Source organism: Mesorhizobium sp. M0051 (assembly GCF_040323235.1).
Classification (GTDB): Bacteria; Pseudomonadota; Alphaproteobacteria; order Rhizobiales; family Rhizobiaceae; genus Mesorhizobium.
On record NZ_JAMYUT010000011.1, the window covers coordinates 110,050 to 165,670 of the forward strand.

The following is a 55,621-nucleotide window of genomic DNA, read 5'->3' on the forward strand; positions in this document are numbered from 1 at the left end:
GGGAGTGGATGCGCGTCGGCGCGCTTTAGCCCCCTATTCCTTTACTGCCTGTCTCCTTATTCCTTTGCCAGCCGATGTCGAGAAGGCCGAGGCGGCCCATTTCGCGGTCCATGGCGCGTGCAACGTCCTTGCGCCTGGCGCCGACGTCGCGCAGCTGCCGATCCGACAGGTCTTCGACGTTCTGGTGCGGGAGATTGATCGCGACCCGGGCATGGCGCAGCCAGTCAAGGGCCTCCGTCAGCCAGGCCGGACGGCGTGTCGATGAATTCAAAGCGATGATGGACATGGGGTGATCCGTTCTCTCCGGGCATCAAGTCCGGCTTGATAATGCTTCGATGGCTGGATCATGCCATATTGAAATTACTGTGAGAAACGAGTAGTTTTCTCTGGATCATCAAGTTTTCTTTGAGGATAAGATGACCCGCCTGCTGCCCGGAACTCGCGCCTTGAGGACGCTGGAAGCAGCGGCCCGGCACCTTAATTTCACCCGCGCCGCCGATGAGCTGGGCCTGACGCCAGCCGCCGTCAGCCACCAGATCAAGGAAATCGAGGATCAGCTCGGACTGGTGCTCTTTACACGCACCAGCCGCACCATCCGGCTGACCGAGGCGGGCGCTGTGCTGTTCGAGGCCTCCACCGACGCGCTCGACCTGCTAGGCCGGGCCGTTTCGCGGGCGCATAAGCTGACGCGCGGTACGGCCCTTTTGAAGGTGACGCTCGACGCACAGTTCGCGTCAAAATGGCTGATGCGTCGCGTCGACCATTTTCGCAAGCATCAGCCCCATATCGAGCTGAGATTCGACATCGCCTATGAACTGCGGGATTTCGAACTTGATGACATCGATGTCGGCATCCGCTTTGGTGCCGGCAAATACCCGGGACTTCGCGCCCACCGGCTGTTCGACAACATCCTCATTCCGGTGTGCAGCCCGAGCCTGTTGACCTCCGGTCCGCCGCTGCGCGAGCCGCGCGATCTTTTCAACCACACGCTTGCCCATATCGAGTGGTCGCGACAAGGCGTGACATGGCCGAACTGGCGGATGTGGATGGCGGCCGCCGGTGTCAACGATTTCGACGACAGCCGAACCGTCGTGTTCAAAAACTCTACAGATGCCGTCCAGGCGGCGCTCGACGGCAATGCCGTCGCGCTCGCCGATTTCGCCATGGTGGCGAACGACCTTTCCCAGGGAAGGCTGGTGCAGCCCTTTGAACTCGGCCTGCGGGTAGCGCCCGAGTTCGCGTATTTCCTGGTCTATCCCGAGAGTACCGCCGACGATCCGCGTATCGTCGCCTTTCGCGATTGGATTCTCGAGGAAGTCGCCAAGACGCGGACCTGAGATTGCGGCAGACTGTCAGGCTGCCGCGGCGCCGAACCAGCCGATCACGGCGCCGATGATCAGCAGCACGCCGAGCCAATGGCCGCCGTCGATGAGGGTCAGATCCCAGCCGAAATTCTCGTAGCGATGGTTGACCGAGAGCGTTGTGGCGACGAAGCCCAGCCAAAGCACGAAGCCGAAGATCAGCCCGGCGAGCAATGTCGGCTCGCCGCCCGTTATCGCGCCGACGACAAGCGCCAATATGTACGCCATGACCAGTTCGGCGACGAAGCTGATCACGAAGGGCAGAGGCGATTTTTTCATCGTGGTCGGATCAAGTTTGGCGGCTTTCAGCCATGGCTTGCTCAGGCCCATGTACCAGGCGGCGCCGAACAGCCATGCCACGATTGCGGCGGCGATCACCGCCAGCCAGTTCACTGCTGAAAAATCCATGAGTCCCCCCTCCAGATGCGGATATGATGGAACGCCTGTTCGGCGATGGCGTCAAGCAAAGCGCCAGACCGTCGTGCGCTTGACCAGCGCATCCTCCAGAGCCCGTGTGACGGCCACTTCATAGACCGCAAGGGGTTCCAGCCCGGACTTCGGCATATACGACCGGCCGGGGTCGCCGACAAGAATCTCGGCGCCGCGCGCCACTAGGGTTGAGAACCACGGCATCAGCCGGTCGGCGAAGGATCTGTCGTAGAAAACGTCGCCGGCCAGGATCATGTCCCATCCCGCATCGGTGCCGATGCAATCCGTGCCGAGGAATTCGATTATGACGTCGTTGGCCTCGGCATTGAGACAAATCGCGGTCGCGCAGAACGGATCGATGTCAGTTGCGATCACCTTCGCAGCGCCGGCCTTGGCGGCGGCGATGGCGACAAGGCCGGAGCCGGAGGCGAAGTCGAGGACGCGCTTGCCCCGCACGGCGCCGGGATTGTCCAGGACATAGCGGGCAAGGCCTTGGCCGCCGGCCCAGGCAAAGGCCCAGAAGGGCGGCGGCAGGCCAATCTCGACCAACTCGTCCTCGGTCCGCTGCCACAATTCATGTGCTTCATCAGCAAGATGAAGCAGGATTTCCGGCGCGTGCGGCGGCGCCATCAGCGCCGTGTTGTCGAGAATGAATTGTTTGGCGCTGTTCGGCGTCAGCGCCGTCACGGAGCCGGTGTCAAGCCGCCCATGCGGCAGACTTCCTTCCATTCGGCCGGCGTCACCGGCTGCACGGAAAGCCGCCCGAGCCGCACCAGAGCCATGTCCGCAAGCTTTGGATTGGCCTTGATCTCTTCCAGCGTCGGCGGGTTCGGCACATCCCTGACGGCGCGGATGTCGACGCATTCCCAGCGCGGATCATCCGACGTGGTGTCGGGATGGGCCAGCGCGCAGACCTCGGCGATGCCGACCACGTTCAACCCATCGTTGGAATGATAGAAGAAGCCGAGATCGCCGATCTGCATCGCCTTCATGTTGTTGCGTGCGGCGTAGTTGCGCACGCCATCCCATTGCGTGCCGGCCTTGCCTTTGGCCTTCAGCGCCTCAAAGGAGAAGACCGAAGGTTCGGATTTGAACAGCCAGTAGTTCATGTCTTTTCTGCTCCTGAGGGTCGCTCGCCGACGATCGGAATTAACTAGCCGGCGGCTTGTTGAACGTCCAGTTCCACGGGCGAATTTCGACGCTCTCGAACAGGCCGGCCTTGGCGTAGGGGTCGGCGGCTGAAAGGGCCTGTGCACCCGCCATGTCGGGCGCTTCGATGGCGACGAGGCTGCCATTGGGCTTGCCTTCGGCGTCAAGGAACGGACCGGCAAAAGCCAGTTTCTTGTCGCCATTCAGGCCTTCCAGGAAGGCGATATGCTCGGGCCGCGTGTCAAGGCGCACCTGCAGACTTCCCGGCTTGTCCTTGCAAATCACAGCAAACAGCATGGTCTCTCTCCTGGTCGTTGAATAGATGTCGTGGGATCAATCGTTGGTTTCGGTCTTCAGCGGCCGGGTCATCAAGGCCGTCACAGCCTGCCGGATGGTGATAGCGCCGTCCAGTATGGCAGCGACCGCGGCAATGATCGGCGCGTCGATATTGTGCTCTATGGCGATGCGGGCAGCGATCGCCGCCGTCGGCACGCCTTCGGCCAGCGGCAACCCGGCAAGAGGCTTGCCTTGCCCGAGCGCCAGCCCATAGGCGAAATTGCGCGATTGGGTGGACGAGCAGGTGAGCAGCAGGTCGCCAAGGCCGGAAAGCCCCATCAAGGTTTCAGGCCTCGCGCCGAAGGCGGCGCCGATGCGGCGCAGTTCGACAAAGCCGCGCGTCACCATGGCGGCCTGGGCGCTGGCGCCGAGACCGGCGCCGGTGACAGCACCTGCGGCGATGGCAAAGACATTCTTCAAGGCGCCGCCGATTTCGACGCCGATCAAGTCGTCATTCGAATAACAGCGCAGGTTCTCGGCCGAAAAGCGGGCTGCGAGATCGGCGGCGAGAGTCTCGTTGCGGGCGGCGACGACCACGGCCGTCGGCAGGCCGCGGGCGACATCGGTGGCGAAGCTTGGGCCCGACAGGGCCGCGACCGGATTTTGCGGCAGGATCTCTTCGACGATTGCCGACAGCAAGGCGCCTGTATCGCGCTCGATGCCCTTGGCGCAGAGAACGAGCGGGCTGCCGGCCGGCATATGGTCCTTCGCTGCTGCCAGCGTAGCCCGCAGCGACTGCGCCGGTGTCACCGCCAGCACGCAATCGGCGCCGTCGAGCGCGGCTTGGATGTTGCTCGTCGCCACGATGCCGGCCTGGAGCATAATGCCCGGCAGATAGCGTGGATTTTCGCCGCGGTCGATCGCGGCGACGGTCTCCGGGTCGCGCGCGTAAAGGCGGACGAAATGGCCGGCGCGCAGCATGGCCAGCGCCAAGGCAGTGCCCCAGGCCCCGCCGCCGAGCACGGCAACGCGCCAGCCGGTTGGCGCTGTGTCGTTGCGGCTCATTGCCCCCTCGTTCATGCCTTGGCTCCGCGCCGGCCGGAGCCGACCATCGGGGTCGAGATGCTGTCCAGCGGCCAGCGCGAGCGCGGCACGAAATCGAAGCCGTTGTCCTGCGCCATGCCTTGGCGCAGCCGCTCGATGCCAGCCCAGGCGATCATCGCCGCATTGTCGGTGCAAAGCTTTAGCGGCGGCGCAATGAAGGTGAAGCCGGATTCGGCGCAGAGCCGCTCAAGCATCGCCTTGATAGTACGGTTGGCGGCGACGCCGCCGGCAACGACCAGCGCCGGAGTCTTGGTGGCGGGAAATGTTTCTCGAAAGCGGGCCAACGCGCGAGAAACGCGGTCGGCCAGCGCATCGGCGACCGCCGCCTGGAACGAGGCACAGATGTCGGCGACATCCTGGTCGTTCAAGGGCTCAATCGCCGCCGCCGCCTGGCGCACGGCGGTCTTCAATCCGGAGAAGGAGAAATCGGGCTGTGCCGAGCCCTTCATCGGACGCGGAAAGACAAAGCGTGAGGCATTGCCGGTCTGTGCCGCCTTCTCGACATTCGGTCCGCCGGGATAGGGCAGGCCGAGCATCTTGGCCGTCTTGTCGAAGGCCTCGCCGAGCGCGTCGTCGATGGTGGTTGCCCAGCGCTGATAGTCACCGACTCCACGCACGGCGAGGATCTGCGTATGGCCGCCGGAGACCAGCAGCAGCAGATAGGGAAAATCGAGCCCGTCGGTCAGCCGTGCCGTCAAGGCATGACCTTCGAGATGGTTGATGGCGATCAGCGGCTTGTTGGCCGCCGCGGCGATCGCCTTGGCCGTCATCAGCCCGACGATCAGCCCGCCGACCAGGCCAGGACCGGCGGTCGCGGCGATCGCATCGATGTCGGCGAGCGCGACGCCCGAATCGGCAAGCGCCGCCTCGATGATGCCGTCCAGCGCCTCGACATGGGCGCGGGCCGCGATCTCCGGCACGACGCCGCCGAATGCGGCATGTTCCTCGATCTGGCTAAGCACGATGTTGGACAGGATTTTTGGCGCGGCATCGCCGTCTATCGCCACGACGCTGGCTGCGGTTTCGTCGCAACTCGTCTCTATGCCAAGAACGCGGATCAATTCGTCGCTATCCCAAGAGATTGTCTGTCAGGCCTTTCCCCGCTAGGAGAAGGGCCTGAAAAGGCCTCGGTTACTTTAGCCGCATTTCTGCGACCCCAAGTGGCTCCACTTGGCTGCAAAATGCTAAGGCCGGGGGGTATCACGGACCGCGCGCCATGCAAACAACCTTGAGAATCGGAACACGCGGCAGTCCGCTAGCACTGGCACAGGCGCATGAAACGCAGGCGCGACTGATGGCCGCGCATGGCATGCCGGCAGAGGCGTTCGAAATCGTCGTCATCTCGACCAGCGGCGACCGCATCCAGGATCGGCCGCTGTCGGAAGCCGGCGGCAAGGGCCTGTTCACCAAGGAGATCGAGGAGGCGCTGCTGGCGGGCCGGATCGACATCGCCGTGCACTCGTCGAAGGACATGCCGACGCAGCTGCCCGACGGTCTCGAATTGTCCGCCTTCCTGCCGCGCGAGGACGCGCGCGACGCCTTTGTCGGCAAGGCGGCGAAGACGATCGCCGAACTGCCGCAGGGAGCGAAAGTCGGCTCGTCGTCGCTGCGGCGGCAGGCGCTGATCCGCCGCATGCGGCCTGATCTCGACGTGGTGATGTTCCGCGGCAACGTGCAGACGCGGCTGCGCAAGCTCGACGAAGGCGTCGCCGCCGGCACCATCCTGGCTTATGCAGGGCTGAAGCGCCTTGGGCTCGAGCATGTCGTGACCGACCTGATACCGCTCGACATCTTCCCGCCGGCACCGGGGCAAGGCGCGATCTGCATCGAAACGCGTATCGGCGACCGCGATGTCGAAAAGATGCTGGCGGCTATCCATGATGTGCCGACCGGCCAGGCGCTGGCCTGCGAACGCGCCTTCCTGGCAGCGCTCGACGGTTCCTGCCGCACGCCGATCGCTGGTTATGCGACGATCGAGGACGGAAAACTGTCGTTCGCCGGACTGATCATCTCGCCCGACGGCACGCAGTCGCACACGGTCGAGCTGCAGGGACCGGCGCAGGACGCCGCCCGCATCGGCGATGAAGCCGCGCGGACGGTGCGGGCCAAAGCCGGCGAAAAGTTCTTCGACGGCTGGCTCTGAAATGCGTCGCGTCCTGGTGACGAGACCGGAACCGGGCGCCTCGCGCACCGCGCGGCAACTTAAGGAGACAGGGTTCCAGCCAATCCTGTTGCCCTTGACCGAAACGGTGGCTTTGCCGGTCGATGGCGGAGTGGTTCCAGACGATGCCGTCGCCGTGGCCGTCACCAGCGCCAATGCCGTGCGCCATGCGCCGAAGGAAATCATCGCGGCGTTCGCCGCGTTGCCTTGCCATGCCGTCGGCAAAAGGACGGCGCAAGCCGCGCGCGAAGCGGGGTTTTTGTCTGTCAGTGAAGGCCCAGGTAATGCCGAAGGTCTCGCCGACAGACTTGCTGGCGACCACTCAGGCAAGACGATTGCCTATCTCTGCGGGCGCGTGCGCTTTCCGGCATTCGAACAGAGGCTGCAGACGGCGGGCGTCCGGGTCCATGCCGTCGAGACATATGACACCCTGCAATTGGGTTATTCGGACGAGGCCATTGTTGCGATGTTGGCAGGCCAACCTGTCGACGCGGTGCTGCTCTATTCAACCAAGGCGGCTGCCGCGATCCAGGTGCTGGCCAGCCGGCTCGCTCTGCAAGGGCTGTTTGAGAAAACATGGTTTTTCGCGCTTTCGGCGCGCATCGCGGCAGCCCTCGACGATATCGCAAGCGAAAGAACCCGCATTGCCGCGCAGCCTGACGAGGAAGCCCTGCTGGCGCTTTTGCAGGAGCGGCTCTGAGCCGCGTCATCACACCGCCCCTTTTCACCGCTTGGTGATGTGCTAGACCCTTTTTGAACTATCGTGCGCCGCAAGGCGTTGAGACGAAGCGAATTGTGCGGAGCCAGGCATGGTCAAGACGCCGAAGATGCGACACTCGAAAAGCCGCCGCGAGCCGGTGACCATCGATCTGGAGCCAGGCGCCGTTTCACGCGTCGTCGACGAGGATGCAGCCAGGGCCCAGACAGACGAGGCGAAGGCTGAGGAAGCAGAGAACGCTTCGCAGGCTGAGGGCCCCGATGAGCCGGTGCATGCCGACCAGACCGACCTCGAGCCCTGGGAGCATGCCGACGCCCACGCCGAATCGGAGCAGCCAGCGGCGGCGGGCAAGGGCAGTAGTGAGGCTGAGCTCCCCTATCCCGGATCGTTCGACGGTCCCGAATCGTCCAACGATCCCGGATCGTCCGACGCGCCGGCCGGCAAAACCAAAGCCTTCGACTACAATTTCGAAGACGCATCGGCGAAGCGCACGCAGACCGACGGCAACAAAGCCAAAACCGAGGCCCGGGACGAGGAAATGGTACCGCCCCCGGCAAGGCGTAGCAGCTTCAACGGCATCGCTGCCGGTATCATCGGTGGCGTCATCGCGCTGCTCGGCGCCGGGGGGCTGCAATTTGCGGGCCTGCTCGGCGCGCCGGGCTCCAATGCCGGTGTCTCGCTCGAGGGCGTCAATGTCGAGATCGCTTCGCTGAAGAGCGAAATCGCCGGCTTGAAGGAAGCTGGCGGCAACAGCGATGCAGCAGCCAAGATAGTCGGGCTGTCTTCAGGCTTGGAGCAGGTCAGGGCCGATGTCGCGGCGCTGAAATCGGCGGTCGAATCCGGCGGAGCTGGCGACACTGCCGGGCTCGCCGCACTGGGCGACAGGATCAAGCAGATTGAATCGGAGGTCGCAGCACTTGGCAAGGCAGGCGGCACGGCGCCGGTCGATCTCGGCCCGCTCAACGAAAAACTGGCCGGCCTCGATACACTGGTGAAGTCGACAGGCGCGGCGATGACAGCGCAAGATGGCAGGCTCACCGCATTGGAGCAGTCGGTGTCGCAACTTTCCGGCAAGGTAGAAGCGACGGCCGGACAGCCGAAGATCGCGCTCGCCATCGCCGCGTCGGCATTGAAGGCGGCGCTCGAGCGTGGCGGGCCGTTTGCGGCCGAACTCGAAACCCTCGCCGCGATTTCACCGGACGCGCCGCAGCTTGCGACCTTGCGCCCCTATGCTGAAAAGGGCGTCTCCACCCGCACCGAGATCGCCTCGCAGACAGATGCCGCCGCCACTGCCATGGTCGCCGCGGCAACCCCTGTCGATGAGAATGCCGGCTTCCTGCAGAACCTTTTGTCGAGCGCCGAATCGCTGGTGAAGGTCAGGCCGATCGGCGCTGTCGAAGGTGCTGGAGCGCCCGAGATCGTCGCGCGGATGGAAGCGGCGGTCAAACAGGGCGACTACGCCAAGGCACTCAGTGAATATGACACGCTGCCGCAAGCCGCCAAGGCTGCCGGCGCCGACTTTGCCGGCAAACTGAAGGCACGCATCGAAGTCGAAACGCAGGTCGACGCACTGATCTCCGGCGCGATGAAGGCATGAGGGCAACAGAATGATCCGCCTGCTGGGCTTCCTCATCGTCGTTTTCGCGCTCGGATTGGGCTTTGCCTGGCTGGCCGACCGTCCGGGCGACATGGTCGTCACCTTCAGCGGCTATCAATACCAGGTCAGCCTGATGGTGGCGGCGGTGGCTGTCGTCGCGGTCGTCGCCGCGGTGATGATCCTGTGGTGGCTGCTCAAGTCGCTGTGGAACAGCCCCTACACCATCTCGCGCTATTTCCGCGTCCGCCGTCGCGATCGCGGCTATCAGGCGCTGTCGACCGGCATGATCGCCGCCGGCGCCGGTGACGGGGCGCTGGCCCGCAAGAAGACCAAGGAAGCGGCCAAGCTGATCCGTTCCGACCAGGAACCGCTGATCCATCTGCTGGAGGCGCAGGCGTCGCTGCTCGAAGGCGATCATGAAGGAGCGCGGCAGAAATTCGAGAGCATGCTCGACGATCCCGAAATGCGGCTGCTTGGCCTGCGCGGGCTCTATCTCGAAGCTGAACGGCTCGGCGACCGCAACGCCGCCAGACACTACGCCGGCCGCGCCGCGGCGGTGGCGCCGCAGCTGGCCTGGGCCGCCGAATCGACGCTGGAAGAGTTGACGGCGCGCGGCGACTGGGACGGTGCCTTGAAACTGGTCGACGCGCAGAAGGCGACACGGCAGATCGAGCGCGAAGCCGCCAATCGCCGCCGCGCCGTGCTGTTGACCGCCAAGGCGCAGGCGCTCGCCGACAGCGATCCCGCTGCCGCCAGAACCGCGGCGATCGAGGCCAACCGGCTTCGGCCGGACTTCGCGCCCGCCGCCGTTGCCGCCGCCGCGGCATTCTTCAAGCAGAACGACGTGCGCAAGGGCTCAAAGATCCTCGAGGCGGCGTGGAAGGCCGAGCCGCACCCTGAGGTCGCCGAGCTCTATACACATGCAAGGCCGGGTGACGCCGTGCTCGACCGCCTCAACCGGGCGAAGAAGCTGCAGGAGATGAAGAAGAACCACGCCGAATCGTCGATGACGGTGGCGCGCGCCGCACTCGACGCGCAGGACTTCTCGACCGCCCGCCGCGAGGCCGAGGCCGCGATCCGGATGGACCGCCGCGAGGGCGCCTATCTGCTGCTCGCGGACATCGAGGAGGCCGAGACCGGCGACCAGGGTAAGGTGCGGCAGCTGCTGTCGAGGGCGGTACGGGCGCCGCGCGATCCGGCCTGGGTCGCCGACGGCGTGGTGTCGGAACGCTGGGCGCCGGTATCGCCGATCACGGGTCGGCTAGATGCCTTCGAGTGGCGCGCCCCGATGGAGCGTCTCGGCCAGTTGATCGACAGCCATGACGATGCACCGGCCAGTGCGGCGCCGGTCGTTGAAGCACTGGCAAAGCCGACGAGCGAGAAGAGGCCGGTCGAGGTGATCGATGAAAGCCGCCCGACCGGGACCGCGGATAAGGACACCGAGAGCCAAGAGGATCATGTCAGGCCGATCACGGCGGCGGCCTTCGCCGCGGTGCCGACGGATGCCGAGGGCGTCGAGCCGGCCGAGGAGCATACGCGGCTGCCGGATGATCCCGGCGTCGATCCGGACGAGGAAGCGGAAAAATCGCCACGCCGGTTTCGGTTGTTTTGAATTGGGCCGGCCGCCAGGCCCCTCTGACTCAAGGAAATAGAGCATGATGTCTGGACAAACGGGTCCCGTTTGTCCGAGAAAACCGCTTCACACTTTTCGGCATCATGCTCTGAGGAATGGATCTATGTTTGAACGCGTTCTGTCATTTCTCAGGGATTTGCCGTCCGGCGCTGGCGCGCGTTCCAGTACGGACGATCCCCGCGTTGCGGCTTCGGCGCTGCTCTACCATGTGATGAACGCCGATGGCGTGCGCCAGGATGTCGAATGGGAGCGGTTCAAGGCGGTGCTGGCGCAGAGCTACTCGATCAGCGGTGCCGAACTTGAAGCGCTTGTCGCCGCCGGCGAGCGGGCCGACAATGAGGCGATCGACCTCTATGCCTTCACCAGTGTCTTGAAGCGTCATCTCGATGCCGATGCGCGCAAGGCCTTCATCGGCCTGATGTGGGAAATCGTCTATGCCGATGGCGAGCTGCACGAGCTGGAGGACAACACTGTCTGGCGCGTCGCCGAGCTGATCGGCGTCGAGCGCAGCGACCGTGTCGAGGCGCGCCGCAAGGCGGCCGCACTTGCACCTGGCGCCACCGGAACATCGAGCGACGAATAGGTTTTCGCCTTCCCATGCCGCGCCAAACGAGTTCGAAGCCGAAGATACTGATCGTGCTGCATCAGGAGAATTCGAGCCCCGGGCGCGTCGGCCATATGCTGCTGGAAGAGGGTTTCGAGCTCGACGTTCGACGTCCGCCGCTGGGCGACACTTTGCCGGACACGCTGGACGGCCATGCCGGCACGGTGGTGTTCGGCGGGCCGATGAGTGCCAATGACGAGGATGAATTCGTCCGCCGCGAGACCAGTTGGCTGGAAATACCGCTCAGGGAGAACCGGCCGTGCCTCGGCATCTGCCTTGGCGCGCAGATGCTGGTCAACCATCTCGGCGGCAAGGTCGAGGGCCACGGCGAAGGGCTGGTCGAGATCGGCTGGTATCCGCTGAAGGCGACCGAAGCCGGCAAGCAACTGATGCATTGGCCTGAGATGGTCTATCAGTTCCACCGCGAGGGCTTTTCGCTACCCAAGGACGCAACGCTGCTGGCGACGGCCGAGACCTATCCCAATCAGGCCTTCCGCTATGGTGACAATGCCTGGGGCATCCAGTTCCATGGCGAGCTGACCAGGGTGATGATGCAGCGCTGGGTGGTGCGCGGCGCGCATCGCTTCGAGCTGCCGGGCGCGCAGCCCGGCCGCGATCATCTCGGCGGCCGGCTGATCTGGGACATGCATCTCAGGCGATGGCTGGACGAGTTCCTGCGTCTGATCTTCGGCAAGCCGGCCGCTCGATAAGACACGTCAATTGCGCCCGCTGAGATGGCGCACCCTGCGTAGTTGAGGGAACAACACCACCCACAATCCGGCGACGACGATCGCGCCGAAACCGCCGACCACGACGGCCGGTACCGTGCCGATCAGTGCTGCCATCGTTCCGGCCCGGAATTCGCCGACCTCGTTGGAAGCTCCGACGAAGACCTGGTTGACGGCATTGACGCGGCCACGCACATGGTCGGGCGTCCACAGCTGGATCAAGGTCTCCCTGATGTAAACGCTGAACATGTCGGTCGCGCCAAGGAAGGCAAGGGCGACGATCGACAGCCAGGTGATGGTCGACAGGCCAAACAGCACGGTGAAGGCGCCGAACGCGGCGACAAAGCCGAGCATGATCAAACCCGCATGGTTGCGGATCGGATGGCCGGCCAGCCAGACGGCGACGCAGATGGCGCCGACACCCGGGGCCGAGCGCAGCAGACCGAGACCCCAGGGGCCGAGCTGAAGGATGTCGCGCGCGTAGACCGGCAGCAGCGCCGAGGCGCCGGACAGGAGCACCGCGAACAGATCGAGCGAAATAGCCCCCAGCACGATCTTCTCGCTCCAGATGTAGCTGAACCCACCGAACAGGTTCTGCATCGTCGGCTTTTCGGTCTCCGTGCGTTGCGACGGCTTCGGGATGGTGAAGATCAGCAGCCCGGACACAAGCATCAGGGCGGCGGCTGTGCCGTAGGCCACTTCCGGCGACACGCCGTAGAGCAGGCCGCCGGCAACTGGACCGACTATGGTCGCCGTCTGCCAGGCCGATGAATTCCAGGCGATGGCGTTGGCGAAGTCCTCAGGCGGCAACAGATTGGCGAACAGCGAGGCGGAGGCCGGACCGAAGAAGGCGCGGGCGATGCCAAACATGGCAAGCACGGCGAAGATCGGCAGCGGTCCGCTGATGCCGCGCAGCGTCAGAAGCAGCAGCGTCAGCGCGCAGATCGCTTCCAGCACCACCGCCAGCGCCATGATCAGCCGACGCCCGAAGCGGTCGGCGACGACGCCGGTGACCAGCACCAGCAGCAGCGAAGGCAGGAACTGGACGATGCCGACCAGGCCGAGATCGAGCGGGTTCCGGGTCAGGTCGTACATCTGCCAGCCGACAGCGACGGACACGATCATGGTGGCGAAGGTGGTGAGAAAACGCGCCGCCCAATAGCTCAGGAAGGAGCGATGGCGGAACGCGGCATAGCGCTGGTCGGGCAATATCTGTTCGGTTGTCATGGATTCAAGAGGCCCCGTTGTGATGGCATCAGCTGGCGGGGCACTTCCACGATGGGCGCTGGTCCGGCTGGCGGAACTTTTAGCTCAGTTCGCCGCGGATATGCGTCAAAATCGGTGCTGGATCAAGGAATTTTCAACCTGCTCCATCGACCGCACGGGGAGTTTACTGCTGCAGCGCGGCGGAGATTGCGTCGAGGCCGCCGCGTAGTTCGGCTTCCGTCGGCCAGCCAAAGCCGATGCGGAAGAACCGCTTCTCCATCTCGAACCAGTGGCCGGGCCCAACATACGTGCCGTGGTTCTCAAGCAGATTCACATAGAACCGGTCGAGGTCGAAACCGTGATCGACATTCAGGCGGGGGAAGCCGACGACGCCACCTTCCGGCCGCACCCAGTCGACGAGCGGCTCGCGGTCGATCCATGCCTGGACGATGTCGCGGCGCTTCGCCATTTCAGGCAGCAGCGTCGCCAGGAAAGCGTCGCGGCGCTCGAGCATGCCGCGCGCGATGGCTTCGTCGATGACGCTGCCACAGATGCCGATCTGCTCCTTGGCGGCGAGGAACTTTTCCTGAAGCTCCGCATCCCTGGTGATCAGCCAGCCGATGCGGATGCCGGGAATGCCGAAGGCCTTGGACAATGACGAGACGCTGATCGCCTTCCGGCTCAGCGACGCGGCCGACGGCAGCCGCTTGCCATAGGAGAGGTCGCGGTAGGTCTCGTCGACCAGCAGATGGCAGTTGCTGCTTTCGGCCAGCGCCACCAGCGCATCGAGATCGGTCCGGCTTATCATCGTGCCGGTCGGATTGTGCGGGCAGGTGACGCTGATCAGCCTGGTGTTCGGCTGCATCGCCGCCTTGACGCGCTCGACATCGATGGCGAAGCCTTCCTCGAAAGCCAGGTCGACAAAGCCGATGGCACAGCCGATCGCCCGTGGGGTTTCGATGTTGGTGGCGTAATTGGGCCTGATGACGACGAGATGGTCGTTCGCCGACAAAAGCGAGGTCGAGATGATGAACAGCGCGCCTGCGGCGCCGGCGGTGACCAGGACATCATCTGATGAAATGCCGGCATGCTGCGCCGATATCTGCGCGCGCAAAGCCTTGTCGCCGCGATGCTCACCATAGAAAAGCGTGAGATCAGGCAGCGACAGGCCGATGTCGGAGAGCTTCTGGTCGGCGATCGAGCTTTCGGAGAGATTGTGGCGGATACGGTCGTAGCCGTACTCTTCCGGCGCCTCTTTCTCGATCACCATTCTGGTGTAGTTCATGGCTCACTCCCCAACGAACCCGTTCGACCCATCCAAGCCATAAAAACATGAAGCCTGCCAAGGCGGATTCGCCGGCAGGCTTCAATCAATTTATTGGCTCAGCGCCGAAATAGGTCCTTGCCTTAGGAGGTCGTTATCCCAAACTACTGCGCACCCTCGGTCAAGCCCGAGGAAATGCTTTTGAGCGACATGCCTCAGGCTGAAACTTTGGCCTTCCTGCCCTTAGGTGCCTTGATGGGGGCGGCCTTGCGGCCAAGACCGATCGACTTCGCCAGCAGCGAGCGCGAGGCGGCATAGTTGGGGGCGACCATCGGATAATCCGACGGCAAGCCCCATTTGGCGCGGTAGGCGTCCGGCGTCAGGCCGAAATGCACGCCGATGTGACGCTTCAGCGATTTGAACTTCTTGCCGTCTTCGAGGCAGATGATGTAATCGGGCGTCACCGACTTCTTGGGGTTGACCGCCGGAACCAGCGGAGCAGCCAATGGGGCCACCGGCTTGCCGAGCCCGCTTATCGAGGCGCTGACGCTGGCGATGAGGTCAGGCAGGCCGGAGACGGGCAAACGGTTCTTCTCGACGTAAGCGGATACGATGTGAGCGGTCAGTTCGAGCAGGTCGATGTCTTTACGGGCGCTGTTGCTATCGTCGATCACTCTATTTCTCCGTCTAAAAGCGAATGACCTGAAAATCGGATTCGATTCCCCGAAGGATCATGCGCAAAATCAAAATGCTAAAGCGTCCTTTGTGCATCCACGGGACGGGCGGCGTTGTTGTGGCGCGGAATTCCTAATCGGCAAATCTGCGCACTGCAATGACTTGTATCATATCACACGCTATTTTGAACAACTATATTAAACAATAACAATATCAGACTATCAGCGCCTTGTCGCGCCACAAACGAAATCCGCCTTCGAAGGCGCGTGTGTTGTCGCCGCGCCTGGAGTCGGCGGGCAATTCATCGAGCTTGTCGACATTGCCGCCGCCAATGACGACATAGTCAGGCAGCATCGCGGCACGGAGCCGTTCGACCACATCGAAGACATATCCGCGCCATTTCTTCTTGCCGCGCTTTACCAGGCCGCGTTCGCCGACATAGTCCTCGAAGCTCTTGCCGTTCTTATAGGGTAGGTGGGCGAGTTCCATCGGCTGGGCGACATTGTCCGCAATCATCGCCGCGCCCAGACCGGTGCCGAGCCCGAGGAACAGCATGCGCCCGCCTTCGTAACTGCCAATGGCCTGCATCAGTGCGTCGTTGACCACCTTCACCGGTTTGCCGAACGCACCCGCGAAGTCGAATCCAGCCCAACCCTTGCCAAGATTGGCGGGGTCGGTGAGCGGTCTGTTATGATTGACCGGGCCGGGATAGCCCATCGAAATGACATCATAGGACAGGCCCTCGGCGAGCTTCTTCACCGCGTCGATCATCTGCTGCGGTGTCAGGCCCGGTCCGGAGTCCGCCCTGCGTTCCGCACCGCCGGCGCTGGTCAGGATCTTGACGTGCGAGCCGCCAATATCGATCGAAAGCACGATCTTTTCAGTGCCTGATTTCTCGGAGCCCGATGCCGATTGCTTCACCGCCTTGGCCATTGTGCCACCCTTTCACTTTTCCGGATCGATCCAGCCGTTGGGCGGCCCGAAGCCGCCCATAACGTCCGCCGGACCCCATGTCCCCGGCTCGTAGAGATTGGGCGGCGTGGTGTCGCCGAGCACCGGCCCGACGATGCGCCAGGCCAGCTCACTGGCATCCTGGCGGGTAAACAGCTGACCGTTGCCGTTCATGGCGTCGCCGATCAACCGCTCATAGGGCGGCATGTCGCCCTTGCTGTCGTCGAGCGCCGTCAGTTCGACCTGTTCGCCGATCATGTCGTCGCCCGGCGCCTTGCGCTGCGCGCCGATGGCGATCACCACCTGCGGGTCGATACGGAAGCGGACGTAGTTCTGGTCGGCGGGCTTGATCGGATCGAAGACGTCGAGCGGCGGCCGCTTCAGCCGCACAACCACTTCGGTGACATGCACCGGCATGTTCTTGCCGGCGCGGATGAAGAACGGCACGTCCTGCCAGCGCCAGGTGTCGACGAAGAAGCGCACCGCCGCGAAGGTCTCGACCGGCGAGTTCGGGGCCACGCCCGGTTCAGTGAGATAGCCAGTGAATTGGCCGCGCACGACATCGTCCCTGGTCAGCGTGCGGATGGCGCGCAGCACCTGCACCTTCTCGTCGATCAGGTCGTCGGCGGAACGGCCGACGGGTGGCTCCATGGCAAGCAGCAACAGGATGTTGAGCAGATGGTTCTCGATGACATCCCTGATGCAGCCGACATCGTCATAGAAGCGGCCACGACCCTCGATGCCGAAATCCTCGGCCATGGTGATCTGCACGCTCTCGACGAAATTGCGGTTCCAGATCGGCTCGAGAAAGGAATTGGCGAAGCGGAAATAGAGCAGGTTCTGGATCGCTTCCTTGCCGAGATAGTGGTCGATGCGGAAGATCGACTGTTCGTCGAACACCAGATGCAGAACCCGGTTCAGCCAGCGTGCCGATTGCAGATCGTGGCCGAAAGGTTTTTCCACCATCAGCCGCGCGCCCTGGGCCGTGCCCGATTGCTCCAGCCCCTGGACGACGGTCTCGAACATGGTCGGCGGCACCGCCATGTAATGCATCGGCCGCTGTGCGGTGCCAAGCGCGCTTTTCAGCTTCTCGAAGGTCGCTCCGTCGCGGTAGTCGCCGCTGACATAGCGCAGTTGCGAGGCGAACTGTGCGAACACCTTCTCGTCGATTTTGCCCAGCGCATTGACGATGCCGTCGCGGGCGCGGGCCTGCAATTGCTTGATGTCCCAGGCGTCGAAGGCAACGCCGATCACCGGTTCGGTCAGCGTGCCCTTGGCGACCATCTGGTAAAGCGCTGGAAATATCTTCTTGTGGGCGAGGTCGCCGGTCGCTCCGAAGAGCACCAGCGTGTCGGAGCGTTCCTGGCTCATGCGCGTCTCCCCTGCCGCCGTCACTTGCCGGCCTTTTCGACATGGCCGCCAAAGGCATAGCGCATGGCGGACAACAGCTTGTCGGCGAATTCGGATTCGCCTTGCGAGGAGAAGCGGTCGAACAGCGCCGAGGACAAGACCGGCGCCGGCACGCCAGTGTCGATCGCCGCCTTCAACGTCCAGCGGCCTTCGCCGGAATCCGAGACGCGGCCGCCGAAATTCGCCAGGCCCGGATCGCCTTTCAATGCGCCGGCCGTCAGGTCGAGCAGCCAAGAGCCGATGACGCTGCCATGCCGCCAGACCTCGGCCACTTGGGGAAGGTCGATGTCGAACTGATAGTATTGCGGGTTTTCCAACGGGCTGGTCTCGGCGTCCGCCGTTCGTTGGCGCTTGCCGGCATTGGCCGACTTCAGAATGTTCATGCCTTCGGCATAGGCGGCCATGACGCCATATTCGATGCCGTTGTGCACCATCTTGACGAAGTGGCCGGCGCCGCTAGGTCCGCAATGCAGATAGCCATAGGGCGCGGTTCCGGCATCCCTAAGCGGATTGGAGCCGGCGTCGGCGCCCGGCGCCAGCGTGGCAAAGATCGAGTCGAGGTGTTGCACCGCCACATCGGGCCCGCCGATCATCAGGCAATAGCCACGCTCCAGCCCCCAGACACCGCCACTGGTGCCGACATCGACGAGATGGATACCCTTGGCGGCCAGTTTCGCGGCCTGGTCGACGGCGTCGTGATAGTAGGAATTGCCGCCGTCGATAACGATGTCGCCCGGCTCCATCAGGGGCGCGACCTGATCGATGATCCTGCCGGTGATGGCCGCCGGCAGCATCAGCCAGACACAACGCGGCTTGGCCAGCTTGCCGACGAATTCTTCCATTGAAGCCGCCCCTAGCGCCCCGTCGGTCACCAGAGCCGCGACGCTGGCGGGGTTGATGTCGTAGACGACGCATTCATGGCCGTCACGCATCAGGCGCCGAACCATGTTGGCGCCCATCCGGCCCAGTCCCATCATTCCGATCTGCATGGTTTCGTCCCTGTTTCCGAAGAGATTTGCGGGGTTTATCGAGGAAGGATCGCCTGGCTATCCTGGGCGCGCGATAGAACGGAGAAGCCGACATTCTCCCAATCGCCGGCCCCGGGCCAGAAAAAAGTGAAGATCAGCGTGCTTCCCTGCGGGTGGCCGGCCAAGCGACGTTTCGACACTCTTGGCGCTCGGCGTCCATCGTGCCGGAATTCCCGGGGCGCCCGGAGCAATGGTTGGCGTCGGCGTCACTGGCATTCTGCGTCGGTCTCCTGACTCGCCTCCCTAGACCAGGACGCGAAGCGTTTTCAATCACCGCACCGCAAGTTGATCGGCCCCGTCAACCGAGCCGTCGTTGACAGCGGTGCCAGCCTGCGTCCACTATTTCCCGGCACGGGAGGATCGTGAAAACCATGCCGGAGGTGTCCCTGGTCCTGATCGACCGGCTGCTGGCGATTTCGCGGGCGCTTGCCGGCCATATAGATCCCGGCACGGCGTTCCGCGCGACAGCCATCGAGATCGGCTCGCTCATTCCGCACGACCACATGGATCTGGCGGTGCTGTCGCATGACGGCCGCCGCCACGCCTGTTATGAGGCCGGCTTCCACACCAGCTGGAGCGAGCTTGCCCAGCATCCGCTGCCAACCGAAGTCAGCCCGATACGCTCGGTGCTGTGGGGCGAAGTACCCTATCTGCTCGCCGACGACGCACTGAGCGACGAGCGCTTCCATTTCGCCACCGCCATCGATGGGCCGATCTTCGCCGCCCGACTGCGCAGCCGCATCGTCGTGCCGCTCAGGGCACGCGGCGGCACTATCGGCGCGCTCAACATCAGCCGGCACGAGGTCGATTGCTACACGCTTGCCGATGTCGGTGTAGCCCAGCAATGCGCGGATCTGATCGCGCCCTATATCTTCGCGCTGATCCAGACCGAGGAGGCACGCCGCGCCATGCTGGCCGAGAGCGAGGCGCGCAATCGGGTCGAGCTGCTGCGGGTCGGCGCGTCGCAGTTGACCGAAGGCATGGAGCGCGAACGCCGGCGCATGGCCATGGACCTGCACGACCAGACGCTCGCCGACCTCGCCCGCATCGCGCGCCAACTCTCGGCGTTGCGTGGCCAAGGCGTGGCGCGGGCAGCGCAGCTTGCCGATCTCGAGCAGGAGGTTGCCGGTTGTCTCACGGAACTGCGCCACATCGTCGACGATATGCGGCCGAGCGTGCTCGAACTGTTCGGCCTGCGCGATGCGGTCGAGGCGCACCTCAACCGCAGCGTCGCCAGGGCTAAGCCGCCGATCGCCGTGCGCATCGCCGACACCAGCGACGGCGGCGCCGACAGCTTGCCCGAGCCTGTCCGCACCGCGCTCTACCGGATCGTGCAGGAAGCGATCAACAATGCCGTTCGCCATGCCGCGCCGCACCACATCGATGTCTTGCTGGCGTCGACGGCGAGTGTGCTGCGGGTGATCATCACCGACGACGGCCAGGGATGCGGAGTGGTTGACCCGGCGGCGCATGGCGGCATTGGTCACATGCACACACGGGCCGCCCTTATCGGGGCGCGGCTGCGCATCGGCCAAGCCGGTCGCAAGAGCGGCGGCACGCGTGTCGTCGTCGAGATCGACCGGGAGCCATTTCGGGAATTGCTGGTCGCGGCGGCTGCAGCAGCACCCGGCGAGTTCGCCGTGCCGGAGGCCATGTGATGCTTGTGATGATCGCCGAGAACGATGGACTGCATCGCACCTTCGCGCGGCGGACGGTGGAGCAATTGTGGCCCGGCGATGTCGAGGTGATCGAGGCGAGCGATGGCGAGGACGCCATCAATCTGGCGGCCGAGCGAGAGCCGCCGCATGTCGTGCTCGACCTGCAGATGCCGAAGGCGACAGGGATCGAGGTTGCCAGGGCGATCTGGAACCGCCACGCCGGCACGCACATCCTGTTCTGGTCGAATTTCGCCGATGAGGCCTATGTGCGCGGCGTCGCGCGGATCGTGCCGCCCGGCTCGGTCTATGGCTATGTGCTCAAATCGGCGACGGAGGAAGGCATGCGCTCGGCCTTGCGCGGCGTTTTCCGCGAAGGCCACTGCATCATCGATCGCGAGATCCGTGGCATCCAGCACCGCGTCCAAGACAAATTCGAGGGCATCACCGACGGCGAATATGAAAGCCTGATCGACATTGCGCTCGGCCTGACCGACCGCGCGATCGCGGCACGCCGGGGCCTGTCGATCCGCGGCGCGCAGAGCCGCATCAAGCATGTCTACGACAAGCTTGGCATCGTGCCGGCGGAGGACGGCGCCAGCGATGCTTCCGTGTTCAACTCGCGGACGCGGGCGATCTATCTCGCCATGGCGCGCGGACTGATCAACATCGATGCGCTGCGCCGCGAACAGGACCGGCTCGACACCTGGCTGGCGGGGCAGGAGTAGGCCTCGCCCTATACGACGCCTCATCTCATGGCTGAAATTTCGCGCCAGATTCCGATCCAATTCCTGAAACCAGTGGCGCGGCCCCACCGGAACATCGGAAGGTCTGGCGCATTGCTAATGAAGGCCATTTCCAATTTACTGCCCGCGGACCCAAAGTGCGACCCTCGATCACAGATTCATGGCACTTGGTGCGTGAAAGCGTAGCCGGCTTCATCGATGATAATGCTCTTAGTCATGGTGCCGCGATGGCTTTTTATGCCGCCACCTCGCTGGCGCCGATTTTGCTGATTGTGGTTGCTGTCGCTGGTCTCGTCTTCGGTCATGATGCAGCACAATTGGCTTTGTCTGCCCAGATCTCCGGGCTGATGGGGCCGGAAAGTGCTGATCTCCTCCAGACTGCGCTGGAAAGCGTATCCAGCAAGCTGTACGGGACCTGGGCCGCGATCATTGGGCTCGTCACCTTGTTGGTGGCCGCCTCTGGCGTCTTCGGCGAAATGCAGCAGTCGTTAAACACGATTTGGAAGGTCGAACCGCAGGGCAACTCCTTGTCTCGTCTGGTGCGGGCACGAGCCGCCAGTCTGGGATTGGTGGCCGCGCTCGGTTTCCTGCTGCTGGTCTCTCTGATTGCAAGCGCTGCGATTTCGGCACTGGGCGATTTTATCAACGCCCATCTGCCGTTCGGAACGATCATACTCAGCGTGATCAACGGCGTCGTTTCGTTTGTCCTGATCTCCCTGATGTTCGCCGCCATCTACAAAGTTTTGCCCGACCGAAGCCTGGAATGGCGCGATGTCGGGATCGGTGCTGTCGTGACGGCTGCCCTGTTCACGTTGGGAAAATCGCTTATCGGCTGGTATATCGGCACCAGCGCGATTGCGTCCTCGTATGGCGCCGCCGGTGGACTGCTCGTCATATTGCTCTGGGTCTACTACTCGTCGGAAATTTTCCTTCTCGGTGCCGAGTTCACGCGCGCCTATTCAGTTCGACACGGTAGCAGGCCCGATCTGGAGATCTTGATTCGCAGTCCTATGCCTGCGCGGCACGGCTCATTTCGCGCAGGGCAAAAGTCCAACTCTGCCGGCGTGATCGCGCTCGTAGCGGTAGCGTGCGCGAGTGCGACATTGACCATGCTTTTGCTGAGTGTTCGCCGACCCTAGTCCGACGCCGCGATGCGACAGGGTGTTCGCCAATATTATAGACTATCGCCGCTCCTACGGCCGACTGTGCAAACGCACAGTCGGCCGTGCGCTTTGACCCGTATCGCCATGCCGGCGCCGCAACTACGCTCGACACATAAAAAGACCATATCGGGAGAGCGTCATGTCATTCGTTACCATGCCGGTTCGCGCAACTGTCGGCGCCGCCGCGAGCCAGTGATGTCAGTTTCGGCGCGCGCCCGCCAATCCGGCTTCGACGATGTCGTTGGCGATGCAGCGATCGAAACGCTGGCGAGCGGCTTCGGCTTCCTCGAAGGGCCGGTCTGGCATCCGTACGAGAAGTGGCTGGTCTTCTCCGACATTCCCGAAAGCCGGATGTATCGCCGCGGTAGGGCGGGCGAGATCGAGCTGTTCCGCGAGCCGAGCCACAAGGCCAATGGCAACACGCTGGACCGCCAGGGGCGGCTGGTCACCTGTGAGCACGCGACGAGCCGCGTGATCCGGGCCGAGGCCAACGGCAGCGTGACCGTGCTCGCGACACATCATCAGGGCAAGCAGCTCAATAGCCCGAACGACATCGTTGTTGCCACCGGCGGATCGATCTACTTCACCGATCCTGGCTACGGCAGGGTGGAATTCTATGGCGTTGCCCATCCTCAGGAGCTGCGGTTCCAGGGTGTCTACCGCATCGATGGCGACGGCGCACGACTGACCTTGCTGGCCGACGATTTCGTGCAGCCGAACGGACTTTGCTTTTCGCTGGACGAGTCGCGGCTGTTCATCAACGACACCGAACGCGGACATATCAGAGTGTTCGGCGTCGAAGCGAATGGCGATCTCAACGGCGGCGCGGTCTGGGCGGTGACCGAGGGCGAAGGCCTGGGAGCGCCCGACGGCATGAAGATCGATAGCCGCGGCAATCTTTACTGCACCGGCCCCGGTGGTATCCATGTTTTCGACGCGTCGGGCGCCATTCTGGGCGTTATCCGGACGCCTGAAGATTGCGCGAATTTTACCTTCGGCGACGACGACCTGCAAAGCCTCTACATTACCGCGTCGACGTCGCTGTACCGGCTCAGGGTGCGCGTGCCGGGATTGAGACTGTTTTGAGTCCGCGACAATCCGTGCTCAAATCAGAGTTGGGAGTGAGGCCGGGCCAAAGCCGGCGGGAATTGCATCAGTCAACACATCTGGGAGGAGTATGACATGAAGAAACTGTTCGTTCTGGGCGCTCTGGCGGCAATGCTTGCCTCGGGCACGGCGCTGGCCGACACCAGTGGCAAGAAGATCGCCTTTTCCAACAACTATGCCGGGAATTCCTGGCGGCAGGCCATGCTCGACAGCTATGGCATCGTCACCAAGAAGGCGGTCGCCGACAAGATCGTCGGCGCGGCCGACATCTTCACCACCGCCGACAAGGAAGTGCCGACGCAGGCGGCGCAGGTGCAGAACCTTATCCTGCAGGGTTATGACGCGATCGTCATCAACGCCGCCTCGCCAGATGCGCTCAACGGCGCCATCAAGCAGGCTTGCGATGCCGGCATAGTCGTTGTTTCCTTCGACGGCACCGTGACCGAGCCCTGCGCCTACCGCGTCGTCGTCGACTTCAAGGACATGGGCAAGCAGGAAGTCGAGCAGATGGCCAAGTTCCAACCCAAGGGCGGCAACCTGCTGGAAATCCGTGGCCTTGCCGGCACCTCGATCGACGATGCCATCCATGCCGGCATCCTCGAAGGGGTTGCCGCCCATCCGGAGTTCAAGATCGTCGGTTCGGTGACCGGCGACTGGGACCAGACGACGGCACAGAAGGCGGTGGCGACCATCCTGCCGTCGCTGCCCGATGTCGTCGGCATCGTCGACCAGGGCGGTGACGGCTATGGCGCGGCACAGGCATTTGCCGCCGCCGGCAAGCCGCGCCCGACCATCATCATGGGCAACCGCCAGGACGAGCTGCAGTGGTGGAAGGAACAGAAGGACAAGGATGGCTACAAGACCTGGTCGGCATCGATCGCGCCCGGCGTCTCGTCGCTCGCCTTCTGGGTGGCGCAGCAGGTGCTCGATGGCCGCAAGGATATTCCGCACGATCTGCTGGTGCCGTATCTGGCGTTCACCCAAGACGATTTCGAGGCCGAGTTGCCGAAGATCCCCAAGGGTGGCGTTGCCAGCCACGAATACACGCAGGAAGATGCGATCGCGGCCATCAAGGCCAACATCAAGTGAGCATCACGGCAGCGTTGCCGTCCGTATCGCCGAGCGGATATCGTTGAGCATGCCTGAAGGGAACGCTGACATCATCAGACTGAACGGCGCCGAAAAACATTTCGGCGCCGTTCGCGCACTGGGCGGCGTCGACTTTCATGTCGGGCCCGGTGAATGCGTGGGTCTCGTCGGCCACAATGGCGCCGGCAAGTCGACACTGATGCATATGGTGGCGGGCACGTTGACGCCCGACAGCGGGCAGATCGGCGTGCATGGCGGCATCGAGGCGAACTACTCGGTGTCGCGGGCGCAGCAGCTCGGCATACGCTGCGTGTTCCAGGAACTGTCGCTGTGCCCCAATCTCAGCGTCGCCGAGAATACGCGCATCAACCATGCTTCGCTGCGCGGCTTCGGCTGGCGACGCAAGGCGGCCGATCTGATCGCCGCCAAGCTTGACGAGATATTTCCGGGCCACAGCATCTCGCCCTCGGACATCGTCGGCGATCTGTCGATCGGCCGGCGCCAGATGGTGGAGGTGGCGCGCGCATTCACGGTGATCCAGGATCGGCTCGACCTCGTCATCCTCGACGAGCCGACATCGTCGCTCGACTCCCATACGGCTGGCCAGTTGCTGGCTTTCGTGCGCCGCTTCGTTGCCGGCGGCAAAAGCTGCATCCTGATTTCGCACGTACTGGGCGAGGTGCTGCGCAATGCCGACCGCATCGTGGTGATGCGCGACGGCAAAGTGGTTGTCGCTGATGCTGCCAGCGCCTTCGACCGCGACCGGCTGGTGACGGCGATGGGCGGAGCGGAAGCGCGCCAGAGGATCGCCGCCGAAATCGCTGCCGCCAAGCCCGGGGCCAGTCCGCTGCGGGTCCGGGCGCGTCCCGCCGCACAGAAGGACGGCACCGACCTTGTCGCCTGCGCCGGCGAGATCATCGGCCTAGCCGGACTGGCGGGCCATGGCCAGACCGACCTGCTGCTGGCGATCTTCGCCGCGGCATCGCACGCTCGGGCCGGCATCCAAGTGACCGCGCCGGTGGCGCTGGTGGCCGGCGACCGCCAGGCGGACGGCATCTTTCCGCAATGGTCGATCGCGCAAAATATCGGCATCCGCTCGCTGGCGCGCCTGCGCAACCGGCTGTTGATATCGCCGCAGCGCGAGGCCGAACTCGCCCAGTTCTGGCAGAAGAAGATCGGCATCCGCACACCGGATATGAACAACAACATCTTCTCGCTTTCGGGCGGCAACCAGCAGAAGGCGCTGTTTGCCCGCGCCCTGGGCTCCGATGCTGAGATCGTGCTGATGGACGATCCGATGCGCGGCGTCGATATCGGCACCAAGCTGGAGGTCTACGACCTCGTGCGCGAGGAAGCAGGCCGCGGCCGCACCTTCCTCTGGTACACCACGGAAACCGAAGAGCTCGACAATTGCGACCACGTCTATGTCTTCAAGAACGGCCGCATCGTCGCCAATCTGCGCCGCGACGAGTTGACCGAAGAGAAGATCATCCAATCCTCGTTCGGCGATGCGGCCTGAGATGACGGCCGCCAGTCTCGAAACCGCTGCCAGGACTTCCGCCGAGCGTGGCGCTCTGGCCCGCGCCCGCCTGTTGCGCGGGCTGCTGCCGGCGCTGTCGCTGGCGTTGGTGCTGCTTGCCATCGCCTGGCTCAACCCGCGCGCCATCAGCTATTTCGGCTTCAGCTTGATGCTCAATTTGGCGATCCCAATCGCGCTGGCGACGATCGCGCAGATGTTCGTCATATCAGGCAATGAGCTCGACCTGTCGATCGGCACCTTCGTCGGCTTTGTCGGCTGTGTCACCGCGACCTGGCTGAAGGAAGCGCCGCTCATCGGCGTCGTGATCCTGCTCGGGTCGATCTTCGTCTATGCGCTGCTCGGCGCACTGATCCATCTGCGCAATCTGCCGTCGATCGTGGTGACGCTCGGCATGAGCTTCGTCTGGCAGGGCCTGGCGATTCTCATTCTGCCCAAACCAGGCGGCAAGGCGCCGGACTGGCTGCTTGGGCTGATGGCGTTCAAGCCGCCTTTGGTGCCGTTCCCGATCATTGCCGCGCTGCTGATCGGTTTCATCGTCCATTTCGGCCTGATGCGCACCTCCTATGGCGTCATCCTGCGCGGCTCGGGCGGCAATCCGGCGGCGCTCGGGCGCGCAGGCTGGTCGCTGCTCAAGACCAAGATCGTGCTGTTTGCGCTAGCTGGCCTGTTCGGCGTGCTGTCGGGCATGGCACTGATCGGCATCACCACCTCGGCCGACGCCAATATCGGCAATGGCTACACACTGCTGGCGATTGCCGGCGTCATCCTGGGCGGCGGCGAGTTCGTCGGCGGCCGGGTGTCGCCAATCGGCGCGGTAATCGGCGCGCTGACGCTGGCGCTGGCGGCCTCGCCGCTGCTCACCTTCATGCACATTCCACCCGACTGGCAGGTGGCCGCCAACGGCGCCATCCTGATCATCGTGCTGGCGGCGCGGGTGCTGATCAGCCGCAGGGAGAGGTAAGCGATGGCATCGGTGAAATCGCTGCTCACCAAACCCTGGATCTGGTCGTTTCTCGGCGCTTTGCTGGTCTGGCTGGCGACGATCGTCTTCACCGGCGGCTACGGCGCCGGCGGCATGGTGACCGCCGCGCTGTCGCTGGCGGTGTTCACGGTCATCGTCGGTGTCGGCCAGATGTTCGTCATCACGCTTGGCCCGGGCAATGTCGACCTGTCGCTGCCGGCCAATATCGGCCTTGCCAGTGCCGTCGCCATGAAGGTGATGGACGGCAACGATTCGATGATCGCGGTCGGGCTGCTGGCGGCGCTTGCCTGCGGGGCGGCGATCGGCGCCGCCAACTATCTGCTGATCTGGGCACTGCGCATTCCGCCGATCATCGCAACGCTGTCGGCCAGCTTCATTATCCAGTCGATCGACATCAGCTACGGGCGCGGGCTGCAGATCAAGCCGCCGCCAGGCTTCGCCGATTTCGCGAACTGGCAGGTGCTGGGCATTCCGGTGCTGGCGATCCTCACCGTGCTGTTCACTGTCGGAGCTGCCATCGCGCTGCAGCGTATGGTCTATGGCCGCTCGGTGCTGGCCATCGGCCAGAACATTCGCGCCGCCTGGCTCGCCGGCGTCAATGTCGGCCGCATCCGCTTCCTCACCTACATGCTGTCGGGCGCGCTTGGCGGCATAGATGGTGCGCTGCTCGCCGGCTATTTCCGAGGCGCCAATGTCGACATCGGCAACGAATACCTGCTGGCCTCGATCGCCGTCGTCGTCATCGGCGGCACGTCGGTGGCCGGCGGTAAGGCCAATGTCCCCGGCGTCTGGGGCGCGGCGCTGTTCCTGGTGCTTTTGCTGACCATGCTCAACACGTTCGGCGTCAGTGCTGGTGTGCGATTGCTGCTGACGGGGCTGATCATTGTTGGCGTCATCACTGCGGCGGGCGGACAGAAGGCGCTGCGCTGAATGTGATGGGCGCACGACATGGGACGTTGGCGGGACAGCACCCCCCTCTGTCCTGCCGGACATCTCCCCCGCAAGGAGGGAGATCGGCCATTATCGCGGCTTTCGCCAATATCCAACATTGCTAAGTGAGCGAGACGCAGAAGCTGCTAATCTCCCCCCTTGCGCGGGAGATGCCCGGCAGGGCAGAGGGGGTGTGAAGGATCGCTACTTCGGAGATGATGGCGGCCAGGCACCTCGAACGGCTAATCATTATGCCAGCCAGGCAGCCGGTTCCCATCCGCGTCGAGGCGCTGTAAATCCCGATCGCGCGGCCGCAAGCCGCTCACCATTGCTGGGAGGTTTTGCGTGTCCGATTTCCTCAGGGTCAACCGGGGTGGGGATGTCGCCATCGTCACCATCGACAATCCGCCGGTCAACGCGCTGAGCTTTCATGTCCGTGAGCCGCTGATGCAGGCGCTGGTCGGCTTGCGGGATGATGCTTCGGTCGCCGCCATCGTCATCGCTTGTGCCGGCCGCACCTTTGTCGCCGGCGCCGACATCACCGAATTGGGCAAGCCGGTGCAGCAGCCCGAGCTGCGCGCCATCGTGGCAACGCTGGAAACCATCGCCAAGCCGACGGTCGCCGCCATTCATGGCACCGCGCTTGGCGGCGGGCTGGAATTGGCGCTCGGCTGCCATTTCCGCGTTGCCGACGCCGGCGCAAAGCTCGGCCTGCCCGAGGTCAAGCTCGGCCTGTTGCCGGGCGGCGGCGGCACGGTGCGGCTGCCGCGCCTGGTAGGTGCGATGAAGGCGTTGAAGATGATCGTTTCCGGCGCGCCGATCGGCGCGGCCGAGGCGCATGAAGCCGGCCTGGTCGATGCCGTCTTCGAAGGCGATCTGACCACGCATGCCGTGAACTTCGCCAGGGAAATAGCCCGAAAGGGTGGTCCCTTCACCCCGGTGCGCGATCGCGATGACGAGCTCAAAGAGACCGACCTCGCGGCTCTCGACGCCGAGGCCGCGGACCTCGCCAGGAAGGCGCGCGGCCTCGAGGCGCCGGTCGCCTGTGCGCTGTCGGTGCGCAACGCCGTCACGCTGCCCTTCGACGCGGCGCTGGCTGCTGAGCGTGCGCTGTTCGTGAAACTGGTCGGCAGCGATCAGTCGCGAGCGCAGCGCCATCTGTTCTTCGCCGAACGTGAGGCGGCAAAAATTTCGGCGAAGGACATCGTCAAGCGCAGGATCGCCCGCGTCGGAGTCATCGGCGCCGGCACGATGGGCGGCGGCATCGCCATGGCCTTCGCCAATGGCGGCTACCCCGTCACCCTCCTGGAAACCAGCCAGGAAGCCCTGCAGCACGGGCTGGCAACCATCGACAAGAACTATTCGGTGTCCGTCACGCGCGGTTCGCTAAGCGACGACGCCAAGCAGCAGCGGCTCGCCCAGTTCAAGGGTTCCACCGACTATGCCGATCTCGCCGATTGCGACCTGATCGTCGAGGCGGTGTTCGAAGACATGGCGGTCAAGAAGGAAGTCTTTGGCAAGCTCGAAGCGGTGGCGAAGCCCGGTGCGATCCTCGCCACCAACACCTCCTATCTCGACATCAACGAAATCGCCACCTCGACCTCGCGCCCGCAGGATGTGGTCGGCCTGCACTTCTTCTCGCCGGCCAATGTCATGAAGCTGCTGGAGATCGTGCGGGCGCAGAGGACCGCGCCCGATGCGCTGGCGACCGTCGTCGACCTGGCGCGGCGGATCGGCAAGGTGGCTGTCGTCGTTGGCGTCTGCCATGGCTTCGTCGGCAACCGCATGCTGGCGGCGCGTGGCTTGGAATCGGAAGCGCTGCTTTTGGAAGGCGCTACCCCACGCCAGATCGACCAGGCATTTGCCGATTTCGGCTGGCCGATGGGGCCTTTCCAGATGAGCGATCTCGCCGGACTCGACATTGGCTGGCGCAACCGCAAGGCGCGCGGCCTGACAGCCGTCATCGCCGATACGCTGTGCGAGCAAGGACGGTTCGGCCAGAAGACCGGCAAGGGGTTCTATCTCTACGAGAACGGTTCGCGCACACCGGTTCCGGACCCGAAAGTCGAGGCGCTGATCCGCGCCAAGGCGGACGAAAAGGGCATCGCTCCGCGCGCGATCAGTGCGGAAGAAATCACTGAGCGCACGCTCTATCCCCTGATCAACGAAGGCGCGAAGATCCTGGAGGAAGGGATCGCGGCCCGCGCGTCCGACATCGATGTCGTCTGGGTCAACGGCTATGGATTTCCCGTCGGCAAGGGCGGCCCCATGTTCTGGGCCGATCTCGAAGGTGCGGCCAGGATCGTCGAGCGGCTCGAGTACTGGCATCAGCGGACTGGCAAGGACGTGTTCCGCGTGGCCCCGTTGCTCAGGCGAATGGCCGAGACCGGTTCCTGGGAAGCCGAGGGATAGCGGACTTAGCGGATACGCGCGTCGATGATCTCGACGAAGCGTGCGAACAGGCCGGCCAGCGATTTGCGGTGAGAGCATCGGCCGAGACCATGATTTGGGCGCCAGGCTCTTTGTTTCAGCGCCTTTGCGATAGACTGCCCCACGACTTTTCCGTGCTGCCGGTCGGTAGCCAAGACTATGGTCCGATCGGCATGGGACTTCAGTGCCACGGCGGCCCATGGTCGAACATTCCTTTGAAATATCAGATGGTTACGCATGCCGGCGATTCCAGATCGCGTATTGAGACGGCATTTGTCTAAAGTTTACTCTGTACAATTAGGAATTCCTCATACGACGGTCGCTAGCGGTTGGGCGAAGAGTGGCGATTCCCCGAGGAGATATCATGACAAACCGAAAAACTCTGTTCGCGGCGCTTGCCGCGTTGGCGCTCCTGGCGTCTCCGGCGATAGCCGGAGCCGGCGGCAACGGGCACGGTAACGGCGGCGGCAATGGGGGTGGAAATGGCCACGGTGGCGGCAATGGCAACGGCCATGGCAACAGCGGCGCTTCGCACGGCAAGTCGTCCGCTCCTGGACAGGTGGCCAAGGCCGAAGCGGACGACACCACGCTCGACACGACCACAAAGGTCTCGTCCGTGCCCAAGGAGAAGAACATCCATGCCAAGCTTGGCCGGCTGAATTCGCTGCAGCGTAACATCAATGCTTACATGAACTCCAAGAGCAAGAAGTTCGCTGCCATCCAGGCTTTCGTGACGCAGTCCGCGAAAGCCAAGGTCGCCCAGGCCGCGGCTGAAGCGGCCCAAGCCAAGCTGGATGCGCTGAATGCGCAGTTGACTGCGCTGACGTCGCTGAAGCCCGAGCAGATTGCCGCGCTGTCGACCGAAGACCAGGCGGCCTTGCCTGGGAAGATAACGGATCTGCAAGCCGAAATCACTGCCCAGGAGGCAGAGGTCACCGCCGCCAATGACGGGGCGACGGCGGCAGCGGTCGGCACCGACGATGTATCGCTCGACGCGGCGCTGACGGACATGGCCAACAAGCCGGTCGACGACGAGGTCACGGCCTGGGCCCAGGGCGTCCTTGCCGATAAGATCGACCAGACGGCGGCCGCGATTGAAGCGGAAACGACGCCGTAGCGAATCGTCGCCGAAACGGCGGTAGCCAGTTAATAAAGATGCCGCCGGGCCTCGCCCGGCGGCATTGCTGTTTCCCGGCCATGATTGGGCTGGTTTCCCGGTCCGGCCGTCTTCAACCAGTCTGCGAAGGTGATCATTGCCCGCGAGTTCTCGCGTCTGCGCCGCACCCAGAGCGAGCAGCGGCCGACATCAACCGTGACATCGTCGATGTCTTCCGGTTGCAGCAATCGCTGCGCGAACACGTGAATATACTCGACCATCTTGAAAGCCGGCAGTATGAGTTGGCTGCCGATCTGCTTCGCATTCGTCTGCGGCTCTCCGCTCCCGCGCTGTTCGGCATGATCCGCCGGCCGGATGACGAGGATTAATTGACGCGTAAAGCCAGCCCGACCATTGCGCTGTTTCCCGAAGCGAGTTTCGGACCTGCATTGAATTGCGTCGGCTTCGCGGAGGCACTGCGTGTAAGAGGCGCCCGGTCCGGGGACGGGCACGCCATGGCCCGCCGTGCGGGCGAGACTGGCGTCGGCGAGCATATCGGCCGCGATGCCTGGACCGAAGGAGTACTGAGAGAGCGATTCTCGGCCTGCTGGCCGACGACGCCATGCGTGCCTGCCTCAGAGACAATGCAGCCCAAATGACGCTGCGACCTGGAGCGGATGTAGCCGCGCAAGCCATACTCTCTCGGATACGGACATGAACGAAATGCCTGACCAAATCACGAATATCTCGCTCTCCAGCCGCAACGATCCCAAAGCCTGGTTGGCCCAGCACGGCATCAACGAGGTCGAGTGCCTGGTGCCCGACATGAATGGCGTCCTGCGCGGCAAGGCCCTACCGACGGCCAAGTTCCTCCAGGCGCTGGAAGACCGCGCGCTCTATCTGCCGAGCAGCGCCTTCCTGGTCAGCATCGATGGCCGCTATTCCGGCTCGATCGACGAGGGTTTTGCCTATTCCGACCCAGACATGCGCATTGTGCCGGACCTTTCGACGCTCTGCCTGGCGCCCGGCGCCGGTGCCGGCAAGGCCTATGTCTTTGCCGATGCTTTCCACATGAACGGCAGGCCATGGATGGCCTCGCCGCGCCATGTGCTGCGGGCCGTGCTCGATCTCTACAAGCAACGCGGCTGGCGGGCGGTGGTGGCGCCGGAGCTCGAATTCTATCTGACCGCGCCCAATCCCGATCCCGGCCAGCCGCTGATCGCACCAGTCGGCAGCAATGGCCGCGCTGAAACCGTACAGCATCCCTATGACATGGCGGCGCTCGAGGAATTCGAGCCGGTGATCCGCCGCATCTATGATTATGCGGCGGCGGCCGGGCTGCCGCTCGACACGCTGATCCACGAGTCAGGCACGGCACAGTTGGAAATCAACTTCCTGCATGGCGATGCGCTGCCGCTGGCCGACAAGGTGTTGTTGTTCAAGCGGCTGACGCGCCAATCCGCGCAGCAAAGCGGCATGCATGCCACCTTCATGGCCAAGCCGATCGCGGCGCAGGCGGGCAGCTCGATGCATCTGCACATGTCGGTCATCGACGAGGCCGGCAAGACGCTGTTTGCCAACACTGATGATGGCGATACCGAGATGTTCGGCCATTTCATCGGCGGGCTGCAGAAATATGTCCCCGAAATCATGCTGCTGTTCGCCCCGAACGTGAACTCGTTCCGCCGCATAAGGCCGAACCACAGTGCGCCGGCCAACATCGAATGGTCGCACGACAACCGCTCTTGCGGCCTGCGCGTGCCGGCCGGTGGTCGCGCCGCGCGGCGGGTGGAGAACCGCTTGCCGGGTGCTGATTCCAATCCCTATCTGGCAATTGCCGGCTCGCTGCTTGCCGGCTATCTCGGCGTCAAGCAGAAGCTGGCACGGTCGGTCGAGGCGTCTGGCAACGCCTACAAGATCAAAAGCACGCTGCCGAAAACCATGGAGGAGGCGTTGGACCGCTTCGCTGCTTGCGATCCGGTGCGGGCGCTGCTCGGCGAGGATTTCTTCCAGACCTATCTGCGCGTCAAGAGCGTCGAACTTGACCTGTTCCAGGGCGTGGTGACGAGCTGGGAACGCGACCACCTGCTGCTCAAGGTGTGATGATGGGCTTCAATTCCGAGGGCTTTAATTCCGGTTTGGATATCGGCAAATCCTACTATGTCGCGACGGCAAATCCGTCACCTGACCACGCCGCCCTGCAGGGAGATGTCGACGCCGATTTGGTGGTGGTCGGCGGCGGCTGCACCGGCCTGTCCGCCGCCCTTCACGCTGCCGAGCGCGGCTTGAAGGTGGTGCTGCTCGAAGGCGGAAAGATCGGCTGGGGCGCCTCAGGGCGCAATGGCGGCCAGATGATCCCAGGCCTGCGCAAGGGCGCCAAGGGCCTGGTCAGGCTCTACGGGCCCGAGCGGGCAAAGGCGCTGTTCGATCTTGCGTTCGAGGCGCGCGGGCTGGTGCTCGAAATCATCGAGCGCCACGCGATTGATTGCGATCTCAGGCTGACCGGCCATCTGGTCGGTGCGGTCAACGGCTCCGATCTTAGGGAGATCGAGGAAGAGGCTGAGTGCCTGGCCACGGTGATGAAGTTCCCGCACGCCGAAATCCTGTCAGCGGCGGAGGCACGTAGCAAGGTCGATACGCCCTATCACGGCGCGATGTACGAGCCGCTTGGTGGCCACATGCATCCGCTGAACTATACGTTCGGCCTCGCCCGCGCCGCGATTGCTGCCGGCGTCACCATCCACGAGAATTCGGTGGCCGTGCGGCTGGAGCGCGAGCCTTCGATCCGGGTCTCGACATCAAACGGCTCTGTCCGGGCAAAACACGTCGTGCTGGCGGGCGATGCACTGCTCAACGGACTGGAGCCGCGCGTCAACAGTCGCATCATGCCGGTCGGCAACTACATCGTCGCCACCGAGCCGCTGGAAGGCAAATGCAATGTCATCCCGGCCAATGTCGCGGTATCCGACACGCGTTTCGTCGTCAATTACTACCGGATGTCGGCGGATGGACGGCTGCTGTTTGGCGGCGGCGAGCGCTACACGCCGTCGCCGCCGGCCGACATTGCCGGCTTCGTGCGGCCGCATATGGAAGCCACTTTCCCACAGCTGAAGGACTGCCGCATCGATCATGCCTGGGGCGGGCTGGTGTCGGTGACGACATCGCGGCTGCCGCATGTCGGACACTATGGCGAGGTCTATTTCGCGCACGGCTATTCCGGCAAGGGCGTCATCCTGTCGACGCTGTCGGGCAAGCTGCTGGCCGAAGCGATGACCGGCGATGCCTCGCGGCTCGACCTGTTCTCGACGCTGACCCCAATGCCATTCCCCGGCGGCACGGCGCTGCGCGGTCCGCTCTATGTGCTGGGGATGCTGTGGTACGCAATGCGTGATCGGATTAAGCATTGAGGACTTCGTCGGTGTCATCGTCGCTCGAGGATGACGAACCTGATGTAGTAGATGCTAACTGCACATACGAAACACGTGTTCGCAATACGACCTTTTTGAATCCGGAGCCGATGCGATGGTCAAGTTCCTGCCGCTCAAACAGGCCGTTGCGGAGAATTTGAACCATGGCGACACCGCTGCCTTCGAGGGTTTCACCCATCTGATCCCGACGGCGGCGGCGCATGAGGCGATCCGCCAGGGGTTTCGCGACCTGACATTGATCCGCATGACGCCGGACCTGATCTACGACCAGATGATCGGCATGGGCATGGCGAAGAAAATCGTCTTCTCCTATCTCGGCAATCCCGGCGTTGGCCTGCTGCGGCGCGCCCGCGATGCCATCGAGAACGGTTATCCGCGCGCGCTCGAGGTCGAGGAGCACAGCCATGCCGGCATGGCCAACGCCTATGAGGCAGGTGCTGCCGGCCTGCCTTGCGCGGTGTTTCGCGGCTATCGCGGCACTGGGCTGGCGACGGTCAATCCGAACATCAAATCGGTCTCTTGTCCGTTCACCGGCGAGGTGCTGGCGGCCGTTCCTTCGATCCGGCCAGACGTCACCTTCGTTCATGCGCAGAAGGCCGACAGGAAGGGCAATATACTGGTCGAAGGCATTATCGGCATCCAGAAGGAAGCTGTGCTGGCGGCCAAACGGGCGGTGGTGACGGTCGAGGAAGTGGTCGACAATTTCGACGATCTGCACCCCAACCTGACCGTGCTGCCGCGCTGGACGATCGCTGCGATATCCGTCGTACCCGGCGGCTCGCATCCGTCCTACGCGCATGGCTATTATGCGCGCGACAATGCCGCCTATCTCGAATGGGACGAGGTCGCCGCCGACCGCGAGAAATTCCAGGCGTGGATGCAGGCCAACGTTATCGAGAAGAGCGCCGACGACTTCGCCGGGCGGGTCGAGCATCTGAGGAAACCGACATGAGCGAGCTGTCGTTCACCCCCAACGAGATGATGACCATCGCCGCCAGCCGGGCGCTGCGGAATGACGATGTCTGCTTCGTCGGCATCGGCGCGCCGTCCGCTGCCTGCAATGTAGCGCGGCTGACACACGCGCCTGACATCACCTTGATCTACGAGAGCGGCACGATCGGCACCGCGCCCGACGTGCTGCCGCTGTCGATCGGCGACGGCGAATTGTGCGAGACCGCGGTCACCACCGTCGCGGTGCCGGAGATGTTCCGCTACTGGCTGCAGGGCGGCCGTATCTCGATCGGCTTCCTCGGAGCGGCGCAGCTCGATAAGTTCGGCAACATCAACACCACGGTCATCGGCGACTATTTTCGCCCCAAGACCCGGCTGCCCGGCGGCGGCGGCGCGCCGGAGATCGCGACCTCGTCGAAGGAAACCTACATCACCATGGCGCAGACCAAGCGCGGCATGGTCGAGAAGATCGACTTCTTCACCTCCTTTGGCCATGGCGAGGGGGGCGATCATCGCCAACGCCTTGGCATCGACACCGCTGGCCCGACCTTGCTGATCACCGATCTCGCCATCTGGAAACCGGATCCCGTGACCAAGGAATTCACGGTCGTGTCGCTGCATCCCGGCGTCACACGCGAACAGGTGCGGGAGAGCTGTGGCTGGGTGGTTAAGTTCGCCGAGGCGCTTGACGAAACACCGGCGCCAAGCGAACTCGAACTCACTACATTGCGCGACCTGCAGGCCCGCACCAAGGCGGCGCATGAGGGAACCGGAAAAGCAAAGGCTGCAGGACATGGCCGAGGCCTATATCTGCGACTACATCCGCACGCCGATCGGCCGTTTCGGCGGTTCGCTGTCGTCGGTGCGTACCGACGACCTCGGCGCCATACCCCTAAGAGCGCTGGTCGAGCGCAATCCCGGCATCGACTGGCAGGCGGTCGACGATGTCGTCTATGGCTGTGCCAACCAGGCCGGCGAGGACAACCGCAACGTTGCGCGCATGGCGCTGTTGCTGGCCGGACTGCCGAAGGAGATTCCGGGTTCGACCGTCAATCGCCTGTGCGGTTCGGGCATGGATGCGCTGATCATTGCCGCGCGCGCCATCAAGGCCGGCGAGGCGGAACTGATGATCGCGGGCGGCGTCGAATCGATGAGCCGCGCGCCCTTCGTCATGCCCAAGGCCGACACGGCGTTCTCGCGCAATGCCGAGATCTACGACACCACCATCGGCTGGCGCTTCGTCAACCCGCTGATGAAGAGCCAGTATGGCGTCGATTCGATGCCGGAGACCGGCGAGAACGTTGCGGAAGAGTTCGCCATCTCCCGCGCGGACCAGGATGCCTTTGCCGCGCGCAGCCAGGACAGGGCAGTCGTCGCGCAAGCCAATGGAAGGCTGGCCAAGGAGATCACCCCCGTGACGATCCCGCAGCGCAAAGGGGATGCGGTTGTCGTCGCCAAGGATGAGCATCCTCGTGCCGGCACCACCGTCGAGGCGCTGGCCAAGCTGCCGACGCCGTTCCGGCAGGGCGGCACGGTGACGGCCGGCAACGCCTCGGGCGTCAATGACGGGGCGGCGGCGCTGATCGTTGCCGCGGGGGCTGCCATCAAGAAATATGGCCTGACGCCGATCGCTCGCATCCTTGGCGGTGCCGCCGCAGGCGTGGCGCCGCGCATTATGGGGATCGGCCCGGCGCCGGCGACGCAAAAACTTTGCGCCCGGCTCGGGCTGACGCCAAGTCAGTTCGACGTCATCGAGCTCAACGAGGCCTTTGCCTCGCAAGGCATCGCCGTGCTGCGCCAGCTCGGCATCGCCGAGGATGCCGGGCACGTCAATCCGAATGGCGGCGCCATCGCGCTCGGCCACCCGCTGGGTATGTCGGGCGCACGCATATCCGGAACGGCTGCGCTGGAACTTCGCGAGCGTGGCGACCGTTTTGCGCTGGCAACCATGTGCATCGGCGTCGGCCAGGGTATCGCGATCGCGCTCGAACGGGTTTGATCACAGGCCTTGCCAAATTTGACCGCGTGGACAAAAGTTCAGCGTCGTTCCATAGTTCCCCGTCTGAATATTTTCACGAACAGCCGGCTCGACACGGCTGTCGAACAGAGGGGAATGCAATGGAAAATCGAAAGAATAGAGTCCAGGTAAAACGCGAAGGGATTTCGCGGCGCAACGTGCTGGAACTCGGCGCACTTGGCTTGGCCGCAGCGATGCTGCCGGGCGCTGCCTTCGGCAAGGACAAGAAGCTGAAGGTGGCGGCGATCTTCGCCACGCCGATCGAGGAGCCATGGGACAACCAGATCCATGTCGCCCTGCAGAAGGCCGAGAAGGAACTCGGCATCGAATACAAATGGTCGGAAAAGGTACAGACCGCCGATTTCAGCCGCGTCATGCGCGAATATGCGCAAGGCGGCTATCAGCTGGTGCTGGGCGATGCCTTCGCCGCCGAGCGCGAGTCGCGCCGCACCGCCAAGCAGTTCCCGAAGACCGCTTTCCTGTTCGGCTCGGGTGCCGGGCCTGCGGAACCCAACTTCGGCGTTTTCGACAATTGGATCCACGAGCCGGCCTATCTCGCCGGCATGATCGCCGGCAAGATGTCGAAGTCGGGCACGATCGGCGCGGTCGCGGCGATGGGCATTCCGGAGGTGAACCGGCTGGTCAATGCCTTCTTCGCCGGCGCCAAGGAGGTCAATCCCAACATCAAGAAGAAGGTCGCCTTCATCGGTTCCTTCTTCGATCCGCCAAAGGCCAAGGAAGCGGCGGTCGCGCAGATCGACGCCGGTGCCGACGTCATCTACGCCGAGCGCTTCGGCGTCATCGAAGCGGCTGTGGACAAGAAGATCCTCGCCATCTCCAACATGTCCGACCAGTCAAGCCTCGGCCCTGACACGGTGATCACCGGTCCCGTTTGGGACATGTATCCGACGGTCGAGCAGGCGATCAAACTGGTCAAGGCCGGCGTCTTCACCGCGCAGGACTATGGCGATTTCTCGCGGATGGCCAAGGGCGGCTCGTTCCTCGCGCCCTACCACAAGTTCGACAAGACGCTGCCGGCGGACGTCAAGGAGTTGGTCGAGAAGAAGAAGGCCGAGATTCTGGAAGGCAATTTCCGCGTCGACGTGGATGAAAACACGCCGGTTTCGGATTGATGGCCGGCCTTTAGGGGTGGTGCTAGGCGCCCCCCTCTGTCCTGCCGGACATCTCCCCCTCAAGGGGGGAGATTGGCAGCTTCGTTGACGCGCTGTTTTTTCAGGGCGGAAAATTGGCGAAGGCCGAAAGTGACATCCGATCTCCCCCCTTGAGGGGGAGATGGCCGGCAGGCCAGAGGGGGGTGCAGCGCCGCCCCATCCGTCGATTCCAATTCCGATCAGGAGCATCCTTGCCCTTGCCCGCCCCACTCATCGAAATGCGCGGCATCACCAAGAGCTTTGGCGCGGTCAAGGCCAACGAGGCTATCGACCTTAGCGTCGCTCCCGGCGAGATCCTCGGATTGCTGGGCGAGAACGGCGCCGGCAAGACGACGCTGATGAACGTGCTGTTCGGCGCCTATGCGCCCGACGCCGGCGAGATTCTCATCCAGGGCCAACCGGTGCGGATCACCAGTTCGGCCGACGCGCTGGCTGCCGGCATTGGCATGGTGCACCAGCATTTTCATCTCGCGCCGCGGCTCACTGTGCTGGAAAACCTTCTGATCGGCATTCCCGGCAAGACAGGACGGATCGACCGCGCCGGTGGGCTGGCACGGCTGGCAGAGATCGGCCGCCAACATGGCCTCACACTTGACCCGGACCTGCCGGTCTCGGCGCTGTCGGTCGGCGAACAGCAGCGGCTGGAAATCGTCAAGGCGCTGTTTCGCGGCGCCAGGCTGCTGATCCTCGACGAACCGACGGCGGTGCTGGCGCCGAGCGAGGTCGACGGACTGTTTTCGGCATTGCGCTCGATGGCGGCGCAAGGTCTCGGCATCATCTTCATCTCGCACAAGCTCAACGAGGTGCGGGCGCTGACGCATCGCTGCACGGTGCTGCGGCATGGCCGCGTTGCCGGTCGGGTCGATGACCCCGCCAACACGACATCGGCCGCAATGGCGCAATTGATGTGCGGACACGAGATCGTGCCGCCGGCGCGGGGACCATCGACGCCCGGTGCTGATGTGCTCACTCTCAAGGGCATCTCGACATCGCATCATTCGGGTACGCCGCTGCGCGACGTGTCGCTTGCCGTTCGTGCCGGTGAGATCCTCGGCATTGCCGGCGTGTCGGGCAACGGCCAGCGTGCCTTGGCGGAGGTGATCTCCGGGACGCGTGTGCTTGACGCCGGCCAGATGACGATCGCCGGCAGCAAGGTCACACGCTTCTCGCCGCGCGAGGTGCAGGCGCTTGGCCTTGGCCGCATCCCGGAAGACCGCATGACGACAGGCCTGGTCACCAACCTGCCGCTTGCCGATTCGATGGTGCTGCCGCGCATCGGCACCGCCGCTTTCAGCAGCAGGGGCCTGCTCAAGCCGGATGCGATCCGCGCCTTCGCGGAAGAACAGATCAAGGCCTATGATATCAGGTGCCCCGGGCCGATGACCCGCGCCGGCGCGCTGTCCGGCGGCAATCTGCAGAAAGCGCTGCTGGCGCGCGAACTGGCCTTCGATCCGAAGGTGCTTGTTGTCTCGCAGCCGACGCGCGGCCTTGATATCGGAGCCGCCCGCTTCATCCACGAGAAATTCCTCGACATGCGGGCGAAGGGCTGCGGCATCGTCGTCATCGGCGAGGATCTCGAAGAGCTGCTGGTGCTCTGCGACCGCATCGCTGTGATGTATGAGGGCCGCATCGTCGGCGCGCTCGACAGCGCCGATGCGACGATCGCGCGGCTCGGCCTAATGATGACCGGGGCGGGGGGAGAGTCTAGATGAACCTTCTGGCGGCGCTGACCCCCACCCCTAACCCCTCCCCACAAGGGCGAGGGGGATGCTGCCGCGCGCCGTTCACACAGCTTCCGAGCCCAAACTTCAGCCGTTTTGTCGTGGTCAGCGCCTCCGAGAGTTCCCCTCCTTGTGGGGAGGGGCTAGGGGTGGGGGTTCCTCTTCGTCAGAATCCTTGTTCGACAGACCGAACAGAGGGTGCCGCCTAATGTTCCGCCTGGAAGTCCGCGCAAGCACTCCTGCCTGGTTCAATCTGGCTTTGCCGCTGCTGGCGATCGGCGCCACGCTTGTCCTGTGCAGCGGGCTCATCGCGCTAGCCGGTGCCGGCGTACTCGAATCCTATGGCGTGATGTTCACGGCATCTCTCGGCGATAGCTATGCCATTACCGAAACCATGGTGCGTGCAGCACCGATGATCTTCACCGGACTGGCGGTCGCGGTCGCCTTCCGGGCCAAATTCTGGAACATCGGCGCCGAGGGTCAATTGCTGGCCGGCGCCGTGGCCAGCTGCTTTGTCGGCGCGATCCCCATGCCGGGGCCGCTCGCCATGTTCTTGATGGCGGTGGCCGGGGCTGCGGCCGGCGCTGCGGTAGCACTTGTTCCCGCCACGCTGCGGGTGAAATTCAAGGTCGACGATGTCGTCAGTTCGCTGCTGCTCAACTCAGTAATCTACTATGCACTGATGGCTCTGATCGAGGGGCCGTGGAAGGACACGTTCAGCGGCTATCCGATCTCACCGCCGATCGAGGATTCGGCCAATTTTCCGGTGCTGCTCGAAGGCACAAGGCTGCATCTCGGCGTCGTCGTGGCGCTGATCACGGCGCCGCTGATCTGGTTCCTGATCGTGCGCACGACGCTCGGTTTCAGGATCAGGGTCACCGGGGAAAACCAGGAAGCGGCCAGATATGGCGGCATCCATGTCGAGCGCGTGCTGATCTCCACCGCTCTGCTGTCTGGCGCACTGGCCGGATTGGCCGGCGTCGGCGAGGTCGGCGGCGTGCATTTCCAGGTGATGAGCGACATCTCGCCGGGCTATGGCTATTCCGGAATCGTCGTTGCCATGCTGGCGCGGCTCAATCCGCTCGGTGTCGTGCCGGCGGCGATCTTCCTGGCCGCCGTCATGACCGGCGCCGAGGCGATGTCGCGCGCAACCGGGGTGCCGGCGTTCCTCAGCGACGTCATCCAGGGCACCGCATTGCTCGCCATGCTGGTGGCGCTGCTGTTCACCGCCTATCGCATCCGTCGCGTCGGGGCTGCCCGATGAGCGCGGTGTTCGAACAGATCTTTCAGGTAGGCTTCCTCGCCGCCATCATTCGCATCGCCACGCCGCTGGCGTTTGCGACGCTCGGCGAAATGTTCTCCGAGCGCGCCGGAGTGCTCAATCTTGGCATCGAAGGCATCATGCTTTTGTCGGCGATGACCGGCTTCACCGCCGCCAGCCTCAGCGGCAGCCTGTGGCTCGGCGTGCTGGCGGCGGTACTGACCGGCATGCTGATGGGCGCGCTCCATGCGTTGTTCACCGTGGTGCTGGGCTTGAGCCAGCATGTCTGCGGCATCGGCGTGACGCTGTTCTCGTCGGGCCTTGCCTACTTCCTTTACCGGCTGATCTTTGGCCAGCAGTCGGTGCCGCCCAGCATCAAGGGGTTCGAGACGCTGCCGATCCCCGTCCTCTCCGGCATCCCGGTGCTCGGGCCGGCGGTGTTCAACCAGTTTGCGCTGGTCTACATGGCGATCCTTGCGATCCCACTGGCCGCCTTCGTGCTCTACCGCACGCCTTGGGGCCTGTCGGTGCGCATGGTCGGTGAAAACCCGCGCGCCGCCGATTCGGCCGGTGTCAGCGTCATCGCCACACGCTTCCAGGCGGTTGTCCTCGGCGGCGCGCTGATGGGGCTTGCCGGCGCCTTCCTGTCGATGGCGCAGTTCAACGCCTTCACCTTCGGCGTGGTGTCGGGGCGCGGCTGGGTGGCGATCGCACTGGTCGTCTTCGGCCGCTGGGATCCGTGGCGCTCGGCAGGGGCCGCGCTGCTGTTCGCCTTTGTCGATGCCTTGCAGCTGCGCATGCAGGCCAGCGGGCTCGGGCACATCCCCTACGAAACGTTCCTGATGCTGCCCTTCATTTTCACCATCGTCGCCATGGCGGTGATGTCGCGCAATGCGGTGGCGCCCTCGGCGCTGCTCAAGCCATTTCGACGGGAAGAGCGGTAGGCGAGCAGGGCTTGGTGTCCCTTCCTTTGCGAAGCAGCGACGGAGTGGGGGAACCACCTGGCAACGGTCGCCAACGGATATTGAAAGGGGACCAAGGTGCAAGAACCTTCCTGTGCCGCGCCAACGGTCGACCCCCGCCCCGTTGAGCTGCGCTCGACACCTCTCCCCCGATCGACGGGGTAGAGGAAGGGCGCCAAGCTGTCCCTGGGAGCGAGGAACCTGGATTCTAGAAACCTCACATCGCTGTAAAGCCGTTGTCGACGAACAGATGCGTGCCGTTGACGAAGCTCGACTCGTCGCTGGCCAGGTACAGCGCTGCCTTGGCCACCTCTTCCGGCTCGCCGATGCGGCCTTGTTGCACGGCCAGTGCGGCGTCGGAGACATCGATGCCGAGCTTGCCCAAATCGGCGACCTCGCGCAAGCCGTGCGGCGTGCGGATGAAGCCGGGACATACGGCGTTGCAGCGGATGTTGCGGTCGCGGAACTCGACGGCGATGGCGCGCGCGAACATGTGGCAGGCGCCCTTGGTGGTGTCGTAGAGCACTTCGTTCGGCGTCGCCGCCACCGCCGAGATCGACGAGGTGCAGACGATCGAGCCGCCGCCCGCCGCGATCATGCCGGGCAGCACGGCGCGCGTCATCAGGAACATCGAGCGCACATTGACGGCATGCAGCCAATCCCATTCCTGTACCGTCGTCTCCAGGAAGGGTTTGATGACGATGGTGCCGGCATGGTTGAACAGCACGGTGACCGGACCGAACTTTTCAGTCGCGCCCTTCACGGCCGATTCGACCTGGCCTTCATCGGAGACGTCGGCGACGAAATGCGCGGCGACATGGCCACGCTCCCGGATCGCCGCCGCGGTTGCGACAGCGGCCTCGTTATTGCGGTCGATGATCGCCACCTTGGCGCCTTCCGCCGCAAACAGTTCCGAGGCCGCCCCGCCCATTCCCGTCGCGCCGCCTGAAATGATAGCGACCTTGCCGGCCAGTCTTGTGCCCATTGCCTCGCTCCCTATTTGACGATTCCGCTCTGCATGGTTGGGCGATGCTACCGCGCTCGCAGCGGGCAGCCAACGCACGAATTGGGTGCAGCAGGGACACGGCCATAGGTCCATCCCACGCACAGGCGATTTGGACATGCCATGTTCGGCCGCTTGCTCGATCATACGCGCTCAGCAAGTGACAACCAATTTTCGAACATAAATGAGAAAATTATTCTATCTAAGGTGCGAAAATAGCAATCGACAAAGTCTACAAGTTTTATAGATTAACCGGCGAGACGGAGGCAGATATGTCCTATATCCAGAACGCCCAGACGGATCGCAGCGGCCAGAGGCTGGCCAATGCCCAGACCTTCCGCCCGGCCTATGCCGGCGCTTTCGCCTATGTGGTCTTTGCCCTTGCGTTTGTGTTCACCGGGGCCGTTGTTCTGGGCCTCATCCCCTAGCGTTCGTCAGATCGACCGGGGTTAGCTGCCCCACCGCTTCCAGGCAATCGGAGTTGAATGAACCGAATCCTCGGTGCGCTTGCGCGCGCCCGACACAATTGAGGAGATGGCAATGCCGATCGAGTTCACGCATGTTCCCGGCAAGACCGCCGACGCTGCAGTTCCCTTTTTCTATGACTTCGCCGAGACCGCGACCAAGCTCGGACTCATCGAGGACGGCGGTTTCCGCAAGATCGTCGTCGACGATTCGGCCGGGCTGCTGACCAATATGGATCTTGCTGCCCAGGTGCTGGACCGGACCTTGTCGCTGGAAGTCGTGCTAACGCACTGGGCGGGCGTGGTTGAACCGACAGTCGCGGCCCGCCAGCTTGCGTCGATCGATAGGAAAAGCGGCGGGCGGCTGGTGCTGCGGATGATCAGCGAGCCGCTGAGCGACGCCGACGCCGAAACACGGCCGGTCGGCCACACCGTCATCTGGCAGCGCATCGACGAATATCTGGTGCTGCTCAAGCGGCTTTGGTCGAACGACCGGCCCTTCGACCATGAAGGCGCGTTCTACAGCATCAAAGGCGGCTACGTGCCGCGCAAGGGTCCGCACGGCGCCGACCTGATCATCCGCATGGGCGGGCAATCCGGGACGGCAGTTAAGGTGGCTGGCCGGCATGCCGATGTCTTCGAACTGGCGCCGGGCTCGATCGACGAAGTCCGGCAGTCCATGGAGCGGGTGCGGGTCGCGGCCGCCGAACACGGCCGGGCGGGCAAATTGCGCTTTGCGCTTCCGGTCAGGATCCACCAGGGTGCTTCCGCCCCCGGCCTCAAGGCGGTCGACGTGGCCGGCCCGCCGGCCCAGGCCGCCCTGTCGCTGCTTGCCTATGCGGCTCTCGGGATCGATGAATTCATGATTGTCGGCGTCGACACGCCGCGTGAGATCGCCACCGTTGGCCGGGAAACGATCGCCCTGCTGCGCAATTCGCTGGTGCGCCGCGAAACGGACGCATTCCAGCCCGGGGCGTTTGCGCCGCGCGCGAGTATTGAGACGCGCGCAGCGGGCTGAGGGCCTTCAGCCCTTCGGTGCTTCAGGCCTGTCGCCAAGCCGCGACAGGCCTTCTATGACGGCGGCTGAATCCGCCAGCGCGCCGAAGACGCCGTCCTCGACCGTCACCATGTGCAGCGCGGCTTCGTGGGCCCTTTGGTCGCCGCTGGCGCAGGCATCCGAGATCGTCAGGCATTGAAAATTGCGGTCGCAAGCCTCGCGCAGCGTGGTGTGGACGCAGACGTCCGTTGTGCATCCTGAAAACAGCAGATGCGTGATGCCTTGCGCGCGCAGGACAAGTTCGAAATCCGTATAGGTAAAGGCGCTGTTGCAGGTCTTGTCGACGATGATGTCCTGCGGCGCCACGTCGATCTCCGGAACAATCTGGAACCCCGGGCCCGAGCGCAGCAGGATTTCGGTGCCTTCGAGCCCGGCGCGCTTGCGGCGCCATTTCTCGTAGGGCGTCATGTCGGCCATGTCAGCCCGATAGCCCTGCCTGGTGTGGATGACCCTTATGCCAGCCTTGCGGGCAGCGGCGATCAGCCGGCTCACTGTCGGCAGGATCGCCCTGAGCGGTGCGGGATCATATCCCTGCCTGGCAAAGTAACCCGTCGTCGACAGGAAATCCTGCTGCAGGTCGATGACGATCAGTGCCGTGTTTTCGGCCACCAGCCTGCCGTCAAAGGGGAAGTCGAAGGGTCTCGCCTTGATCATTTTGGGCTCTCCTCACCGATTTGCGGGGCCCATCCTGACCGGCGAAGCAGCAGCCGTCCACCGGCGTGGCAGCCCAACGCGAAGCGGCAGAGTGCCGAGGTGCGGAAGGTTACGGCGATTTGTTGATCGTTGCAGTCATCTTTAATGTTGACTAGCAACGTCATGTTTCCTAGTCAACCGGGCATCGGCTTGCCGAAAGCCGGAATCTGGAGATGCAAGCGGCCGCATTGGAGAGATGCCATGACCGTGGCTGGAATTGATGCCCAGACTGCCTTCCATATCGATGCGGTGCGCTTTGCCGTCGGCGCGCGGACCCTGCTCGGTCCGGTCTCGCTCGAACTGGAGCGCTCGCGCGTCTACGGGCTGATCGGCCACAATGGTTCGGGCAAGTCGACGCTGATCAAGCTCATGGCGCGCCAGCAGCCGGCAAGCTCGGGCGCCATCACCTTCGCCAGGCGTCCGCTGCCGCAATGGGGCGCCCGCGAGTTCGCTCGCGCGCTTGCCTATCTGCCGCAGACGACGCCGGCGGCGACCGGTCTCACCGTGCGCGAACTGGCGACGCTCGGGCGCTATCCCTGGCACGGCGCGCTTGGCCGTTTCCGTGCCGAGGACAGGCAGCATGTCGACGGGGCGCTGGCCCTGACCGACATGGAAGGCTTTGCCGACCGGCTGGTGGACGAATTGTCCGGCGGAGAACGCCAGCGCGCCTGGCTGGCCATGCTGGTGGCACAGAATGCCGGCGTCATGCTGCTCGACGAGCCGATCTCGGCACTCGACATCGCCCATCAGGTCGAGGTGCTCAGGCTGGTCCGAAATCTCAGCCGCAAACGTGACCTTTGCGTGGTGGTGGTGCTGCACGATCCCAACATGGCGGCGCGCTATTGCGACGAGCTGATCGCGCTTAAGGACGGCAAGCTGCTGACGCGCGGCACGCCTGGCGAGATCATGCGAAGCGATGTGCTGAAAGGCATTTTCGGCGTGGAGATGGGCGTGTTCGCGCACCCCGTCACCGGCCAGCCCGTCGGTTACGTGCAGTGACGAGATTTGATGCAGCGGTGGGAAATAGAAAGCGGCTGGCCGCTGTGAGAACAAGGAAGACGCTGTTGTCTAGATATGGTTTGTTGGCGGCGTTGGTCGCATCCGTCATCCTGTCGGTGGGTAGCGCGACCGCCCAGGAGCAACCGGTCAGGGGCGCGCCCGCGATCGAAGCGCCCGCCGCGCCGCCAGCGCCCGTTGCACCGGCAGTCGCGCCGCCGCAGCCAGCCAACCAGCCGAACGCGACCCTGCCGGGCGAGACTGGCCTTTCAACGGCGATGGAGTCGACCCTGCCGCATGATCTGTCGCCATGGGGCATGTTCATGGCGGCCGATATCATCGTCAAGGCGGTGATGATCGGGCTGGCCTTTGCCTCACTCGTCACCTGGACGATATGGCTGGCCAAATCGCTCGAGATTTTTGGTGGCAAGCTGCGCATCCGCCGCGCCGTCCGGGCAATCGGCGATGCCGCCACGCTGAGCCAGGCCAGCCGTGCGCTCGACCGCAGCGGCGGCCCCGGCGCGCTTCTGGTGCGGGCGGCCGAGGAGGAGACCGCGCTTTCGGCCGGCGCTCTCGATCATGTCTCGGGCGACGGGCTGAAGGAGCGCGTCACCTCACGGCTGTCGCGCATCGAGGCGGCGGCGTCGCGGCGCATGTCGCGAGGCACCGGTGTGCTGGCGACGATCGGCTCGACCGCGCCCTTCGTCGGCCTGTTCGGCACCGTGTGGGGCATCATGAACGCCTTCATCGGCATCTCTCAGGCGCAGACCACCAATCTCGCCGTGGTCGCGCCAGGTATCGCCGAGGCACTGCTTGCCACGGCGATGGGCCTTGTCGCGGCAATACCGGCCGTCGTCGTCTACAACGTCTTTGCCCGCTCGATAGCCGGCTACCGCCAGATCCTCGCCGATGCCTCGGCGGGTGTCGAACGGCTGGTCAGCCGCGACCTCGACTTCCGCACGGTCGGGCCGGCAACGGCGCTGGCGGCGGAGTAGCGCCATGGGCAGCAGAATCCGACAGACCATGGATGACGATCTCGAGGAGAGCCACGAGATCAACGTCACCCCCTTCATCGATGTCATCCTGGTCCTTTTGATCATCTTCATGGTCGCCGCACCGCTGGCGACGGTGGATGTCAATGTCGACCTGCCGGGCTCGACCGCAACGCCCGCGCCGCGGCCCGAAACGCCGCTGTTCCTGACGCTGAAGGACGACCTGACGCTGGCGATCGGCAACGATAGCGTGCCGCGCCCGGCTTTCGCCGCGACGCTGGACAGCAGGACAAAAGGCGACAAGCAGACGCGCATCTTCCTGCGTGCCGACAAGGCGGTCGCCTATGGCGACCTGATGGACGCGATGAACCTGCTGCGCGGCGCCGGCTATCTGAAGATCGCGCTCGTTGGCCTGGAGGCGGCGCCGGCAGCCACTGGTGCAGCGGCGCCATGATGCAAGCGGCCGCCTTGCCCTCGGTCCAGCTATCGCGCTTCGGCTGGCGCGACCTTGGCTTGTGGGCCAGTGCCGCCGCGCTGGTTCTCGGAGCGCATGTCGCGGTCGCCTATGCCGTGCAGAATTTCACGATGGTCACCGACCCGGACGGCGGTCCGCCACCGGCCCTGGTGATCGAGCTGGCGCCGATGGCGGTGATGCCGGCCGTGGAGGAACAGGTTGCAGCGCCGAACGCGGTGACATCAGATCAGGCCGATCCAACACCGACGACCGAGCCGACGCCTGAAGCGCCGGTCGAGAAGGCGGAGCCGGTTATCGAACAGACGGAAGCCGTCGCCCCCGACGAGGCCGAGCCCACCCAGACCGAAATGGCTGAACAGGTCGACCAGCCGCCGCCGGATGAGGCCGTTCCGGATGTTGTGGAGGCTGTCACACCCGAGGTCGTCATTCCCTTGCCGCAGCCGAAACCGGTCGAGGTGGTGAAGGACAAGAAACCAATCGAGGCCAAGCCGCAAAAGCCTGTCGAAAAGCCCAAGCCACCGTCGAAGAAGGAGAAGGCGCCGCCGCCGAGGACGGCAACCGTCGCAAGTACCGATGCAAAGCCCGCACCCAGGACCGCAGCGCCGAAGTCGGCAGCACCGACAACGCGCTCCGGCGACGCCAGCAAGTGGGACTCGCGTCTGGGCGCTTGGATCAAGCGGCACACGCGCTATCCCAGTTCGGCCAAGGCTCGCCGGGTGGAAGGCAAGCCGTATGTCGCCTTCACGGTCGACTCGTCCGGCCGGGTCCTGTCCGCCAGGCTCTCTCGCTCGTCCGGAGATGCGGATTTGGACCGCGCCGCACTGGCGGTGCTGCAAGGCGCCACAGTGCCGGCACCGCCGCCGGAACTCGGTTCGCGCCAGAGCCGAACGGCGCCATTCGTGTTCAGCCTGCGCAACTAGAGACTAGACCAAAGCCGGGCTCATCAGTAGCTCAACGACGGGCCCACGGCCTCGAGCTGCTGCAGATAGAAGCGGTATTTCGTGCGCAGCGTCCTGAGATTCGGGTCGTCGGAAGGCGTCCACTCCGCTCCAGACACTGACGGCTTGGCAGCTGTCGTCAATTGCTACCGCGACGAGTGCATTCCGCTACGCACTCCTGGGCTGGGCAGTGCGAATGTCCTTTGCCTTGGGGTGCAGCGGGTTACCACTGAGCTGCGTGTGCCTGGCCGGCCGTGCGCCGCGAAGAACGTCGAAGGCTTCCGCATAGGCCATGCCCAGCAGATAAGAGATCATGGGAAAACGGCCTGCTTCGGCCATCTGCACGAGCTCATTGGTTACCGCCGAAATATACTGAAGACTGTCGAGTTCCGACTGACGTAAGGACTGATTCGACACGTGCTGCTCCTGTCAGACTGATGGTACCCTGGGGAATGCCGGCGCGGAACGCCTTCAGCGCTTGTTGTCGTGCATGGCCTGCGAAAAGAAGACGGTCTGCGTGCCGGCCGCAATCGTCAGCTTCGGAGGTCTGTTCACTTTCCTGGCCATTTTTGACCCTTCCTGACCATCGGGATCCGTTGAAAGCCCATCCAGAACGAGATCCACAGCAAGAAAGGTAAGGTCGAAAGCATTAATAGTCTGTTAAAATTGTAGTAAATCTGCACGCCAAAGACCGGCGGACGGATCATCTTTCCTGGTCTTAAAGTGTAAAATATCGTTTTTATTCAGATACAGAGTAGACAATCGCTAACGTACGCTTTTTCGGTATATGCTTATTCTTATTTAGCGTAAACTACGGTGATCGAGGCCGATCAGCCCAGCCCATCGTGGGTCAGGCTGACCACAAGTTGATCGACGCCGGGATCGTCGAGCCTGATGACATGTGCCATGCGGATGGCGTCCCTTGAACGGATGTTGGCGGTGTCGCGCCGCATGATGACGGACACGAATGCCGGCCCGGCCTCCGTCAGAAGCATGGCCTTGCCAATCAGCACCGGTTCGAAGATCGGAGCCCATTGCACGGAGATCAGCGACGGCTCGCCGGTCTGGCGGCGGTTGATGCCGCTGAAATAGATCCAGTTCAGGCGCGAGATCGCCACTCCATAGTGGTTGCCTCGCGCCCATGTCGATCCCCGGTGTTCCGACCATCCGTTGACCCTTCTGAAGGTGACCAGCTCGGCCTGGCGACGCACGAAGGTTACCGACCGCATCAAGAGGTCGGGCCGGGCCGGGATCGAAAAATAGGTGAAATAGGTGCCCCCCGCGATCGATGGGCTAGGCGGGCGGATCATCTGGTTGAACAAGCCCTCGGACATCGGCGGCAGGCCGCGGACCCGGGGTTCGGCGACACCGGGATCCCGGTACAGTTCGGGCTCGTTGATCCGGAAGTAGTCGCATATCAGCGCGGCGGTGGCCTTGTTCGGAACCGTCTGTCCTTGCAGGTAGCGCTCGAACTGCGTGCGGTTGATGCCCAGCTCACGGCATACCGCGCTTACGGAGGCATGGTCCTTGCAGAGCCGTCTAAGGTTTGCAGCGAGATTCTCGCGAATTGACACGTTTTTGCTTCCGCAGGCGGCTTCTTCATTTCGATTCGAAAACCCATATAGCGTCTCCAGTCGCCCCGCAGAAACGCCTTGTCACAACGCACAGAAAACTGATTTGGTAGCGCCAATCTAGGGGGGCGGCTTCCAAAAAAATAGCGGCAATCCACGGGTAGCTTCCGCCAAAAGCCCAACTGACAACAGTTTTATCGGTATCGCGAGGCGCAGTAGCGGCCTTCGCCGGCACGTTGGCACAACAAATATCGCCGGCAGGCGAGCGCGCAGCGTTTCTCTTGTCGTGAAAAGCAGAAATCGATTATTCCGCTGGTGGAGCTGAGGAGGATCGAACTCCTGACCTCGTCATTGCGAACGACGCGCTCTCCCAGCTGAGCTACAGCCCCGTCCAGCGGATGGGGCATTTATCGGGCGCCGTGGTTTCCTGTCAAGGCGGCGCTTTGCCGAAATCGGCGGCCGCCGACTTCGGGCCGCATGCGGCGGAAGGCGGCACTTGCCGGTTTCGCCTGCAATGGCTACATGTCGGCAACAATTGGAGACCGGCATGCTCGCCCTCATTCAAACAATCGTCATGGCGCTAGACCTCTACTGGTGGGTCATCATCGCCTCGGCGATCTTCTCCTGGCTTTACGCCTTCAACGTCGTCAACTCGCGCAATCAGTTCGTCGGTTCCATAGGCAACATGCTTTACCGCCTGACCGAGCCGGCATTGCGGCCGATCCGCCGTTTCATGCCGGACCTTGGTGGCATCGACATCTCGCCGATCATCCTGCTTCTGGTCCTGTTCTTCTTGCGGCAGTTCATACTCACCACGGTGGCACCTCTGATCCTGTGAGCCCGTTCCGCTTGCGCGATGGTGGCGTCGACCTGTTTGTCCGGCTGACGCCAAAGGCTGCGCTGGACAGGCTTGAAGGCGTCGAGACGTCAGCGGACGGACGAAGCCATTTCAAGGCTCGCGTCCGCGCCGTGCCGGAAAGCGGTGCAGCCAATAAAGCGCTCGAAAAGTTGATCGCCAAGACGCTCGACGTGCCGGTGTCCGCCGTCTCGATTGTCGCTGGCGGCACCGCCCGGCTGAAGACCGTGCGCATCGCAGGCGACCCGGCGATGCTGGCGAAAAACATCGAGGCGCTCGGCCAACAGTCGTGATGGCCTTAATAGGATGTTCAATCCCCCAGCGGCAGACGCGGATCGTCGACTTTCAACGTGTTCACACTCTGCTTGATGCGGCGCAGGTTTTCCAGAACCCGCGGTCCACGCGTCTCGGCGACCGACGTGACGATCATGTCGACGATCGACAGCAGCGCATAGCGCGACGATGTCGGCTTGTAGATGTTGCCGTCCTCCAGCGACTGGAAATGGATGACCGTGTCGGCGACCCTAGCGAGTGCGGAATCCGGCGGGGTGATGGCGATTGTGGTGGCGCCATATTGCTGGGCGACCTGCACCGCATCGATGACCGACCGCGCATAGCCGGAGACAGAGAAGGCGATCAGCGTGGTGTCGGGCGTGGCAACGGCGGCGTACATGCGCTGCAGCTGTCCGTCGATCTGCGCCAACACCGACACGCCGAGCCTGAACAGCCGGTTCTGCATCTCGGTCGCCATCATCGACGAAATGCCGCCGGAGCCGATGCACAGCACATTGCCGGAAACGGCGACGCGTGCGGCGACGGCGACCAGCGTCGTCATGTCGAGATTTTCGCTGGCGCGCTGGATGGCTGATATCGCCGCTTCGGTGATGGCGGAAGCGATGCGCTGTTCGCGCGCGTCGCGGTTCAACGGTTCCGGCGACAGATACTGGCCGCCAATGGCGATGGCTTGCGCCAGATAGAATTTGAAGTCGCGCAAGCCCTCGCAACCGAGGTTGCGGCAGAAGCGTGTCACGGTCGGCTCGCTGACGCCGACGCGCGCGGCAATTTCCGAAATCGCCGCCTTGGAGACAAAGTCGAGATCGGCCAGCACGAAGCCTGCCAGCTTGCGATCCGACTTCGTTCCGTCCTGCAATATCAGCTGTAGTCGCGTGATGATGTCGGCCGGCGTCTTCATAGAGGCAGGCCCGTCGCCTTGTCGAACAGGTGGATGTTGCCGGGGTCGACAGTCACCGGCAGCACGTCGCCCGGGCTGATCGGCACCCTGTCGCGGAACACGGCGCGCACCGTGTCAGTGCCGATGGCGCCATAGACGTGGGTTTCGGAGCCGGTCGGCTCGACGACATCCACCTTGATCGCCATCGCGTCGGCAGCCTCGCCGATGACAAAGTGCTCCGGCCGGATGCCGGCCTCCACTGCAGTGCCCACAGGTACCTGTTTGCCGGCGAGCGCAAGCCGCCCGCCACCGACCGATTCGAACCAGGTTTTCTCGGGCGATGCCTTGAGAGAACCTGAGACAAAACTCATCGATGGGGAGCCGAGAAAGCTGGCGACGAACTTGTTGGCCGGGCTGTCATAAAGCTCCAGCGGCGGCCCCACCTGCTGGATCCTGCCGCGGTCCATCACGACGATGCGGTCGGCCATGGTCATGGCTTCGATCTGGTCGTGCGTGACATAGACGATCGTCGATTTCAGCCGCTGGTGCAGCGCCTTGATCTCGACGCGCATCTGCACGCGCAATTGCGCGTCGAGGTTGGACAGGGGCTCGTCGAACAGGAACACCGACGGCTCGCGCACGATGGCGCGGCCCATGGCGACGCGCTGGCGCTGGCCGCCCGAGAGCTGGCGAGGGTAGCGGTCGAGATAGGAGAAGAGATTGAGGACGCCGGACGCCTTCCTGACCTTCTGGTCGACCGCCTCGCGCGCCTCGCCGCGTATCTTCGGGCCAAAGCCGATATTGTCAGATGCCTTCAGATGTGGAAACAGCGCATAGGACTGGAACACCATTGCGATGTTGCGCTGCTGCGGTGGCAGTGCGTTGGCGCGCACGCCGCCGATCAACAGGTCGCCGGAGGTGATCGTCTCCAGCCCGGCCAGCATGCGCAGCAAAGTCGACTTGCCGCAGCCGGACGGGCCGACCAGCACGACGAACTCGCCGCTCTTGATATCGAGGCTGATGTTTTCGAGGATCTTGTGCTGCCCGAAGGATTTCGACAGGTCGCGAAACTCGACGTCGGTCATGCTCACGCTCCCAGAATATTGTCGATGAACGGCAGGCAACCAGCGGTCAGCCCTGCGTCCACCGGCATCACCACGCCTGTTATTCCAGATGCGCGATCGGACGCAAGGAAAGCGACCGCTTCCGCCACTTCCGAAGCGTTGACGAAGCGGCCGAGCGGATAGAGCCGCTGCAGCTTGCCGAGGATTTCGGGATCCTTGGCAAGGCGGTGGTCCCAGGCGGCGGTGTGGATCGACCCGGGGCAGACGACATTGGCGCGCAGGCCGTTGCGGCCGAGCTCGACGGCGATCGCCTTGGCATAGGCGTTGATGCCGGCCTTGGCCGCGGCATAGGCGGGATTGCCGAAATGCGCGATGGCGTTGACCGAGGAGATGAAAACGATGCTGCCGGAGCCGCGCCCGGCCATCGCCTTGACCAGCGGATCGGCGAAAGTCACCACTCCGGTCAGGTTGAGGTCGAGTTCCTGCTCTATACTGCCGGGGTTGAGCGCGGAGAGCGTCTCGGCGCGCGTCCAACCGGCATTGTTGATGAGAATGTCCGGCACGCCATCCCGTTCGAGGATCGCGGTGATCGCCGTCGCAATCGACGCCTTGTCGAGAAGATCGAAGACGTGGCGGGAAGCAAGATGCGGGCTCCTCAACGTCTCGCTCGATCGATCACAGCCGATAACCCTGGCGCCCCGTTGCGCCATCAGCGCCACGATAGCGGAGCCGAGTCCGCCGCCGGCACCCGTCACCACGACGGCTTTGCCCTCGAACTCGGCTTTGCCTTCGAATTTGGGTCGCGAAACCACCGTGCGTCGTCCTCGCTGACAGATCCGTGCAAGGCCTAGACCAGAATATGTAAGTAAGCAACAGAAAAATCTGCTTGCAAGCCATTAAATCCCGGATAATGTAGGAAAGTCACATAAATCTTCTGGCCTAGGCTACGAAGAGCGCGCATGCGCAATATCAAATGGGAGAGATCAAATGAGCTTTGCAAAATGGACTGCCGGCCTGATGGCCGGAATGAGCATGCTGGCAATCGCGGCGCAGGCGGATGCGGGCGAGGTGCGCGTCACCGTTGCCGAGTACAGCGCCAAGACTGCTCCCTATTTCGCCGACGTCAAGAAGGAATTCGAGGCGGCAAACCCCGGCATATCAGTCAAGTTCGAGGTGGTACCTTGGGATGTGCTGCTGCAGAAGCTGACCACCGACATCACCGCCGGCACCAATGCCGATCTTTCGATCATCGGCACGCGCTGGCTGATCGACTTCGTGCAGCAGGACGTCGCGGAGCCGCTCGATAGCTACATCAAGCCTGACTTCAAGGACCGCTTCATCGACACTTTCCTTTCGCCCTCGATCATGGACGGCAAGACCTACGGCCTGCCGATCGCGGCCTCGGCGCGCGCCATGTACTACAACAAGGAGCTGTTCGAGAAGGCCGGCATCGCCAATCCGCCGGCAACCTGGACCGAGCTGCAGGAGGACGCCCGCAAGATCAAGGCGCTCGGGTCCGGCACCTTCGGTTTCGGCCTGCAGGGCAAGGAGATCGAGACCGACGTCTACTACTACTATGCGATGTGGTCCTACGGTACCGAAATCCTCAACAAGGACGGCACCTCCGGTCTCAGCACCCCGGGCGCGCTTGAAGCCGCCAAGCTCTACAAGTCGATGATCGACGAAGGTCTGACGGAGCCCGGCGTCACCTCCAACAGCCGCGAGGACGTACAGAACCTGTTCAAGCAGGGCAAGGTCGGCATGATGATTACCGCACCCTTCCTGTCCAACCAGATC

Annotated in this window: 56 protein-coding genes, 1 tRNA gene and 1 pseudogene (1 of these 58 cut by a window edge); 35 read left to right on the forward strand and 23 right to left on the reverse strand. The window is 63.7% G+C overall.

Annotation, left to right across the window (positions count from 1 at the left end; translation table 11 throughout):
• Positions 1-25: 25 nt before the first annotated feature.
• A complete protein-coding gene (locus NKJ90_RS13940) occupies positions 26-286 on the reverse strand; it encodes a hypothetical protein (RefSeq protein ID WP_023760935.1) in 261 nt (86 codons plus the stop codon).
• 130 nt (positions 287-416) lie between these two features.
• Here NKJ90_RS13940 and gcvA point away from each other — a divergent pair, with 130 nt between their 5' ends.
• Complete coding sequence (gene gcvA, locus NKJ90_RS13945) at positions 417-1,337, forward strand: transcriptional regulator GcvA (RefSeq protein ID WP_023760934.1); 921 nt, start codon at positions 417-419, stop codon at positions 1,335-1,337.
• A gap of 15 nt (positions 1,338-1,352) precedes the next feature.
• On the opposite strand, the gene NKJ90_RS13950 is transcribed toward gcvA, so the two are convergent.
• The 6 genes from NKJ90_RS13950 to tsaD are packed head-to-tail and all read right to left on the reverse strand — an operon-like array spanning position 1,353 to position 5,377.
• Positions 1,353-1,769 (reverse strand): DUF1761 domain-containing protein, encoded by a 417-nt coding sequence (locus NKJ90_RS13950; protein WP_023760933.1) that lies wholly within the window; start codon positions 1,767-1,769, stop codon positions 1,353-1,355.
• A 51-nt stretch (positions 1,770-1,820) separates the two neighbouring features.
• Entirely contained in the window at positions 1,821-2,420 is a 600-nt protein-coding gene (locus tag NKJ90_RS13955; RefSeq protein WP_245266795.1) for a class I SAM-dependent methyltransferase, read from the reverse strand.
• A 53-nt stretch (positions 2,421-2,473) separates the two neighbouring features.
• Positions 2,474-2,899: an EVE domain-containing protein gene (locus NKJ90_RS13960; RefSeq protein ID WP_023760931.1), complete on the reverse strand. Its 426-nt coding sequence runs from the start codon at positions 2,897-2,899 to the stop codon at positions 2,474-2,476.
• 40 nt (positions 2,900-2,939) lie between these two features.
• Positions 2,940-3,236 carry a YciI-like protein gene (locus tag NKJ90_RS13965; protein ID WP_023760930.1) on the reverse strand — a complete coding sequence of 99 codons (297 nt, stop codon included), beginning with the start codon at positions 3,234-3,236 and terminating at the stop codon, positions 2,940-2,942.
• A gap of 36 nt (positions 3,237-3,272) precedes the next feature.
• Positions 3,273-4,295: an NAD(P)H-dependent glycerol-3-phosphate dehydrogenase gene (locus NKJ90_RS13970; protein ID WP_352486156.1), complete on the reverse strand. Its 1,023-nt coding sequence runs from the start codon at positions 4,293-4,295 to the stop codon at positions 3,273-3,275.
• Entirely contained in the window at positions 4,292-5,377 is a 1,086-nt protein-coding gene (gene tsaD / locus NKJ90_RS13975; protein WP_198032259.1) for a tRNA (adenosine(37)-N6)-threonylcarbamoyltransferase complex transferase subunit TsaD, read from the reverse strand. The genes NKJ90_RS13970 and tsaD overlap by 4 nt, the downstream gene beginning before the upstream one ends.
• Before the next feature lie 158 nt (positions 5,378-5,535).
• Between tsaD and hemC the strand changes: the two genes are divergently transcribed.
• The 6 genes from hemC (at position 5,536) to NKJ90_RS14005 (ending at position 11,742) form a co-directional block, all read left to right on the forward strand.
• Positions 5,536-6,462 carry a hydroxymethylbilane synthase gene (gene hemC, locus NKJ90_RS13980; RefSeq protein WP_023760927.1) on the forward strand — a complete coding sequence of 309 codons (927 nt, stop codon included), beginning with the start codon at positions 5,536-5,538 and terminating at the stop codon, positions 6,460-6,462.
• Between the two features lies 1 nt (position 6,463).
• Positions 6,464-7,180, forward strand: coding sequence for a uroporphyrinogen-III synthase (locus NKJ90_RS13985; RefSeq protein WP_023760926.1), 717 nt, complete (start codon positions 6,464-6,466; stop codon positions 7,178-7,180).
• A gap of 109 nt (positions 7,181-7,289) precedes the next feature.
• Complete coding sequence (locus tag NKJ90_RS13990) at positions 7,290-8,795, forward strand: COG4223 family protein (protein WP_023760925.1); 1,506 nt, start codon at positions 7,290-7,292, stop codon at positions 8,793-8,795.
• Between the two features lie 10 nt (positions 8,796-8,805).
• Positions 8,806-10,407, forward strand: a complete 1,602-nt coding sequence (locus NKJ90_RS13995) for a heme biosynthesis protein HemY (RefSeq protein WP_352486157.1) — start codon at positions 8,806-8,808, stop codon at positions 10,405-10,407.
• 124 nt (positions 10,408-10,531) lie between these two features.
• Positions 10,532-11,011 carry a tellurite resistance TerB family protein gene (locus tag NKJ90_RS14000; RefSeq protein ID WP_023760924.1) on the forward strand — a complete coding sequence of 160 codons (480 nt, stop codon included), beginning with the start codon at positions 10,532-10,534 and terminating at the stop codon, positions 11,009-11,011.
• A gap of 14 nt (positions 11,012-11,025) precedes the next feature.
• Entirely contained in the window at positions 11,026-11,742 is a 717-nt protein-coding gene (locus NKJ90_RS14005; RefSeq protein WP_023760923.1) for a glutamine amidotransferase, read from the forward strand.
• A 6-nt stretch (positions 11,743-11,748) separates the two neighbouring features.
• Here the strand turns inward: NKJ90_RS14005 and NKJ90_RS14010 are convergent, their stop codons facing one another.
• The 6 genes from NKJ90_RS14010 to gnd all read right to left on the reverse strand — a co-directional run bounded on the left by NKJ90_RS14010 (position 11,749) and on the right by gnd (position 18,255).
• A complete protein-coding gene (locus NKJ90_RS14010; RefSeq protein ID WP_023760922.1) occupies positions 11,749-12,987 on the reverse strand; it encodes an MFS transporter in 1,239 nt (412 codons plus the stop codon).
• 163 nt (positions 12,988-13,150) lie between these two features.
• Positions 13,151-14,251, reverse strand: coding sequence for an aminotransferase class I/II-fold pyridoxal phosphate-dependent enzyme (locus NKJ90_RS14015; RefSeq protein ID WP_023760921.1), 1,101 nt, complete (start codon positions 14,249-14,251; stop codon positions 13,151-13,153).
• A gap of 194 nt (positions 14,252-14,445) precedes the next feature.
• Entirely contained in the window at positions 14,446-14,904 is a 459-nt protein-coding gene (locus NKJ90_RS14020; RefSeq protein WP_023760920.1) for a Ros/MucR family transcriptional regulator, read from the reverse strand.
• Between the two features lie 214 nt (positions 14,905-15,118).
• Complete coding sequence (locus tag NKJ90_RS14025) at positions 15,119-15,838, reverse strand: ROK family protein (protein WP_023760919.1); 720 nt, start codon at positions 15,836-15,838, stop codon at positions 15,119-15,121.
• A gap of 12 nt (positions 15,839-15,850) precedes the next feature.
• Positions 15,851-17,227 carry a glucose-6-phosphate dehydrogenase gene (gene zwf, locus NKJ90_RS14030; RefSeq protein ID WP_023760918.1) on the reverse strand — a complete coding sequence of 459 codons (1,377 nt, stop codon included), beginning with the start codon at positions 17,225-17,227 and terminating at the stop codon, positions 15,851-15,853.
• A 20-nt stretch (positions 17,228-17,247) separates the two neighbouring features.
• Positions 17,248-18,255, reverse strand: a complete 1,008-nt coding sequence (gnd, locus tag NKJ90_RS14035; RefSeq protein WP_023760917.1) for a phosphogluconate dehydrogenase (NAD(+)-dependent, decarboxylating) — start codon at positions 18,253-18,255, stop codon at positions 17,248-17,250.
• A gap of 410 nt (positions 18,256-18,665) precedes the next feature.
• On the opposite strand from gnd, the gene NKJ90_RS14040 reads away from it, so the two are divergent.
• The 9 genes from NKJ90_RS14040 to NKJ90_RS14080 all read left to right on the forward strand — a co-directional run bounded on the left by NKJ90_RS14040 (position 18,666) and on the right by NKJ90_RS14080 (position 29,918).
• Positions 18,666-19,952, forward strand: coding sequence for a sensor histidine kinase (locus tag NKJ90_RS14040; RefSeq protein WP_023760916.1), 1,287 nt, complete (start codon positions 18,666-18,668; stop codon positions 19,950-19,952).
• A complete protein-coding gene (locus NKJ90_RS14045) occupies positions 19,952-20,677 on the forward strand; it encodes a response regulator transcription factor (protein ID WP_023760915.1) in 726 nt (241 codons plus the stop codon). The genes NKJ90_RS14040 and NKJ90_RS14045 overlap by 1 nt, the downstream gene beginning before the upstream one ends.
• Before the next feature lie 245 nt (positions 20,678-20,922).
• Positions 20,923-21,834: a YihY/virulence factor BrkB family protein gene (locus tag NKJ90_RS14050; protein WP_245266791.1), complete on the forward strand. Its 912-nt coding sequence runs from the start codon at positions 20,923-20,925 to the stop codon at positions 21,832-21,834.
• A 219-nt stretch (positions 21,835-22,053) separates the two neighbouring features.
• Entirely contained in the window at positions 22,054-22,944 is an 891-nt protein-coding gene (locus NKJ90_RS14055) for an SMP-30/gluconolactonase/LRE family protein (RefSeq protein WP_023760913.1), read from the forward strand.
• A gap of 96 nt (positions 22,945-23,040) precedes the next feature.
• Positions 23,041-24,054, forward strand: a complete 1,014-nt coding sequence (locus NKJ90_RS14060; RefSeq protein WP_023760912.1) for an ABC transporter substrate-binding protein — start codon at positions 23,041-23,043, stop codon at positions 24,052-24,054.
• Positions 24,055-24,103: 49 nt separating this feature from the next.
• On the forward strand, positions 24,104-25,573 hold the full coding sequence (locus tag NKJ90_RS14065) for a sugar ABC transporter ATP-binding protein (protein ID WP_023760911.1): 1,470 nt from the start codon (positions 24,104-24,106) through the stop codon (positions 25,571-25,573).
• 1 nt (position 25,574) lies between these two features.
• Entirely contained in the window at positions 25,575-26,555 is a 981-nt protein-coding gene (locus NKJ90_RS14070) for an ABC transporter permease (protein ID WP_023760910.1), read from the forward strand.
• A gap of 3 nt (positions 26,556-26,558) precedes the next feature.
• On the forward strand, positions 26,559-27,506 hold the full coding sequence (locus tag NKJ90_RS14075; protein WP_023760909.1) for an ABC transporter permease: 948 nt from the start codon (positions 26,559-26,561) through the stop codon (positions 27,504-27,506).
• Between the two features lie 345 nt (positions 27,507-27,851).
• Positions 27,852-29,918 carry a 3-hydroxyacyl-CoA dehydrogenase NAD-binding domain-containing protein gene (locus tag NKJ90_RS14080; RefSeq protein WP_023760907.1) on the forward strand — a complete coding sequence of 689 codons (2,067 nt, stop codon included), beginning with the start codon at positions 27,852-27,854 and terminating at the stop codon, positions 29,916-29,918.
• 5 nt (positions 29,919-29,923) lie between these two features.
• Here the strand turns inward: NKJ90_RS14080 and NKJ90_RS14085 are convergent, their stop codons facing one another.
• Positions 29,924-30,175 carry a hypothetical protein gene (locus tag NKJ90_RS14085; RefSeq protein ID WP_156938590.1) on the reverse strand — a complete coding sequence of 84 codons (252 nt, stop codon included), beginning with the start codon at positions 30,173-30,175 and terminating at the stop codon, positions 29,924-29,926.
• Positions 30,176-30,300: 125 nt separating this feature from the next.
• Between NKJ90_RS14085 and NKJ90_RS14090 the strand changes: the two genes are divergently transcribed.
• Complete coding sequence (locus NKJ90_RS14090; protein ID WP_023760905.1) at positions 30,301-31,053, forward strand: hypothetical protein; 753 nt, start codon at positions 30,301-30,303, stop codon at positions 31,051-31,053.
• Between the two features lie 29 nt (positions 31,054-31,082).
• Here the strand turns inward: NKJ90_RS14090 and NKJ90_RS14095 are convergent, their stop codons facing one another.
• Entirely contained in the window at positions 31,083-31,586 is a 504-nt protein-coding gene (locus NKJ90_RS14095; protein ID WP_023760904.1) for a hypothetical protein, read from the reverse strand.
• Positions 31,587-31,755: 169 nt separating this feature from the next.
• Here NKJ90_RS14095 and NKJ90_RS14100 point away from each other — a divergent pair, with 169 nt between their 5' ends.
• From NKJ90_RS14100 to NKJ90_RS14140, 9 genes and pseudogenes are all read left to right on the forward strand, one after another.
• Positions 31,756-33,135 (forward strand): glutamine synthetase family protein, encoded by a 1,380-nt coding sequence (locus tag NKJ90_RS14100; RefSeq protein WP_023760903.1) that lies wholly within the window; start codon positions 31,756-31,758, stop codon positions 33,133-33,135.
• Positions 33,136-33,137: 2 nt separating this feature from the next.
• Complete coding sequence (locus tag NKJ90_RS14105; RefSeq protein WP_084025535.1) at positions 33,138-34,439, forward strand: NAD(P)/FAD-dependent oxidoreductase; 1,302 nt, start codon at positions 33,138-33,140, stop codon at positions 34,437-34,439.
• A gap of 115 nt (positions 34,440-34,554) precedes the next feature.
• Complete coding sequence (locus NKJ90_RS14110) at positions 34,555-35,412, forward strand: CoA transferase subunit A (RefSeq protein ID WP_023760901.1); 858 nt, start codon at positions 34,555-34,557, stop codon at positions 35,410-35,412.
• Positions 35,409-36,200 (forward strand): annotated as a pseudogene (locus NKJ90_RS14115) (CoA-transferase subunit beta); the annotation flags it as partial. The gene NKJ90_RS14110 and the pseudogene NKJ90_RS14115, both read left to right, overlap by 4 nt.
• A 4-nt stretch (positions 36,201-36,204) precedes the next feature.
• Positions 36,205-37,410 carry a 3-oxoadipyl-CoA thiolase gene (gene pcaF, locus NKJ90_RS14120; RefSeq protein WP_023760899.1) on the forward strand — a complete coding sequence of 402 codons (1,206 nt, stop codon included), beginning with the start codon at positions 36,205-36,207 and terminating at the stop codon, positions 37,408-37,410.
• Between the two features lie 119 nt (positions 37,411-37,529).
• Entirely contained in the window at positions 37,530-38,561 is a 1,032-nt protein-coding gene (locus NKJ90_RS14125; RefSeq protein ID WP_023760898.1) for a BMP family protein, read from the forward strand.
• 236 nt (positions 38,562-38,797) lie between these two features.
• Positions 38,798-40,312, forward strand: coding sequence for an ABC transporter ATP-binding protein (locus NKJ90_RS14130; RefSeq protein ID WP_023760897.1), 1,515 nt, complete (start codon positions 38,798-38,800; stop codon positions 40,310-40,312).
• A 217-nt stretch (positions 40,313-40,529) separates the two neighbouring features.
• A complete protein-coding gene (locus NKJ90_RS14135) occupies positions 40,530-41,585 on the forward strand; it encodes an ABC transporter permease (RefSeq protein WP_023760896.1) in 1,056 nt (351 codons plus the stop codon).
• Positions 41,582-42,526, forward strand: a complete 945-nt coding sequence (locus tag NKJ90_RS14140; protein WP_023760895.1) for an ABC transporter permease — start codon at positions 41,582-41,584, stop codon at positions 42,524-42,526. The genes NKJ90_RS14135 and NKJ90_RS14140 overlap by 4 nt, the downstream gene beginning before the upstream one ends.
• Positions 42,527-42,761: 235 nt before the next feature.
• On the opposite strand, the gene NKJ90_RS14145 is transcribed toward NKJ90_RS14140, so the two are convergent.
• A complete protein-coding gene (locus tag NKJ90_RS14145) occupies positions 42,762-43,529 on the reverse strand; it encodes an SDR family NAD(P)-dependent oxidoreductase (RefSeq protein WP_023760894.1) in 768 nt (255 codons plus the stop codon).
• Between the two features lie 290 nt (positions 43,530-43,819).
• On the opposite strand from NKJ90_RS14145, the gene NKJ90_RS14150 reads away from it, so the two are divergent.
• Positions 43,820-43,975 carry a hypothetical protein gene (locus NKJ90_RS14150; protein ID WP_023760893.1) on the forward strand — a complete coding sequence of 52 codons (156 nt, stop codon included), beginning with the start codon at positions 43,820-43,822 and terminating at the stop codon, positions 43,973-43,975.
• Between the two features lie 112 nt (positions 43,976-44,087).
• Positions 44,088-45,029: an LLM class flavin-dependent oxidoreductase gene (locus tag NKJ90_RS14155; RefSeq protein WP_023760892.1), complete on the forward strand. Its 942-nt coding sequence runs from the start codon at positions 44,088-44,090 to the stop codon at positions 45,027-45,029.
• Between the two features lie 6 nt (positions 45,030-45,035).
• On the opposite strand, the gene NKJ90_RS14160 is transcribed toward NKJ90_RS14155, so the two are convergent.
• Positions 45,036-45,722 carry a cysteine hydrolase family protein gene (locus NKJ90_RS14160; protein ID WP_023760891.1) on the reverse strand — a complete coding sequence of 229 codons (687 nt, stop codon included), beginning with the start codon at positions 45,720-45,722 and terminating at the stop codon, positions 45,036-45,038.
• Positions 45,723-45,962: 240 nt separating this feature from the next.
• Here NKJ90_RS14160 and NKJ90_RS14165 point away from each other — a divergent pair, with 240 nt between their 5' ends.
• From NKJ90_RS14165 to NKJ90_RS14180, 4 genes are all read left to right on the forward strand, one after another.
• On the forward strand, positions 45,963-46,760 hold the full coding sequence (locus tag NKJ90_RS14165) for an ATP-binding cassette domain-containing protein (protein WP_023760890.1): 798 nt from the start codon (positions 45,963-45,965) through the stop codon (positions 46,758-46,760).
• 65 nt (positions 46,761-46,825) lie between these two features.
• Positions 46,826-47,752, forward strand: coding sequence for a tonB-system energizer ExbB (gene exbB, locus NKJ90_RS14170; protein WP_352486163.1), 927 nt, complete (start codon positions 46,826-46,828; stop codon positions 47,750-47,752).
• A 4-nt stretch (positions 47,753-47,756) separates the two neighbouring features.
• Entirely contained in the window at positions 47,757-48,203 is a 447-nt protein-coding gene (exbD, locus tag NKJ90_RS14175; RefSeq protein ID WP_023760889.1) for a TonB system transport protein ExbD, read from the forward strand.
• On the forward strand, positions 48,200-49,144 hold the full coding sequence (locus NKJ90_RS14180) for an energy transducer TonB family protein (protein WP_023760888.1): 945 nt from the start codon (positions 48,200-48,202) through the stop codon (positions 49,142-49,144). The genes exbD and NKJ90_RS14180 overlap by 4 nt, the downstream gene beginning before the upstream one ends.
• A 186-nt stretch (positions 49,145-49,330) precedes the next feature.
• On the opposite strand, the gene NKJ90_RS14185 is transcribed toward NKJ90_RS14180, so the two are convergent.
• From NKJ90_RS14185 to NKJ90_RS14195, 3 genes are all read right to left on the reverse strand, one after another.
• Positions 49,331-49,579, reverse strand: a complete 249-nt coding sequence (locus NKJ90_RS14185; protein ID WP_023760887.1) for a hypothetical protein — start codon at positions 49,577-49,579, stop codon at positions 49,331-49,333.
• A 413-nt stretch (positions 49,580-49,992) separates the two neighbouring features.
• Positions 49,993-50,736, reverse strand: coding sequence for a helix-turn-helix domain-containing protein (locus tag NKJ90_RS14190; RefSeq protein ID WP_023760885.1), 744 nt, complete (start codon positions 50,734-50,736; stop codon positions 49,993-49,995).
• A gap of 310 nt (positions 50,737-51,046) precedes the next feature.
• A tRNA-Ala gene (locus NKJ90_RS14195) sits at positions 51,047-51,122 on the reverse strand.
• Between the two features lie 158 nt (positions 51,123-51,280).
• Between NKJ90_RS14195 and NKJ90_RS14200 the strand changes: the two genes are divergently transcribed.
• Both NKJ90_RS14200 and NKJ90_RS14205 read left to right on the forward strand, forming a co-directional pair.
• Complete coding sequence (locus NKJ90_RS14200; RefSeq protein ID WP_023760873.1) at positions 51,281-51,571, forward strand: YggT family protein; 291 nt, start codon at positions 51,281-51,283, stop codon at positions 51,569-51,571.
• On the forward strand, positions 51,568-51,882 hold the full coding sequence (locus NKJ90_RS14205; protein WP_023760872.1) for a DUF167 family protein: 315 nt from the start codon (positions 51,568-51,570) through the stop codon (positions 51,880-51,882). The genes NKJ90_RS14200 and NKJ90_RS14205 overlap by 4 nt, the downstream gene beginning before the upstream one ends.
• A 17-nt stretch (positions 51,883-51,899) precedes the next feature.
• On the opposite strand, the gene NKJ90_RS14210 is transcribed toward NKJ90_RS14205, so the two are convergent.
• From NKJ90_RS14210 to NKJ90_RS14220, 3 genes are read right to left on the reverse strand one after another with little or no spacing between them, the layout of a single operon-like run.
• Entirely contained in the window at positions 51,900-52,781 is an 882-nt protein-coding gene (locus tag NKJ90_RS14210) for a MurR/RpiR family transcriptional regulator (protein ID WP_023760871.1), read from the reverse strand.
• Positions 52,778-53,845 (reverse strand): ABC transporter ATP-binding protein, encoded by a 1,068-nt coding sequence (locus NKJ90_RS14215; RefSeq protein WP_023760870.1) that lies wholly within the window; start codon positions 53,843-53,845, stop codon positions 52,778-52,780. The genes NKJ90_RS14210 and NKJ90_RS14215 overlap by 4 nt, the downstream gene beginning before the upstream one ends.
• A gap of 2 nt (positions 53,846-53,847) precedes the next feature.
• Positions 53,848-54,636 carry an SDR family NAD(P)-dependent oxidoreductase gene (locus NKJ90_RS14220; RefSeq protein ID WP_023760869.1) on the reverse strand — a complete coding sequence of 263 codons (789 nt, stop codon included), beginning with the start codon at positions 54,634-54,636 and terminating at the stop codon, positions 53,848-53,850.
• Positions 54,637-54,811: 175 nt separating this feature from the next.
• Here NKJ90_RS14220 and NKJ90_RS14225 point away from each other — a divergent pair, with 175 nt between their 5' ends.
• Positions 54,812-55,621 carry the 5' portion of an ABC transporter substrate-binding protein gene (locus NKJ90_RS14225; protein WP_023760868.1) on the forward strand. Its footprint extends 423 nt past the window's final position, so only the first 810 of its 1,233 coding nucleotides appear in the window; it begins with the start codon at positions 54,812-54,814; its stop codon lies off the right edge, out of view.

Excerpts from the sequence above, each read along its gene's own strand:
- NKJ90_RS13955 (WP_245266795.1), bottom strand. The coding sequence starts at position 2,420 with ATGGCGCCGCCGCACGCGCCGGAAATCCTGCTTCATCTTGCTGATGAA.
- NKJ90_RS14085 (WP_156938590.1), bottom strand. The coding sequence starts at position 30,175 with ATGCGTAACCATCTGATATTTCAAAGGAATGTTCGACCATGGGCCGCC.
- NKJ90_RS14110 (WP_023760901.1), top strand. The coding sequence starts at position 34,555 with ATGGTCAAGTTCCTGCCGCTCAAACAGGCCGTTGCGGAGAATTTGAAC.
- NKJ90_RS14140 (WP_023760895.1), top strand. The coding sequence starts at position 41,582 with ATGAGCGCGGTGTTCGAACAGATCTTTCAGGTAGGCTTCCTCGCCGCC.
- pcaF (WP_023760899.1), top strand. The coding sequence starts at position 36,205 with ATGGCCGAGGCCTATATCTGCGACTACATCCGCACGCCGATCGGCCGT.
- NKJ90_RS14100 (WP_023760903.1), top strand. The coding sequence starts at position 31,756 with ATGCCTGACCAAATCACGAATATCTCGCTCTCCAGCCGCAACGATCCC.
- NKJ90_RS13985 (WP_023760926.1), top strand. The coding sequence starts at position 6,464 with ATGCGTCGCGTCCTGGTGACGAGACCGGAACCGGGCGCCTCGCGCACC.
- NKJ90_RS14045 (WP_023760915.1), top strand. The coding sequence starts at position 19,952 with ATGCTTGTGATGATCGCCGAGAACGATGGACTGCATCGCACCTTCGCG.
- NKJ90_RS14215 (WP_023760870.1), bottom strand. The coding sequence starts at position 53,845 with ATGACCGACGTCGAGTTTCGCGACCTGTCGAAATCCTTCGGGCAGCAC.
- exbD (WP_023760889.1), top strand. The coding sequence starts at position 47,757 with ATGGGCAGCAGAATCCGACAGACCATGGATGACGATCTCGAGGAGAGC.
- NKJ90_RS14010 (WP_023760922.1), bottom strand. The coding sequence starts at position 12,987 with ATGACAACCGAACAGATATTGCCCGACCAGCGCTATGCCGCGTTCCGC.
- NKJ90_RS14055 (WP_023760913.1), top strand. The coding sequence starts at position 22,054 with ATGTCAGTTTCGGCGCGCGCCCGCCAATCCGGCTTCGACGATGTCGTT.
- NKJ90_RS14040 (WP_023760916.1), top strand. The coding sequence starts at position 18,666 with ATGCCGGAGGTGTCCCTGGTCCTGATCGACCGGCTGCTGGCGATTTCG.
- NKJ90_RS14090 (WP_023760905.1), top strand. The coding sequence starts at position 30,301 with ATGACAAACCGAAAAACTCTGTTCGCGGCGCTTGCCGCGTTGGCGCTC.
- NKJ90_RS13940 (WP_023760935.1), bottom strand. The coding sequence starts at position 286 with ATGTCCATCATCGCTTTGAATTCATCGACACGCCGTCCGGCCTGGCTG.
- NKJ90_RS14000 (WP_023760924.1), top strand. The coding sequence starts at position 10,532 with ATGTTTGAACGCGTTCTGTCATTTCTCAGGGATTTGCCGTCCGGCGCT.
- NKJ90_RS14050 (WP_245266791.1), top strand. The coding sequence starts at position 20,923 with ATGGCTTTTTATGCCGCCACCTCGCTGGCGCCGATTTTGCTGATTGTG.
- hemC (WP_023760927.1), top strand. The coding sequence starts at position 5,536 with ATGCAAACAACCTTGAGAATCGGAACACGCGGCAGTCCGCTAGCACTG.
- gcvA (WP_023760934.1), top strand. The coding sequence starts at position 417 with ATGACCCGCCTGCTGCCCGGAACTCGCGCCTTGAGGACGCTGGAAGCA.
- NKJ90_RS14060 (WP_023760912.1), top strand. The coding sequence starts at position 23,041 with ATGAAGAAACTGTTCGTTCTGGGCGCTCTGGCGGCAATGCTTGCCTCG.
- NKJ90_RS14155 (WP_023760892.1), top strand. The coding sequence starts at position 44,088 with ATGCCGATCGAGTTCACGCATGTTCCCGGCAAGACCGCCGACGCTGCA.
- NKJ90_RS13995 (WP_352486157.1), top strand. The coding sequence starts at position 8,806 with ATGATCCGCCTGCTGGGCTTCCTCATCGTCGTTTTCGCGCTCGGATTG.
- NKJ90_RS14135 (WP_023760896.1), top strand. The coding sequence starts at position 40,530 with ATGTTCCGCCTGGAAGTCCGCGCAAGCACTCCTGCCTGGTTCAATCTG.
- NKJ90_RS14105 (WP_084025535.1), top strand. The coding sequence starts at position 33,138 with ATGGGCTTCAATTCCGAGGGCTTTAATTCCGGTTTGGATATCGGCAAA.
- NKJ90_RS14095 (WP_023760904.1), bottom strand. The coding sequence starts at position 31,586 with ATGCTCGCCGACGCCAGTCTCGCCCGCACGGCGGGCCATGGCGTGCCC.
- NKJ90_RS14165 (WP_023760890.1), top strand. The coding sequence starts at position 45,963 with ATGACCGTGGCTGGAATTGATGCCCAGACTGCCTTCCATATCGATGCG.
- NKJ90_RS14125 (WP_023760898.1), top strand. The coding sequence starts at position 37,530 with ATGGAAAATCGAAAGAATAGAGTCCAGGTAAAACGCGAAGGGATTTCG.
- NKJ90_RS14065 (WP_023760911.1), top strand. The coding sequence starts at position 24,104 with ATGCCTGAAGGGAACGCTGACATCATCAGACTGAACGGCGCCGAAAAA.
- zwf (WP_023760918.1), bottom strand. The coding sequence starts at position 17,227 with ATGAGCCAGGAACGCTCCGACACGCTGGTGCTCTTCGGAGCGACCGGC.
- NKJ90_RS14005 (WP_023760923.1), top strand. The coding sequence starts at position 11,026 with ATGCCGCGCCAAACGAGTTCGAAGCCGAAGATACTGATCGTGCTGCAT.
- NKJ90_RS14180 (WP_023760888.1), top strand. The coding sequence starts at position 48,200 with ATGATGCAAGCGGCCGCCTTGCCCTCGGTCCAGCTATCGCGCTTCGGC.
- gnd (WP_023760917.1), bottom strand. The coding sequence starts at position 18,255 with ATGCAGATCGGAATGATGGGACTGGGCCGGATGGGCGCCAACATGGTT.
- NKJ90_RS13970 (WP_352486156.1), bottom strand. The coding sequence starts at position 4,295 with ATGAACGAGGGGGCAATGAGCCGCAACGACACAGCGCCAACCGGCTGG.
- NKJ90_RS14075 (WP_023760909.1), top strand. The coding sequence starts at position 26,559 with ATGGCATCGGTGAAATCGCTGCTCACCAAACCCTGGATCTGGTCGTTT.
- NKJ90_RS14015 (WP_023760921.1), bottom strand. The coding sequence starts at position 14,251 with ATGAACTACACCAGAATGGTGATCGAGAAAGAGGCGCCGGAAGAGTAC.
- NKJ90_RS13960 (WP_023760931.1), bottom strand. The coding sequence starts at position 2,899 with ATGAACTACTGGCTGTTCAAATCCGAACCTTCGGTCTTCTCCTTTGAG.
- NKJ90_RS13950 (WP_023760933.1), bottom strand. The coding sequence starts at position 1,769 with ATGGATTTTTCAGCAGTGAACTGGCTGGCGGTGATCGCCGCCGCAATC.
- NKJ90_RS14200 (WP_023760873.1), top strand. The coding sequence starts at position 51,281 with ATGCTCGCCCTCATTCAAACAATCGTCATGGCGCTAGACCTCTACTGG.
- NKJ90_RS13965 (WP_023760930.1), bottom strand. The coding sequence starts at position 3,236 with ATGCTGTTTGCTGTGATTTGCAAGGACAAGCCGGGAAGTCTGCAGGTG.
- NKJ90_RS14210 (WP_023760871.1), bottom strand. The coding sequence starts at position 52,781 with ATGAAGACGCCGGCCGACATCATCACGCGACTACAGCTGATATTGCAG.
- NKJ90_RS14070 (WP_023760910.1), top strand. The coding sequence starts at position 25,575 with ATGACGGCCGCCAGTCTCGAAACCGCTGCCAGGACTTCCGCCGAGCGT.
- NKJ90_RS14150 (WP_023760893.1), top strand. The coding sequence starts at position 43,820 with ATGTCCTATATCCAGAACGCCCAGACGGATCGCAGCGGCCAGAGGCTG.
- NKJ90_RS13990 (WP_023760925.1), top strand. The coding sequence starts at position 7,290 with ATGGTCAAGACGCCGAAGATGCGACACTCGAAAAGCCGCCGCGAGCCG.
- NKJ90_RS14145 (WP_023760894.1), bottom strand. The coding sequence starts at position 43,529 with ATGGGCACAAGACTGGCCGGCAAGGTCGCTATCATTTCAGGCGGCGCG.
- NKJ90_RS14160 (WP_023760891.1), bottom strand. The coding sequence starts at position 45,722 with ATGATCAAGGCGAGACCCTTCGACTTCCCCTTTGACGGCAGGCTGGTG.
- NKJ90_RS14025 (WP_023760919.1), bottom strand. The coding sequence starts at position 15,838 with ATGGCCAAGGCGGTGAAGCAATCGGCATCGGGCTCCGAGAAATCAGGC.